This is a genomic window from Rhizobium cauense, from assembly GCF_019511525.1.
Lineage (GTDB): Bacteria > Pseudomonadota > Alphaproteobacteria > Rhizobiales > Rhizobiaceae > Rhizobium > Rhizobium cauense.
Genome location: NZ_JAEUAT010000007.1, coordinates 281768 through 326588, shown reverse-complemented (window position 1 = coordinate 326588; position 44821 = coordinate 281768). Strand labels below are relative to the sequence as shown.

The following is a 44821-nucleotide window of genomic DNA, read 5'->3' as shown; positions in this document are numbered from 1 at the left end:
GACATGATCTCCATGCGAGCCATGAAACCTCTTTGTTCTGGTATTAATGTCAGCATTAATGCTGGTTCGAATGCCAGAACATCGCCTGATTTGCCCGATCAGCAAAAACAGCTCACCGGACGCTCACAGACTGACTGGGCCACCTATACCAGGATCATCGGCGCGAACTCCCGGCAGCAGCTGAACCGCAAGCGCAAGCGCCTTTCCGAGCTCGGGGAGTTCGAGTTCGTCGCAGTCGATCCCGTCAACGAGCCGGACTATGCGACCGATCTGATGGAGTGGATGTTCGCGCACAAGAAGGACTGGGCGGAACGGGTGGGCAAGCACGGCGACTGGATCACCGCGCCCGAGTACCGGAATTTCCTCTACAAGTGGATGACGGATCCCGCAAACATCCAGCAGATGCGCGTCTACGCCATCCTGATCGACAAGGTGCCGATCGCCATCAAGCTGGTGTCGTTCTGCGCGTCGCATGTGGATCTGAACATTGCCGGCTTCCATCCCGATCCCCAATACGCCAAGTACTCGCCGGGATTCGTGCTTGACGAATTCTGGATGAAGATCGTCTTCGAGAAGCGTTTGAATGTCGATTTCGGCGTCGGCAACGAGCCCTACAAGCTGTTCTGGGCGAGAGACGCCAGGGCCGATGTGGCGAGTTATCACATCCCGCAGACGCTGATCGGCAGCACGGCCACGCAGTTGTGGCGCCTGAAGCGCATTGCCGAGGAGCGCATGGGCGAACGGAAGGCGCGACAGGCGGAGCCGGCGAAAGCGGCGTGACGGTTTCGCGTCGTTGCCGTCGCCGCCAATGACCGCGCCGCCGGCTGCGGCGTCCCGGCACTCCCGCGCAGGACCACAACCATCGCTCATCTCCGCCAACGTGTTTTTCAGCTCCAAGCGGCGGGTCGTTGGCCGGCCCTGATCCTGTCGATCGCGTCGAGCCCGCCATGGGCGCGATGGCCTGATGGCAGGGCGTGGCGGACGATCTCGGTCACCGCCTGGTGATACGCGGGCGGCTTCTCGATCAGCAGCCGGTAGAGATTGCCGAAATGGCCGGACTGCGCCGCCTCGTAGACCCGGGCGGCGTAATCGAACAACGCGTCATGCGCCTTGCGCTCCTCGTCGCTCAGCATGGTGTAGCAGAGCGGCAGCCTGTTGTGGGTGAAGACGAGCAGGCAGGATCTCTTGCGGCGGCAGTTGCGCACGCCGCAGACCCTTGCCGGCAGGCCGAGCATCTCGGCGGTGCGCAGGCGCAGCCTCAGCGTGCCGTAGTCGCCGATGCGGCGTTCCCATTCGCTCATCGTTGCTTCGTCCGTTTTCCCTGCTGATCCCGACATGTCTGCGCCTCCGTCCCTGTTTCGCCGGTGGGCCGGCGGCGGCGCGCGGCTTTGCCTTCACGCGGCTGGTTTCACCCGTGGTTTGATCCTGGCATCGGTTTGCCGGCCCTTGCGGGCGGCAGGGTTCGGACGGGGCGCTCGAAAGAGCCGCATCTGAAAAGTGTAAAATGGCGCTGTCGAGCGCCCCGTTCGGCGGTTTATGCCCGCAACTCCGGTCCCTCTGCCGCCTTGCCTGAGGAAGCTTCGCTTCCCCTGGGGGCCATGTGTGCCACACAGGCACGTCCGGGGCTCAACTCGACGCCGCATTCGCGCAAACGCCGCCGTCCCCGGAGGGAGACCATTTTCTGCGGACCCGGTGCATGAGGTTTTGCGTCCTACCCTCACACCCCGCGCCGGTCCCGCCTCGCCGCAACGCCTTGCGGTGTATCCGTGACGGGACGAGGGGATGATGGCATGGGTTGGGAGGAGCGGGGATGAAATGGGGGCTATGTCGTTGTTCTAATGGGAATAGCACCATCTTTCGTTCGCACGGAAAGCTACGTGAAGTTGCGCTCGGCCTCCGCAGTTCGGCCAGCGGACGGGCGGTGCGCCACAACGCGAGCTACCGCATGATGTTCAAAAAGGCGGCACACTCCAGCGCCCGTATGGCCTGGGGCGTGCGCCCAGTTCCGGCACGATATGTGTTGGGTTATTCCTTAACGACCAAGTTATTACAACGATAGCGCGACTCAATCGTCGCGGCACTTTTTGGAAACGTTTATGGAAAACAGACTTTGGTCCGAAGCTATTTCAATTCAAGGATTGGAGGCGGGTTGGCATCTAACACGGAATGAACTCGGGAAGGGGTTCTTTTACGATTATTTGGCAGCGGACGCTTTTGGCAATTCGCTCAATGACAACCTCGTTGAACTGCAGCGTCGCCTGAGCAACGAAACTTACCAACCTAAGCCGATCCTAGAAGTAGCTGTTCCGAAAGGTGCGCTTGGAACCCGCCCCGGATCATTCGTCTCCATCGATGATAGGGTGGTTCTCTGGAGTATCGTCAAAAAATTAGCTCCGATATTCGATGAGTATCTTTCTGATGACGTCTATAGCTATCGTCTGAACAAGGACGATCCCAACGAAAGTGTATTCAAGGAAGGAAGTATAAATGATGTAATGCACTATGCATATTTGAAGGGAGACATAATTCGAAAATATATCGATCCGTTCGAGGCTTGGTATGAACTCTGGCCAGAATTCGAGCAGGCATCCAAGGATATAAGAGACGAGGGCTTTGGCTTTCTTTCTGTGTCAGACATTTCAGCATATTTCGAGAATATAAGCCTACCGATATTACGGGATATCCTTCTTAAAAGGGTTCCGGATGAACATAAGATGGTCAACCATATCTCGACCTGTTTGGAAAGCTGGGCGGTTAGTACCCATGATGGGTTTCGACCGCATCGCGGCATCCCGCAAGGTACGTCAATTTCAAGCTTCCTTGGAAATATCTACCTAATTGGAATCGACAATATATTTAGGGAATTCTCGAAACGTTACGAAATAAGATACATAAGATACATGGATGACGTTAGGATATTTTCTAAGGATATAAATACCGCGAGAAGGATTGTCTTCACGCTCGAAAATGCGGTGAGGAAGTTTCATCTCAATCTTCAGAGCGCCAAAACGACTATTCTTTCCGAAGAAAAAGGCGGGCAAATCTCCAAATACATTTATGATTCCCGCATGGACACGATCAGTACGCAGGCAGAAAAACTGTCAAAGATCAAATCCAAAGCTGAATTGCCAGGAATAATAGAGAGCTGCTACGCAATCGCCCGTCAGGAGCCGGAGAACGATCTTTGCGAAAAGATTCTGCCGATTCCGCAGAAGCTCGACAATCTTACTTCACGCGCCAGCCGCAGGCTTATGAATCTGTTGGTTGAGTGCGGAGACCGAAAATGCGGACCATACTTATTCGATTATATCGAACGCAATATGGATTTCAGATTTACGAGAATCTTTACTAACTTCATCAGGAAAAATCCAAAGCGCGACTCTTATCAGCGCAAGATTATCTCGTTTCTAAATTCCGAGGAGAACATATTTCAGCATCAAGAAGCTGAGCTAATTGGCGTACTTAGATACTTTAGCAGGTTGGATTCAGACACAAGAAATTATCTTTCCCGGCGAATTGCCAATGATAGCGATGAGTATTTCTACACCAAGGTTCAATTGTGTCGGATAGCGCCAAGATTAGACCTGAGCCCTCCCGCAATTGATTCGCTGTATCACAAAGTCGGATCGACCTTGAGCGATGAAGCATTGTGTTACAAGGCTTTGATCTTTTCACGTCTTGGACACGTCGAACTTGATCCCATTATTGGTCGATATGAAACATTTCCGAATGCGAAGATTTCGCTTTTTGGGCGGCATCTACGTCGACTGTATTCGTCGTTTCCCTATGCAAAGCGAATCGTCGATTTCGTCGCTGATGCTGAAAATCCATTCAAGCTAAACGATTATCTGGGGCTTTTGCCGTACCTGTTATTTTCGAGGGAGCCGAAAGCGACTCTCTATGCCGTGGATCAACTTTCATCGATTGCGCGACAACACCCCTGCGTCGAAATCAGAATGATTGTCGGCAATATGTTATCTCGCGCCGAATTGCATGCCCAGAATATGGAAGGAAAGATATAAATGTCTGCAGAGAAATTGCTTAAAGACATGCATCAGACGAAAGGCGCTCGCTTTGCAGCTCACCATCGCCTTACACGGATGCATGAAATGGGTGGCTATACGATTTCGATTATATCTTTCTTTGTTATTTGTATCTCGGTCTATCTCGTGATGTTTCAAGCGGAGTATTCCCCGTTATACGGAAAATACCTCACATTCATATCTGTAGCAATTTCGGTTCTAATAATAATACTGTCGTTGCAGGATGGAAGTAAGAATTATCTGCTGCGTGCAGAAATGATGCACAATTGTGCGCGCGAGGTACTAGCTACCTATCGTGAGCTGTCGAACATAAAAGAGCCGTCTGATCAAGATGTGCAAGAGTACTCTCGTAGATATCAAAGCATAATCGATAGATATCCCTATAATCACGAGTCGATTGATAGAAAAGTATATTTGTACGGCAAGTATTTGAAGAATAAAAAGAGTGATGCCTCGATAGAACCTGTAACGTCGCCCGCCAAAGAGCTATGGTGGTCTATCTACGGAATGAACGTGATATATATACTATCTCCTACTGTGTTGTCGTTCGCGCCCGTCGTGTTCTATTACCTCCCGAAGCTGGCAATCTGCTAACCAAAATTCACCGCCCCGGCCGTCCCGTCTTGCCCTTCGTCCGCCCCTTGCGCTTCTGGTCCACCGGATCCTCGTAGCTGCCGACGCCGGTCTTGCCGCGTACCAGCGGTCTGACGTCGTCGCGGTCCGGCTGGCCTTCCAGCAGCGGTGAGAAACGCTTTGTGCCCTTGGCGGCATCGGGTTTGTCCGGCAGATGGCCGGTGACCGGTTTTTCGGTGCGGCCGACGGTCATTTCGTCGAGGCTGTTGCGGCGGAAGAGGCTCGAGCCCGAGGAGGCGGGGTCGGCGACGTCGCGGCCCATGTCGTCGAGGCCGGGCTTGGCGAAGAGGGAGCTTCCGCCTGCGGCCGGCTTGCCGCTCCTCTTGCCGCTGCCTTCCTGCGAGCGGGCTTCCTCGCGAGCCATCGGGTCGTCCATGACGGCGAGTTCGGCGGCCTTGAGGCGTTTGATCTCGTCGCGCAGGCGGGCGGCCTTTTCGAAGTCGAGGTCGGCGGCGGCGTCGCGCATCTGCTTTTCCAGCGCGTTGAGATGGGTCTGCAGGTTGCCGCCGACGAGGTTTCCGCCGTCGGCAAAACCCTTGCCCGAGGCGCCCGAAATGTCGGCGCGGACGTGGTCGCGTTCGTAGACACTGTCGAGGATGTCGGAAATCTTTGCCTTGACGCTCTCCGGCGTGATGCCGTGTTCCTCGTTGTAGGCCACCTGCTTTTCGCGGCGGCGCGCGGTCTCGTCCATGGCGCGCTGCATCGAGCCGGTGATGTTGTCGGCATAGAGGATCACCTTGCCGTCGACGTTACGCGCGGCGCGGCCGATCGTCTGGATCAGCGAGGTCTCGGAGCGCAGGAAGCCTTCCTTGTCGGCATCGAGGATGGCGACGAAGCCGCATTCGGGAATGTCGAGGCCTTCGCGCAGAAGGTTGATGCCGACCAGCACGTCGAAGGCGCCGAGGCGGAGGTCGCGGATGATCTCGATACGCTCCAGCGTGTCGATGTCGCTGTGCATGTAGCGGACGCGGACGCCCTGTTCGTGCAGGTACTCGGTGAGGTCCTCGGCCATGCGCTTGGTGAGCACGGTGCAGAGGGTGCGGTAGCCCTTGGCCGCGGTCTCGCGGATTTCGCCGAGCACGTCGTCGACCTGGCTGCGGGCGGAGCGGACCTCGACGGGCGGGTCGATCAGGCCGGTCGGGCGGATCACCTGTTCGGCGAAGACGCCGCCTGCCTGTTCCATCTCCCAGCCGCCGGGGGTGGCCGAGACGGCGATGGTGTCGGGGCGCATGGCGTCCCATTCCTCGAAGCGCAGCGGACGGTTGTCCATGCAGGAGGGCAGGCGGAAGCCGTATTCGGCGAGCGTCGCCTTGCGGCGGAAGTCGCCTCGGTACATGCCGCCGATCTGCGGGATGGTGACATGGCTTTCGTCGATGAAGACGATGGCGTTGTCGGGGACATATTCGAACAGCGTCGGCGGCGGATCGCCGGGGTCGCGGCCGGTCAGATAGCGCGAATAGTTCTCGATGCCCTGGCAGGAGCCGGTGGCTTCGAGCATTTCGATGTCGTAGCGGGTGCGCTGTTCGAGGCGCTGGGCTTCCAGCAGGCGGCCGGCCTTCTCAAGCTCGACGAGGCGGAGCTTCAGCTCCTCCTTGATCGACTTGATGGCGGCGTTCAGCGTCGGGCGCGGGGTGACATAGTGCGAGTTGGCGTAGATCTTCACCGATTTCAGGTCGCCGGTCTTGGCGCCAGTCAGCGGGTCGAACTCGGTGATGGCGTCAATCTCGTCGCCGAACATGCTGATGCGCCAGGCGGCATCTTCAAGGTGGGCCGGGAAGATTTCGATGGTGTCGCCGCGCACGCGGAAGGAGCCGCGCTGGAAATCCATGTCGCGGCGCTTGTATTGCTGGGCGACGAGGTCGGCGAGCAGCTGGCGCTGGTCGAGGCGGTCACCGACATTCATCTGGAAGGTCATGGCGGTATAGGTCTCGACCGAGCCGATACCGTAGATGCAGGAGACCGAGGCGACGATGATGCAGTCGTCGCGCTCGAGCAGCGAGCGTGTCGCCGAGTGGCGCATGCGGTCGATCTGCTCGTTGATCGAGGATTCCTTCTCGATATAGGTGTCGGAGCGCGGCACGTAGGCTTCCGGCTGGTAATAGTCGTAGTAGGAGACGAAGTACTCGACCGCGTTGTCGGGGAAGAAGTTCTTGAACTCGGAATAGAGCTGGGCGGCGAGGGTCTTGTTCGGCGCCAGGATCAGGGCCGGGCGCTGGGTTTCCTCGATCACCTTGGCCATGGTGAAGGTCTTGCCGGAGCCGGTGACGCCGAGCAGGACCTGGCTGCGGTCGCCATTGTCGAGGCCCTCGACGAGGTCCTTGATGGCGGTCGGCTGGTCGCCGGCGGGCTTGTATTCCGAGTCCATGCGGATCGAAATGCCGCCTTCGGACTTGTCCGGCCGGGCAGGGCGGTGCGGCGTCCAGATCTTGCCGTTCTTGTGCAGCGGGTTGCCGCTCTCGATCAGCTTGGCGAGCGCGTCGACGGTGGCGGTGACGGCGGTGCCGGCCTGCAGCGAGGCGGCTTCCTCCAGCGTCGTGTCCATGCCGGCAACCGGGTTGAGGCCGGCGGCGGCGCGGGTCTTCGGGTCGGTCGAGCCGCCCATCGACGTGCCTCTCGCCGACTTCGACGCTGCGATCTCCACCTTCTTGCGATGCTTGCCGGCCTTCGAGGCGATCTGGCGCTGCGTCTCGACACTTGACGCCTCGGCATCGGCCTCCAGCTGCTTCACCCAGTCGGATACGGAACCGGACAGGGGAGCGGCATCGCCTGCCGGGACTCGCTTCTCCTTCTCGTTCCACTCGAAGGGCGTCCCGGTGAAGGACGACTGCGGGGCTTCCTCGAAGCCAACAGGGGCGGGGGATTTCTTCGGAGTTTTGGCCATGGCCGGAATATGGCGAGAGTCACCGCGAAAGTGAAGGGGCAAAGAGTACAAAAGGGAAACAAAAGAATCGTTCGGATTTGGCAAACAGTGGCGGCCGATTTTCTCGGATGTAGTTGTCGGCGTTGGCGGCGGGCGAACGTCCTTGGGGTCTGAAAACCAGGCGGAGATGAGAGCATGGCGCTCAAGCGGATGGACAATGTGGGGATCGTCGTCGAAGACTTGGGAGCGACGATCGATTTCTTTCAAGAACTCGGACTCGAGCTCGAGGGGCGGGCGATGATCGAGGGAGAATGGGCCGGTCGCGTCACCGGACTGGGCGATCAGTGCGTCGAGATCGCGATGATGCGTACGCCGGATGGCCATAGTCGGCTGGAGCTCTCGCGGTTCCTCACGCCTGAGGTTGTCGCGGATCACCGGAACGCCGAAGTCAACGCCCTCGGCTATCTCCGCGTCATGTTCGCCGTTGATGACGTGGACGAGACGCTTGAACGGCTCAGCACGCGCGGTGCGCGCCTCGTCGGCGAAGTCGTGCAGTACAAGGACGCCTATCGGCTCTGCTACATCCGGGGGCCTGAAGGGATACTCATTGGACTCGCGCAGGAGCTCAACCCGACGCGACATCAGGACGAGTGGTGAGAGTGACGAACGTCAGTGGCTGACCGCCCAAGGGATCATGAAGGAGAACAGGCATGAGGAAGATCATTACAGGTGCGTTCGTCAGTCTCGACGGCATCATGCAGGCACCAGGCGGTCCGGATGAGGATCCGATCGGCGGCTTTCGTTATGGGGGCTGGGCCGCGCCTTATTTCGACGAGGCGATGGGAGAGTCGGTCGGTGAGATGTTCGCCAATCGCTTCGATCTGCTGCTTGGCCGCAAGACTTATGACATCTTCGCCGCGCATTGGCCCTATGTCGCCTCCGACGATCCGATCGGCCCGTTGTTCGACCGGATCACCAAATACGTCGCGACGCGCAATCCGGAGTTCAAGCCGAGCTGGCAGAACAGCCAGGTGCTTGGCAGCGATGTTGTCGGCGCGCTCAAGGCGTTGAAGGCGAGCGATGGTCCTGATCTGCTGACGCAGGGATCGACAGACTTTCTGCAGACGCTTTTCAGGAATGACCTGGTCGATGAGCTCTATATTTCGTTCTTTCCCGTCGTGTTGGGAAAGGGCAAGAAACTGTTCGGCGAGGGCGCCTTTCCAGGCAAGCTGACGCTTGTCAGTTCGCGGGTTTCGGGTACCGGGGTTACCGTGAACAAGTATGTCCGCGACGGCGACATCACCACCGGCTCGTTCGAATTCGAGCAACCCACCGCCGCCGAGCTTGAGCGACGCAGGAACCTCACCTGAGCGCGGAGCTGCACATGGACGATGTTCCCATCATCAAGACGCGGCCGAAGGGCAGGGCAAAGGAGCAGCGCATGCTGATCCCGAGCGAGAGCATGGTCGTCGATGCGTTGCAAGGCGCGCCGACGGGGCAGCTGTCGGATCTGGCGGAGATCCGGCGCGCGCTCGCGGCGAAATACGGCGCGGATGCCTGTTGCCCCGTCACGGTGCAGCGGCATCTGGTGCACATCAGCGAGGAGGGCAGCGCGCCTTTCTGGCGTGTCGTGGATCCCGACCGGCCTTTTGCCCGGCGCATGACCGGTGGGCCGGATGACATTCGCGAAAAGCTTGCCGGTGAAAGCTGAGCGACGGTCAAACTGTCGCAGGCGGGAACAAGGGCAGTAATGCTGACGTTAAACGAGGCTGCCTGTCACAGCTTCGACCTCGCCCATCCCCGGGCGATCCCTCTCTTCGACGGCATCCGGACATTGCCCGCCTCGCCGCCGCTTTCGGACGGAGGAACATGATGTCCGCATTGCAGAGCCTGCGCGCGCTCACCCCGCAGCAGCGCAACACCGTTATCGCCAGCTATCTAGGCTGGACGCTCGATGCCTTCGATTTCTTCATTCTGGTTTTCGTTCTCAAGCACATTGCCGATGAATTTCATACCGACGTCGCGGCTGTGTCGATCGCGATATTCCTGACGCTCGCCATGCGGCCGCTCGGCGCGCTGCTGTTCGGGCTCGCGTCGGACAAATATGGCCGCCGCATCACGCTGATGGTGAATGTGGCGCTCTATTCGCTGTTCGAGTTTCTGACCGGTTTCTCCACGGGGCTGACCATGTTCATCATGCTCCGGGCGCTCTATGGCATCGCCATGGGCGGCGAGTGGGGCGTCGGTGCTTCGCTTGTGATGGAGACCGTGCCCGAAGATAGCCGCGGCATCGTCTCCGGGATCTTGCAGGCGGGCTATCCCTCCGGCTACCTGATTGCCTCGATCGTCTTTTTCCTGCTGTTCCCGGTCATCGGCTGGCGCGGCATGTTCTTCGTCGGGGCGCTGCCGGCATTGCTGGTGCTCTATATCCGGCGCAACGTCGCGGAGAGCCCGGCGTTTATCAAGCGCCAGAAGCAGGGACGGCGACCTTTCCTTGCCGTGCTACGTGAAAATGTTCCGCTGTTTCTGTGGTCCGTGCTGCTGATGACGGCGTTCAACTTCTTCAGCCACGGCACGCAGGATCTCTATCCGACCTTCCTCGAGACCCAGCGCAACTACGACAGCTATACGACGGGCGCGATCGCCATCGTCTACAATATCGGTGCAATCTGCGGCGGCTTGTTCTTCGGCGCGCTGTCGCAGCGGATCGGGCGCAAGAAGGCGATCGTTATCGCCTCGCTGATTGCGGTGCCGGTGGCACCGCTCTGGGTCTATGCGCCGGGACCTGTGCTGCTCGCGATCGGTGCGTTCCTGATGCAGTTCTTCGTACAGGGTGCCTGGGGAATCGTGCCGGTGCATCTCAACGAGCTGTCACCGGACGAGGTGCGCGGAACCTTCCCCGGTTTCTCCTACCAACTCGGCAATCTGCTCGCGTCAGGCAATGCGACGCTGCAGGCCGGATTGGCGGCTCATTGGGGCGGCGACTACGCCTATGCGCTCCTGATGGTCGCCGCGATCGTTGCCATCGTCGTGGCGCTGCTTGCCGGCTTCGGCTTCGAGAAGAAGGACGTGCGGTTCGGCACCGAGCATTCCGAGGCGCCGCATGGCGCGCGGGCATGATCTGCCCAGCAAACCGGTAAAAGGGCAGGTGCGGCGTTGCCGTGCCGGCTCTTTTGCTCCTGGCTGGAGTGTGCCCATTGTTCCTTGCTTGCCAGTATCGCGCGTATTTTTCTGGCTCAATCCCGCGCCGTGTGCCAGATTGCCGGTGAAAACTTTGCTGCGGCAGGCGTGGCGATCTTGGCGAAGGGTAGCGCATGACCGCAATTCAGGTTCCGGGTCTACTGTCTTTCACCATTGCAATTCTGGTGTTCTTTACCGGGGCAACCCTGAACCGTATTTTCCCGATACTGACCCGCTGGAGCATTCCGGAAGCGGTGACGGGCGGGCTGATTGCGGCGACGGCGACGCTCCTCGCATATACGTTGTTCGATGTAGAGATCAGCTTCGCACTTGAGGCGCGCGACATGCTGCTGCTTTATTTCTTCACCGGCATCGGCCTCAACGCTCGGCTTGCCGATCTCCGGGCCGGTGGCAAACCATTTCTGATTCTTCTCCTGATAACAGTCGCCTTCCTGATCATTCAGAACCTTGCGGCCATCGGAACGAGTGCGGCGCTTGGTTTGCCAAAGGGCGTCGATGTTCTGCTTGGCTCGATATCATTGATCGGTGGGCACGGCACGACCATCGCCTGGGCTCCGATCATTTCAAACCGGTTCGGCGTGACCAATGCCCTTGAAGTTGGCATTGCCAGTGCAACGCTTGGCCTTGTTATCGCCAGCCTTATCGGCGGGCCGATTGCGCAGCGACTGATCACCCGCTACCGGCTGAGCGGACCTGTCAACGAAGAGCTGACGATCGGCCTGCCGCGCAGATCTGAACGTGAGCACGACGATGACATCAGCGCCGTCAGCCTGTTGCGAGCGTTGTTCGTGACCAACATCGCGATCCTGACGGCCTATGCCCTCGAGGAAGTAATCGAAGAGACAGGCATCAAGCTTCCGCTTTTCGTCGTCTGCCTGTTGGTCGCCATCGTGATGACAAACATCGTGCCGCTGGTGGCGCCGCGATTGCCGTGGCCGACGCGGAGCCGCGCGCTCTCGCTCATATCCGATCTGTCATTGAATGTGTTTCTGTCGATGTCCTTGATGAGTATGCAACTCTGGGCGCTGCAAGGCCTCGGCCTATCGCTCATCGCGGTGCTTGCCGTTCAGACGTGTCTGGCGATCATCTACATCCTGTTCGTCGTGTTCCCGGCGATGGGGCGCAATTACGACGCTGCAGTCATTTCGGCCGGCTTTGGCGGGATCGCGCTGGGTGCTACTCCGACGGCCATCGCCAACATGACGGCGGTCACCAAAATTCATGGTGCTGCCGCCGTGGCGTTCATCATTCTGCCGCTTGTTTCCGCATTTTTCATTGACCTGATCAACGCTATCGTCATTGGCTACCTTGTCCGATAGCGACTGTATTATTGCAACGCGCGATAGCGCGTTGCAGATCGGTATGCCCGGCACGATGCTAGACGATTACCGGCATCAGAAATGCGACGAATTCGGATTTCTTGGCGCCTGAGGCGTTCTTCTCCAGCCGAGGAAACGTCTGCTCGCGGACTGTGTTGCTCTGGTTGCCGCCGAGTAGCGTGACTGTCGTGCTTGTCCAGGAAACCACGAATCCGACATGACCCGTGCCAGTTGCCCAGCTGTCGTCCGTGAAAGGCGCATAGCGACGAACCGCGATGGCGCCTGGCTGCGGGTCTTTCAGCACATGAAACTGCTTCTTCTTGTTCCAGAAGAAGGAGCGAGCGCCGGGGTGATCGGTGCCCATCTGCCCGCTGGTGACGAGGCAATAGTTGACGAAGGCTGCGCACCAATCGACCTCGTCGCCTCCGGAAACCTCGAACCAGGGCGCGCAGACCTTGAAATAGTTGAGAATGCGCGGATTTTCGCCCGGATCCGGCCACTCGCTGCGCTCACGGACGGGCAGGGCTGCTTCGCGCCGGGCGATCGTCATCCAGTCCTGCGTTGCCGATGCGGCCGAGGACGCGACCCCTATGGCCGCACTCATCAGCGGTGCCGGCGGCGCGTTCGATCGGATGATGCCCGGTTTCCAGCCTTCGACGATCTGGATGAATTTCGCGATCTTGCGGAAATCGTCCATCTTGAGGTCCTGAAGAACGGTCGTCAGGGCAATGCCGGTCTTGTCGTGGATGAATTTGGCGTAGGCTTCCGAGTTATTCTCGCTTGGCGGGGCATATCGAAAGATTGCCTGCTTGAGCGTAAGCTTGATGTAGGTGTTCGTTCGCAGCAGGGCGATGATCGCTGCCTTTCCCGTATCCTCGTCCGGAAAGATCGCAAAGCTGCCGTCGTCGCCGATCGCGCCGCAATTGATGGAAAAATCACCCTTGCGAATATTGCCGGCGTTGCAATTGCGCCAGGAGCGCGAGCCGCCTTCACGGATCTCGTCGCGCCCTTCTGCGTCGGTATAGAGGATCGTTTTCGGCGCGATCGCCCTAGCGTGAACGAACGGACCGGCCGCGCCCGCGGGTGCCGGTGTAGGGCTGTCCATATTGGCGACCGGCGGCGTGCTCGGCAAAGTCTCGCTCAAGCTTGCGCCATCGGACGTGGAAGGCATGGGCTCATAGCTGACGGTATAACCGCCGTCGGCATTGGCGATCGAACCGATCTTCATTTTTGCCTGTGCGAGTGCAGACAGCACTCCGGCCAAGCTGGATTGAGCAATATCTGTGATTGTATCCATGGCGCGTCCCCTCCAGCAGACGTTCGGTGAGGCGATCCGGACTGGTGATGCGCGGCAATTCCTTCCGCTGCAGCGTATCGGACTGTCAATCTGCGGATGCCTGCTACATTACGCGCACAGCTTTTGAGGAATTTACACAAACCAACATCAATCAGTGATTGTGTTTTCGAGGTGGCCGCGAGTGTCGATACCGGCTATGAGGCGGCAAGCTGGCCCACCCTTGCAGAGCGAAGATTTGGCGATAAATGCTGCCGGCAGTTTTAACATCGGGAATCACCCATGCCATTTGCCTTCAGTTCTGCCGCCGTGTGGCCGGTTGTCATGCTTTTCGCGTCCAACATCTTCATGACCTTCGCCTGGTACGGGCATCTCAAGCATAAGGGCACGGCGCTGTTCATCGCCATTGTCGTGAGCTGGGCAATCGCCTTCTTCGAATACTGCCTTGCCGTGCCGGCCAACCGTATAGGCTCAACGGTCTATTCGACGGCGCAGTTGAAGACGATGCAGGAGGTGATCACGTTGATCGTCTTTTCAGGCTTTTCGGTCTTCTGGCTGGGCGAGAACCTGACGTGGAACCATGTCATAGGCTTTGCCCTAATCGCGATCGGTGCCTCCTTCATTTTCCGCGGCTAGGCAAACAGATCGGCGCGCCGATTGCTATTGCTCCACGAAGGCGCGCAGGCGATCGAGCGCGTCGTCCCATTGGCGGGAGACGCTGTCGAGATAGGCGCGCATCTCGCCGATCCGGTCTGGCTGGAATGCGTAGTGGCTTTCGCGTCCGACCTTCGTGGAACGCACGAGGCCGGCCTGTTCCAGCACATGCAGATGTTTGGTGACGGCCTGCCGGGTCAGGACGGTGCCGACTGAGAGCCCCGCAATCGAGCGTTCGCGCCCGTCGCTGAGGGTTGTCAGCAGTGACAGGCGCGTCGGGTCACCCAAGGCGGCGAACAGGGCGGCCGCATCGTCGCGGTGCAATTCGACGTTATCTATCGACGTATTCCTTGATGTTCTTGACCTGTTCGGCCCAGCCGCCGTCGTTCATGCGGAAGGCTTCGTCGCGGCGATGTGGCGGGACCTTATCGAAACCCGATTCCGTGACCGTCAGGCGCGACCCCGATGGCGTCGGCTCAAGGCGGAATTCAACGAGCGTCGGCGGCTCACCGGAATAATCGACATTGGGGTCGACGGCGTAGGGGTGCCAGGTGAAGGAGAAGAGCTCGGGCTCTTCCATGCGCTTGACCGTCGCCTGCCAGCGAATGTGCTCGTAGCCGGGATAGGTGATGTGACCTGTGGAGTTTTCGCCCGGCACGAACGGGCCGTCGAGCTGCACGCGAAACCATTCGCCGAACTCGCGATGATCCGTGATGGCCTTCCAGACGCGTTGTACCGAAGCATTCAGTTCGATAATCTTCTCGATGCGATCAGACATATCGGCAACCTCCTGGTTGCCTTTTTATGGCATGTCGACATTGGATTGGCAACCAAAAAGTTGCGGATCATCATCCCAGGACATCGTAGATGCGGAAGATGAAGCTGACCTGGTAGATGAGGTTGAGCCAGACAAAGGCAGCGTGAAAACGCCGGTTCGCCGTCCAGGCGGCGACGACGCAGAGGATGACATAGACGATATTTCTGGCCGGATATTCCCAGCCGATGGACTGGATATGGTCGGCGCCCTTGATCGCGGTGTCTATGGTGTCAACGGCGTAGGTGAGGGCGAGGGTGCCAAAGAACCAACGCCTGCGCGAATAGAAATACTCCTCGTAGCCGCCATACTCATCAAGCGAGGCGGGAAAGAGCAGCGCGCAGAGCATGAAGAACAGGCAGCAGAAGGAGATCAGAAACAGGTAAATGCCGAAATGTAGCACCGGCACGGCCTGCAGCCGATACTCCCACCACCAGATATGGATGATGAAGAGGAACATCGAGGCGGCCCAGCCGAGATGAACGGCATAAGGCCTGGCCTTTCCGGGATGCTGGATGATACCCGCGATGCCCGTCAGCAGCCGCGCCAGACTCAGCGAGATTACCATTCCCATCACAACCTTGATGTGGAGGAAGACCTCGGGTGAGCTGACGGTCTCCATGCATCACTCCGCTGGAACGGGCATCGGCTGGCCGTTTTCGTCTAGGGCAACCATGATGAAGGTCGCGGCCGTCACCTTTTCCATGTTGTTGTAGCGGGCCCGGGTTGCCCAAGCCTCGACCGAGAGCGTGATCGACGTGCGGCCAACGCGTTCGATCGTCGTGAAGACCGACAGCGTATCGCCGATCTTGACGGGCAGGGCGAAGGCCATCTCCTTGACGGCGGCGGTGACCACGCGGCCCTTGGCGCGCTCGGAAGCGGTGATGCCCGAGGCAAGGTCCATTTGCGCCATGACCCAGCCGCCGAAAATGTCGCCAGCCGGATTGGCGTCAGCGGGCATCGCCACGGTGCGTAGGGTGAGGGCGCCGTTCGGCTTGGCGTTGTCAGTCATGGAGGGTCCTTTCGGCAATACGGATAGCGATTCAGAAGGAACCTAACGCAGATGCCTTTGAAGCGAAACGCGCGGACATACGAAGCGCTCTCCGAACTCAGACTATAGTCCTACGAGAAATTACCTAGCGTAGTTGAGGTGTCTGTATTTTAGTTGATATAAATCAACATATTAACGTGTTTTGTGAGTGTTCGAAGAAGCTCCTCACCTTGCGGCAATTGAGTAAAACCTAATTAAAATTCACGATCCGGTAAGAGGGACATAGCAGTATTTGACTATTATCAAATTCTGAACTGCCGGGGCTCAATGCGTAACGTCAAGATTTCCACTCGCCTCTACTCCCTCGTGGGGTTGGCGCTGACTATTCTCGTGCTCGCCATCACCTTTTTTCTGAATTATTCGCACTCGAAGCTTGAGGGCGAACGCAAGCACGGTCTTGCGCAGATGGATGCGACGGCAATCGCCGTCTTCCAGAAGTACTACAAGCTGGAACAGTCCGGCGCCATGACGCGCGAGCAGGCGCAGGCGGCCTCGAAGGACGTCATCTCAGCCATGCGCTACGGCGGCAATGGCTACTTCTGGATCAATGACATGCATCCGACGATGGTCATGCATCCGATCAAGCCGGAGCTGAACGGAACGGATCTGTCTCAGAACAAGGATCCGACCGGCAAGTTCATCTTCGTCGAGTTTGCCAATACCGTGAAGAAGAGCGGCGAAGGCTTTGTCGACTACTACTGGCCGAAGCCGGGTGCGGCCGAGCCGGTCCTGAAGTATTCGCATGTGGTCGGCTTCGAGCCCTGGGGCTGGGTGGTTGGAACCGGGGTCTACGCGGACGATCTGGCAGCCCTCTATCGCCAGAACGCGATCTGGGCGGCCGGCGCCTGCCTCGCCGGCGCAATCGTCATCATCGGCGTTGCCTTCGGTATCGTCCGCAGCGTGACCGCGCCGATTGCCCGTCTCAAGGCTGCAATGAATGCCATTGCCGACGAGCGCGACGCGGTCGAAATCGTTGACCACGACCGGCGCGACGAGATCGGCGCAATGGCGAAGTCGCTCCTCGTGCTGCGCGATTCCGTCCAAGAGCGGGCGTTGATGCGCGATCGGGAGAGCCGGCATCAGGAGCAGATCGAGGAGGAACGCCGCGGCAACGAGGCCAACTGGCGTTCGGCGGCGGATCGCCAGACTTTTGCGATCCAGTCGCTTGGTGCGGGCCTCGAGAAGCTTGCCGCGGGCGATCTGACGGTATCGATAGGCGATCTCGGTGCGGACTATGCAAAGCTGCGTTCGGACTTCAATTCGGCGGTCGATGCGCTGAACGGCGTCATCCAGGCAATCGCGGAATCGACCAGCGTGGTCAACGACAGCGCCGGCAACATCAGCGAAGCCACGAACAATCTGTCGAAGCGCACCGAGCAGCAGGCGGCTGCGCTTGAAGAGACGGCAGCGGCACTCGACGAGATCACGGCGACCGTGCGGACTGCTTCGGAACGTGCGGCTGAAGCCCGTGAGATGGTTGCGGAAACCAAGACAAGTGCCGGCAAGTCGGGCGACATCGTACGCAATGCCGTGACGGCCATGAACCGGATCGAAGATTCGTCGAACCGGATCGGACAGATCATCGGCGTGATCGACGAGATCGCCTTCCAGACCAACCTGCTCGCGCTCAATGCCGGTGTCGAGGCCGCGCGCGCAGGCGAGGCGGGGCGTGGTTTTGCCGTGGTGGCACAGGAGGTGCGTGAGCTTGCGCAACGCTCCGCCAACGCCGCGAAGGAGATCAAGGTGCTGATCAGCACCTCGGCAAGCGAAGTCGGAAACGGTGTCATGCTGGTGCGCTCTACCGGAGACGCGCTGCTCGAAATCGAAGAGCTGGTCAATCGCGTGAACAGCCATGTAACGTCGATCGCGACCGCGGCTCGCGAACAGGCGACCGGCCTCAACGAGATCAATACCTCGGTGAACCATATGGACCAGATGACGCAGCAGAATGCCGCGATGGTCGAGGAGACGACGGCTGCGAGCCAGACATTGGCGGAGGAGAGCCGGCAACTGAGCACCCTGCTTGCCAACTTCAGGCTGCGTGCAAATGGGGCCGGCCACGCAGGACGGATGTCCCGGGCCGCCTGATGGCACAAAGGCCACAAGACTTGGGCTCCCGGACGGTGGTTCGGGAGCTTTTTTTGTGGCGCCTACTTGATCGTGCGTCCCTTGAATTTGCGCTTTCAGATAGTAAGGTGCAGGTGTCCCGCAACGGAGGCCTAGAATGCTTCGATTCTTGCCTTGCCTGCCGACGAGCTTGTTTTGCCTCGTCTTTTGCCTCTCTTCTACCGCGTTTTCACCAAGCAGAGCTGCCGATTTTGATGCCGAGCGCATGGAGCCCGAGCGGGAATGGGCGGTTATCGTCAGTCCGTATGTTTGGGCCGCCTCTTTGAACGGCAACGCGTCGCTTGCCGGTTTCGATACCAACGTAGACGTTCCGTTTTCCGAGATTTTCGACCACCTCGATTTCGTTCTGATGGGAAATGTCGAAGTCACCAACGGCAAATGGGGTGTCTATTTCGATGGGCAGCACGTTCTGACAAGTCAGGATGAACGGGTGTTCGCACATGAAATCGGTCTTGATATCAAGACGACGACACTTTCCGCAGGGGCGTTTTTCAAAGCGTATGAGGTGGAACTCGGCGGTCAGACTGTCTTTGGAAAACCTCGAACGATCTCCTTCGAGCCGACTGCGGGCGTTCGCTGGACCGAGCTGAAAGCAGGCGTTTCCGCCTTCGGCACAAGCACCACGAAGAGCGCCGATTGGACCGATCCGTTCATCGGTCTACGCATGAACGCCGATCTCACTGAACGCTGGAATCTCTTTGCCGAGGCTGACATCGGTGGCTTCGATGTCGGATCCAAGGTCAGTGTCAACGCGCAGGCCTATCTCGGCTACAGAATGGAAATGTTTGGCAAGCCGACAATTCTCCGGGCCGGATATCGCCTGCTGTATCAGGACTACGAGAACGACGATTTTACCGGGGTGAACAAGTTCCGGTGGGATGTCAGCCAACACGGGCCGGTCGTCGGTTTCTCAATGCGCTTCTAACTCAGTTCAACCAACGAATGGAGTAGCGGATGATCTTCGGCAACAACCATTTGGCTCGTTCGCTTGTTGCGTTTGCTGTCGGATCGATGATGGTCTTCGGACAGACCGCGGCGCAGGCATGCACACGATTGGTTTATCTCGGTCCCGACCGCAACATCATCACCGCTCGGTCGATGGACTGGAAGAATGACGTTGCCACGAACCTGTGGGTTCTGCCGCGCGGCATCGAACGGAACGGCCAGGCTGGTCCGAACTCGATTAAGTGGACCGCGAAATACGGCAGCGTGGTCGCGACCGGCTATGACGTATCGACGACCGATGGCGTCAACGAGGCCGGGCTGAATGCCAATGTCCTGTGGTTGGTCGAGTCGGAGTACCCGAAGTTCGACAAGGACAGCAAACCCGGCCTGACTATCGCTGCCTGGGCGCAATATGTGCTGGACAACTTCGCCACCGTGGATGAAGCGGTCAAAGCCTTGGAAAAGGAACCCTTCACGATAGTCACCGACAACGTGCCGGGTGAGAACCGGCTGACAACCCTGCACCTGTCGATGTCCGACAAGACCGGCGACAGCGCAATCGTCGAGTATATCGGGGGACAGCAAGTCATCCACCACGACCGCAAGTACCAGGTGATGACGAATTCTCCGACGTTCGATCAGCAGTTGGCGCTGAACGCCTATTGGAAGCAGATCGGTGGAACGGTCATGCTGCCTGGTACCAACCGCGCGTCGGACCGGTTTGCGCGCGCATCATTCTACGTGAATGCCATTCCGAAGGACGAAGATCCCAACCGGGCGTTGGCGAGTGTTTTCAGCGTCATTCGCAACGCCTCGGTGCCTTATGGCCTCAACACCCCCGAGGAGCCGAATATTTCCTCGACGCGGTGGCGGACGGTCGTTGATCACAAGCGCATGCTCTACTTCTTCGAGTCGGCGCTGACGCCCAACACGTTCTGGGTCGATCTGAAGTCAATCGACTTCTCCAAGGAGAGCGGTAAGGTGAAGAAGCTCGATCTGGGGGAGAACCAGGATCACACCTATTCGGGGGACGCGACGAAGGACTTCAAGGAGTCGGCGCCGTTCAAGTTCCTTGGACTTCAAATGTAGGGCAGGTACGGGTGGGACCGGCCTTTCTCGGTCCAGAAGCATGAGGGGAACGCATGAAACGTTTGATGCTGCGCCTGTTCGTGTCGCTTTCGACCCCGGGGTTGGTGCTCGGCTTCATTTTCTTTGCCGCGTCGCTGACACCTAGCCTGATGCCGCGCTCGTTCTTTGTCCAAGGCGCGCTGTCCGGTATTGCCGCTGCTGTTGGGTATTTCTTCGGCGTGGCATTTGTCTGGCTCTGGAAGTACCTGGAGCTGCCGATCCCACGTGACCGGAGATTGCCCGGCAACCTGATCGTCTCCGGACTTGGTATCGTGCTGTCAGTGGCCGTCCTGTGGCGCGCTGCCGGTTGGCAGAATTCGATCCGCGAGTTGTGGCACATGGAGCCCGTTGATACGGCTCAGCCTTTCAGCGTGGCCCTTGTCGCAATCGTTACCTTCTTCATTGCAGTTCTGATCGGGCGGCTGTTCCGGTTGACGTGTCTGTATCTCTCGGAATGGCTATCGCGCTTCGTGCCGCGACGTGTCTCACAGGTGGTTGGAGCCGCACTTGCGATCGCACTTTTCTGGTCTGTCGTAGAAGGCGTGTTGTTGCGCTCGGCGCTGCATGTTGCGGACGCTTCGTTCCGCAAGGTCGATGCGCTCCTCGAAGACGACGTGCCTAGGCCGACTGATCCGGCGAAGACCGGTAGCTCTGCTTCCCGTGTCGCATGGGAAGGACTTGGGCGTCAGGGGCGCCATTTCGTCGATTCAGGGCCGACGGCGGCGGAGATCGGTGACTTCTGGAAAACGCCGGCGCGTGAGCCATTGCGGGTCTATGTGGGCTTGAACAACGGCGAAACGATCGAGGAGCGCGCAAAGCTCGCGCTCACGGAGATGAAGCGTCAGGGCGCGTTCGAGCGCTCGGTCCTCGTCATTATCGCTCCGACCGGAACCGGCTGGGTCGACCCCGAGGCGATGGACACGCTCGAATATCTGCATCACGGGGATGTGGCGAGCGTCGCGCTTCAATACTCCTATCTGACAAGCTGGCTGTCGTTGCTCGTCGAGCCGGAATACGGCTCGGACTCGGCCAAGGCGCTGTTCCGGGAGGTCTACGGCTACTGGAGGACACGGCCTGCGGACAGGAGACCAAAGCTCTACCTTCATGGTCTCAGCCTCGGCGCCCTGAACTCGCAGGTGTCGGCCGATATCTTTGACATTGTCGCAGATCCATTCCAGGGGGCGCTCTGGAGCGGGCCTCCCTTCGAAAGCAAGATGTGGCGAAACATCACCGAAGCGCGTGATCCGCAATCGCCTGCATGGCTGCCGAAGTTCAGGGACGGATCGCTGATCCGATTCACCAACCAGACGAACCAACTGGATATTCCGGGCGCACACTGGGGGCCGCTCCGCATCGTCTATCTGCAGTATGCCAGTGATGCCGTAACCTTCTTCGACCCTTATTCCTTCTTTCGCGAGCCGGCGTGGATGAGGCGCCCGCGTGGCCCTGATGTTACGCCGAGCCTGCGTTGGTTTCCGGCCCTGACGATGCTGCAATTGCTCGTTGACATGGCGACCGCAACGACGTCGCCAATGGGCTACGGCCACGTCTACGCGCCGCAGCATTACATCGATGGCTGGATCGCCGTGACAGAGCCGCAGATCGACGCGGATAAGGTCCAGGCGTTGAAGCAACTCTTCGAGCAGCGGTCTCAGCAGGCAGGTGGGGGCGATTAGTTATCCACAGAGCGCGTCTCGAAGAGGGAAACGCTGTGCATTAACCACGCTCGTTAGCATTTCATTTAGCGTCTCGTATCAGTTTGCGCCGCAGTGGCTGGGAAACCACAGCATTGAGGCTCGAAACAATGACCTATAGCGGCTTGCTCCTTACTGCCATCGTGGCTGGTCTGATTACAATTCTGGCGGTCGGTAGTCGTCCGGCGACGGAAGCGGCGGCCAACTGGCCGCAGATGGATGTGATGAAAACCGATCGCATCATTACCGGAAGCGTTCCGGCGCGATAAGTCTACGCGCGTCGTATCCGCCTTCGCTGTCGACGTGCGCGCCAGACCGACGCGCGGCTTCGTTTGGGACAGCCTGGCGATTGTCATTCAGACTTTGTTGAACATACCTGCGTGAAGGCCTTTTTCAGTCATGGGCAATGGCCTAAGTACCAGACATGCTGCTCGTGGAGGATCGCGGGTTGCTGTCGGGAGGCAACAAATCGTCCGCGCTATTTGGTGGCCCGCAGAAAGAATACTTTAATAGTCAGGGGCTTAAACGGGTAGTGTTATCAAGGCAGTTTACCCATGTATGGTTCCGATCAACGTTACGACGTCATTTGCGACCCGCTCGATCTCTGGATCGTGTGGGACAATCAAGCTGAAGAGCCTGCTTCCTTCGGCGGGCAGATACTCCACGGCCTGACCGAAAGTCACGCCGTCGAAGTCGCCAAAATCATGAACGAGATTTATGGCAGCGAGAAGGGTGACACTGCCCGTTTGTCCGGCAAGCAGCTCGGCGACGCGGCGTTTCGAAGCGCCCGAGGCGGACGCTAGAATCCGTTCTCCGGACGGACCCGTACCGGGCTGGCAGCATCCTAGAGTTCAGGCTATTCTCGGCCATCGCAGGCTTTGGCGGAGCGATGTCGTGGACGCAGCTACAGCGCCCGAGCGACCTCGCCGGGGAGGCGGATGCCGTGAGCACCGGGGAACTGTTTTCAAGTGCCGCCAGTCACGCGGCGCGATTTCGTGATTTAGCCGATAACCGTCTCCATCGCCCATCGCATGATTATGCCGCGGCGGTCGACGCATTCGCTGCGCCACTGCCGGAACGCGCGTCGCCGATGGGGGATGTGCTCGATGCGTTGGTGACAGCCGCGGAGCCCGGTCTGCATCTGACGACCGGCCCGCGCTTCTTCGGTTGGGTCATCGGTGGATCGCACCCGATGGGCGTTGCCGCTGATTTCCTGGCGAGCGCCTGGGGCCAGAATGCGGGCAATCATACCGTATCGCCGTCGGCGGCAGCCGTGGAAACGGTGGCGTCCCGCTGGCTGCTTGAGTTGCTTGGTCTTCCGCCATGCTCTTCAGTCGGCTTCGTCACAGGAGCGACTGTCGCGAACTTCACCTGTCTCGCGGCCGCCAGGGGCGACGTGCTGTTGCGGGTCGGCTGGGACGTCGACGCCGAGGGATTATTTGGAGCTCCGCCGATCCGGATTCTGATTGGCGACGATGCACACACCACTGTATTTTCCGCCCTGCAGTTTCTGGGGCTTGGCCACGACCGTGTGGTGCGGGTTGCGGCTGACGATCAGGGGCGGATCGCGCCATCGGCTTTCGAGCGTGCCATAGCCGACGTTTCCGGTCCATGCATAGCCATCCTGCAAGCCGGACAGATCAATACCGGGGCCTGCGATGATTTCCGCACGCTGATCCCGCTCGCCAAATCGAAGGGCGCATGGGTGCATGTGGACGGGGCGTTCGGCCTTTGGGCGCAGGCGTCGGCGCAGCGGCGTCATTTGACATCAGGCGTGGAACAGGCGGACAGTTGGGCGACCGATGGGCACAAATGGCTGCAGACTCCCTATGATTGCGGCTATGCGATCGTGCGCGATGAACTCGCGCACCGGCGGGCGATGACCATATCGGCGAGTTATCTGCCGCTTGCCGGCGAGGGCGAACGTGATCCCTCGCACTATGTGCCGGAACTCTCGCGGCGGGCACGTGGCTTTGCGACCTGGGCCATGATCAGGCATCTCGGGCGCAGCGGCATCGAGGTCATGATCGATCGAGCATGCGGCGTTGCGGAAGGCATGGCGAGGGCGCTTGCCAGGGAGCCCGGAATTGCAATCGGCAATGATGTCGTTCTCAACCAGGTGATCGTGCGCTTCGGCGCGGACCTGGCGCAGGAGGCAGCGGACAACCTCACCAGGCGAACGATCGGCGCCATCCAGCGGGAGGGGGCACTGTTTGCAGGGGGCGCGGCATGGCGCGGAAGACAAGTCATGCGGCTGTCGGTCACCAACTACCAGACGGATTCTGCGGAGGCGGCGAAAGCGGTCGATGCTATCCTGCGGGCCTACCGGAGTGAACGCCGAGACGCCGTGTGACCGGGTGGTGACGTCCTTAGACGCGGGGCTTCGGCTGTAATCAACGTCTGCCCAACCAGCTATCGAGCGATAGGCTGCCGGCCCCGGCGGCTGCCAATACAAACATGCCACCGGCAATGGCGAGGTCTTTTTCGAAATGAAGAAGTTCGTTCTGATCGCTGAAGTTGGTGTGAAACAACGTCGCCGTCGCGATGCAGAACAGGCCGAGAGCGGAGGCGCCGACGCGGGCTAATAGTCCAGTGGCGATGGACAGGCCGGCCCCGATCTGGAGGATGATCGTTGCAACCAGCAGCGGGGCACTTACGCCCAACGGGGCGACCGCCTCGACAGCTCCGGAGAAGTTCAGCGCCAGCGAGCTGCCTTCGTGGAGAAATATCCAGGCGAGAAGCAGTCGACCGATCAATAGCGCAGTGTCGACCGCGCCGGTGCCGGCCAAGGTCTTGCCGTCTGTCATGTAGACCTCCCCGTTGCGCGCCGCCACCGACCTCGGGACAGCGTGTCCGCATCATAGTTCAGAGGCGGGGACTCGTCGCGGGTCTTATGAGACAAGGACCCTGCGGGCGGAGTGTGCAGAGGCTAGGCGGCGTCCATCTTTCGATTATCGACGTCCACAGGCGCCTCATGTACATGGAATCGGTTCTTCCCCTCAGTTTTGGCCTTGTAGAGCGCGGAGTCGGCGCAACCGAAGAGATCGGAGCGCAGCGAGAGGTCGAAGAAGGCGACGCCGACTGACGCACCTACATGCATTCTGGTGCCGTCGCGCTCGATGAAGCGGCCAAGGCTCTGGACGATCCGTTCAGCGAGCGCGGCGACGGCATCGGCGCTGTCATAGCCGCAGACGAGCACCGCGAACTCGTCGCCGCCGATGCGAGCCACGAGTTCCGCTCCTTTGCATGCGGTCGACAGCCGCTCCGCAGTTTCCTTGAGGCACTCGTCGCCGGCCTTGTGGCCGAAGGTGTCGTTGATGCCCTTGAAGCCATCGAGGTCAATGAGAAGGAGCGCAGGGGCGTTGCACCCGAATTCGCGCAGGGGCAGGTGCCGCAGGGCTGACTGAAACTGCGCGCGGTTTGGCAGGCCGGTCAGGGTGTCGAACTCGGCGAGATAGCGGATCTGGTCGAACATCATTTTCTCGGTCGTGATGTCGAGCTTCATCCCGAAGATGCGGACGGGGACATCACCTTCAGATTCGACGGTGGCTGTAATGCGAATCCAGCGGGTATTGCCCTTCGGTGTCACGATCTCGGCGTCGAGTGTAAAGCCGCTGCGTTCCTCGATGGCGCGGGTGCGCAGCCGAGCAAGCTCCAACAGCGACTCTTTAGAGTAGCATTTCAGGATCTCCCCGCGATCGAGATCGGCGTCGTGCGGCATGTCGAACAAATCGTAGACCATCCTGGTCCAGACAAGGCTGTTGTCAGGTAGGCTGCATTCCCACACGCCGATCCTTGCTGCTTCCGAGGAACGATCGAATATCTTGCGGCTATGGGCGAGGGCGACTGCCTGTAGGTCTAGCCGTTGCTGCTTTTCCGCGAGAGTGCGCTGGAGTGCCTCGATGGCAGCCTCGCTGTGGCACCGGAGCGTTGGCAGGCGGCTAGCGATTTTGGCGAAAGCGGCGAGGAGCTTCATGTCCGACCCAACGTTAGACGGCCTAATCTACAATCGTTGGAATGACTTAAGATTTCGTGTTGGGCACTGTGCCCGAGTCGCATGCGCGATGCCCAAGTCGGGACATTCTTGGCGTCCGTATAGGCATGTCCGTACGTGCTTTTCGACTCGGCTTCTGCCTCAAAGCAGACGCGAGGTAAGCTTTCGTTCACCGTTCCTCATTAAATTTCAGCTTAAGTTTTAGATTCCTGCCGTTCCTCGGAAGCGATGAGAGCATGGCGCTTGTTTCCATATTTCGGCAATACGTGCTGCCAGTGCTGCTCTCCACGGCACTGGTGACGTGTTCTACCGATGGTCTCGTCCCGCCCGGCGAAGTGGACAACGGTACGCGGGTGGGGTCGATCTCGCCGACACAGCGACGTGCGGCCGCACCGATACAGGCAGTGCCTATTGAGCAGGCCTATCCCGTTGCGAATGCACCGGTCAGCGATGCGGCCGGCAACGTCGATTACCTCAATACGCCCAATCTCGCCGGAACGGGACAAGGCGGCGGGCAGACGCTGCGGGCGCCTGCGCAGGCCGGGCGGTTGCCGATGATCGACAGCGACGAAGCGGTGGCCGGGGCGCAGGGCGCGGCCGGCTCTCTTCGCAACCAGCCTTCGACCTGGGGAGGAACGCAGCCGCTCGCGGTGCCTGAGGGTGGCGTCAACATGGACGCCGAGCTTGGAGCCGAGCCTGTTGTCGGTCTTGCCGAGGAACAACAGCAACAGATTGCCGAGGGGCAGTCCGATCAGCCCGTCGTTGATGGGATCGGTACGGAAAATCCCACTCAGCTTAACCGTGCGCGCATCCCGGCGCCGGCGGCGCAAGCGCAGATGAGCAGCGCGCCCGTCTGGAACGATGGAAGGCCAGTGGTTGCTCCGGCACGTGTGCCCGAGGAGAACGAGGAGCAGGAGGTCGCCATGCTGCGACCGAACAACCCGACCGCACCGATGATGAGTGAGCCGGCGGCCCCCGTTGATCCGAGCGTGATGCCGGCCTCGGAGCTTGCCTGCCGCCGTGAATTGAAGCGGATGGGCGTGGTTTATTCCGAGAAGCCGCCGATCTCGAACGGACCGGCCTGCCAGGTGCCGTACCCGGTTTCCCTGCGGGGACTCTCCGGTAATATCGGCGTTCGGCCAGCGGTGACACTGAATTGCCAGGTGACGCTTGCTTTTGCCAAATGGGTCAAAAACGAGCTCGCGCCTTCAGCCCGCTTTCGCTACTGGTCGGGCATCAAGACCATTCAGCCCCTGGGCGGATATAGCTGCCGCCGCATGAACAATAGCAGGCAGCGCTATAACCCGATGTCGGAACATGCTCGCGGCAACGCAATCGATGTCGGCAAGTTCGTCCTGAAAAGCGGACGCTCGATCGACGTGCGCAAGAAGGGGTTGTTCTCGTTCCGCGAAGGACGGCTATTGCAGGCCGTGCGCAGCGATAGCTGCAAGTACTTCAATACCGTGCTCGGACCCGGCAGCAATCCGGAGCACTGGAACCATTTCCACTTCGATTTGAGGGCGCGCAAGGGCGGCAGGGTCTATTGCGACTAGAAAGGAAAGGCCGGCGCGAAGGCCGGCCCAAGGTGAACGCGGCATGGGCGGCGGGTCCCAGCCGGGTCAGGTCTGTAATGACTGGTAACGCACTTCACTCAATGTCGAGGAAGCATTCGAGCGTAACGAGATCGCTCGGACGGCTGCTCCGCAAGGGGTGCGGCGGGACGGAGAGCGGTTGCTTGCCTCGCCGTCTTTATGGCTGATGAATATCACCGGTTGATGACATCTCGCCGCCTCCTGAATTTCCCACAGGCGCGAATGGCCTTTCCTTCCAGGGGCGTTTTCATGGCAGTGAATACTCTGTTCATCTGTGCCGGGATGTCAAAACTACTCAAAGCGGATATATAGCGCCGAGCAATACCCGCCGCACCAGCAAACCCGCCGCAGATGTCAGAAGAGCCCTTTATGGCCCCGATCATTTCTATCCGAAATCTTACAAAGACCTATGCCAACGGATTCCAGGCGCTCAAGGGCATTGATCTTGATGTCGAGCGGGGTGAGATTCTGGCCTTGCTGGGACCGAATGGTGCGGGCAAGACGACGATGATTTCGATCGTCTGCGGTATTGCCAATCCGAGCGGCGGCACGGTAACCGTTGGTGGTCATGATGTCGTCCGGGATTTCAGGGCAACGCGCTCGCTGATCGGGCTCGTTCCGCAGGAGCTGACGACCGATCAGTTCGAGACTGTGTGGAATACCGTGAGCTTTTCGCGCGGGCTGCATGGCAAGCGAGCCAATCCAGCGCATATCGAGAAGGTGCTGCGCGATCTTTCCCTCTGGGACAAGAAAGACAACATGCTCCGGCAACTGTCGGGCGGCATGAAGCGGCGCGTGCTCATTGCCAAGGCGCTGTCGCACGAACCGGAGATCCTGTTCCTGGACGAACCTACTGCGGGCGTGGACGTGACGCTTCGCAAGGATATGTGGCATGTCGTCGAAAACCTCCGGCGCTCCGGAGTCACAATCATCCTGACGACGCACTACATCGAGGAGGCGGAAGAGATTGCGGACCGCGTCGGCGTCATCAACGGCGGGCAGCTGCTTCTGGTCGAAGACAAGACAGCGCTGATGGCGAAGCTTGGCCGCAAACAGCTCATTCTCGAGTTGAACGAGCCGCTGCAGGCGCTCCCGGAGCGTTTCGCCGGCAACGGTCTGTCGCTTGCGGCGGACGGCAGCCGCCTGATCTATGATTTCGATGCCCAGAACGAGCAGGAGAGCATTGCCTCCCTGCTGACGCGGCTCGGCGAGCACAACATTCACTTCAAGGATCTTTCGACGCAGCAGAGCTCGCTGGAAGACATCTTCGTGGCGCTCGTGGGAGGAGCGAAATGAACGTCGAAGCCATCAAGTCCATCTACTTCTTCGAAATGGCGCGCACGCGCCGGACACTTCTGCAGAGCGTCGTTTCGCCTGTTATTTCCACATCGCTCTATTTCATCGTTTTCGGCGCGGCGATCGGATCGCGGATCCAGGAAGTGGAGGGCGTCTCCTACGGCGCGTTCATTACACCGGGGCTGATCATGCTGACGCTGCTTGGCCAATGCATCAGCAACGGATCGTTTGGTATCTACTTTCCGAAGTTCACCGGCACGATCTACGAGGTCTTGTCGGCGCCGGTGGCCATGACCGAGATTCTCATCGGCTATGTCGGCGCGGCCGCGACGAAGGGACTGATGATCGGGGTTATCATCCTGCTGACGGCGAACATATTCGTGGATGTCAGGATCGAGCATCCGGTGATGATGGTACTGTTCTTTCTGCTGACGGCGATCACCTTCAGCCTGTTCGGTTTCATGATCGGCATCTGGGCGACCAACTTTGAGCAGTTGAACCTCATTCCCATGCTCGTCGTGCCGCCGCTGACGTTCCTCGGCGGAAGCTTCTATTCGATCAGCATGTTGCCACCCTTCTGGCAGACGGTCAGCCATTTCAACCCGGTACTTTACCTCGTCAGCGGCTTCCGCTGGAGCTTCTTTGGCATCGCCGACGTCAACCCGCTGGTGAGCCTCGGGATGATTTCGATCTTCCTGGCGATTTGCCTGGGAACGCTGGGGTGGATCTTCAAGACGGGATACAGGTTGCGGAGCTAGCCCGATCGACTTGATCGCTCCGACGAAACAGCCGAGCACGGCACAGGTGCCGCGGTCGGCTGGATGATCTTGCCGTGGGGTGTAAAAGACGTCGCCCCCAAGATGTGATACCTTCAGCGATGACTATAAGGCGGTTAGCGGGAGGCAAGCATGAGTGTGGACAACACTTCACGCCCCGGTGGGCCAGGGTCCGACGAGTTGGTTCCGTCGCGCTATGCCCTGAAGGTGGGCGAGATCGACGTGCTGGTGATCAGCGATGGCGTGATGCCAATTCCAGCCCCAGTTTTGGCCACCAACGCCCCGCCGTCCGTCAGGACGGCCTGGTTGGACAATATGTTCCTGCCCGCGGATGTGCTCGATTGGCCGCTGAACGTGATCGTGGTCCGCAGTGGAGGACAGACCATACTCATCGATGCCGGACTGGGGGTAGAGTTTCCGGATTTCCCGCGGGCTGGCCAGACGGTCCAGCGACTCGAGGCCGCCGGCATCGATCTTGCCTCAGTGACTGATGTGGTGCTTACCCACATGCATATGGACCACGTTGGCGGGCTCCTTGCCGATGGGGTGAAGGAGCAGCTGCGTCCGGGTCTTCGGATCCATGTGGCTGCTGCGGAGCTCAAATTCTGGGAGTCCCCAGATTTCTCCCGAGCCGCCATGCCCCCGCCAATACCTGACGTGCTTCAGCGGACGGCCAAGCGGTTCGTGGACGAATACCGGAGCCAGTTGCGGCCGTTCGATCAGGAGTACGAGGTAGCACCGGGTGTTGTCGTCCGTCGGACCGGCGGCCACACCCCCGGCCATAGCGTGGTCCGTCTGGCCTCCGGCGGCGACCGTCTGACATTTGCCGGGGATCTCGTGTTCGCGGTCGGATTCGACCATCCCGACTGGCATAACGGTTTCGAACATGACCCCGAGGAGGCGGCGCGTGTTCGGGTTGGCCTTCTGCGGGAGTTGGCGGCGAACCGCGAACCGCTGGTGGCCAGTCACCTGCCATTCCCGTGCGTCTGCCATGTGGCGGTCGATGGCGACCATTTTCGGTGGGTGCCGGCCGTCTGGGACTACTGAGCATTCGCTGGGTTCGAGGGAGCGAAACAGGCGACTGTCTACGTTGAAATGCGCCGTACGGCAGGCACCGCTGATCGTTTTACAAGAGCAGGAGATTCCACGACTATTCGATAAAGTGCCTGATCTCAGGAGTTGAACGATGGGCTGGTGGAAGAAACTGTTTGGCGGGTCGAGCGGCAATTCGCTCGACAAAGCAATGTATCAGGTTGCCAACACGCTCTACAGCCCAAGATGGAAAACGCTCCGCAGAAATTCGCAAATTCGACAACGGGCAAACTTACTTGCTCGAAAGCGAATGGGTGGGTGGAACGGAATTCAGAGCACGACATGAGGGTAGGATGGTGGGACCTTTCCGCTCTCCAGAGCATGCTGAGCAAGTTATCGTCGCCACAGAGTGGTTTCGCGGAGATTGATCGGACGCCAGCCGACAGCGGGAATTTGTCCACACCGCCTAGTCCCGCATTCTCAACTCGTCGGTCTGGATCTGCAGGGAGCTGAGGGTGGAAAGGAAGCTCATGCCGAGAAGGCTCTGGTCGAGCTTTCCATCCTGCGCGACGCTCGCGGGAACGTTGTGGCGAACGATCGGGCCGATCGCGACCTCGGACAGCGTCACGCGGGCGGCGCGGGCGCGACCGTTGGCTGTCATGACGCTCATCGTATAGTCGAGATTGTCAGGGTTGATGCCGACGCGTTCCGCATCTTCGCGGGAAAGCGCAATCATGCTGGCACCGGTATCCACCAGCATCGAAATGCTCTGGCCATTGATGGTGACATAGGCCTCGTAGTGGCCGTTCAGGAGTTTATGCAGGATCACCTCCCGGCCTCCCTCGCTGGTGGTCACGACCACGGCACGGCCGGGCACGAGGCCGGCGAGCAAGCGGTTGCCGACGTCAAGCGCCTCCTGCCGATAGAGATAGACGGTCGCCAGGCCGAGGATCAGCACGAGCCAGATCATCAGGTTGCGCAGCGTCTCGCTGGCGCTCGTGCGCCGCGCCCAAACGCCGGCGGCCAACATCAACGCGATCGGAAGCAGATAGACAACGCGGCCGAAATCGTCGGTCCTCATGCCGAAGATCCGACTTGTGTCGTCGCTGAATATGAGTACGGCAAGTCCCAGGCCAAGGATCGCAAGGACAATCGTCAGGCGGTTCATACACGCTACTCCGTTGTGGCCGATATCGCGGGCTGAGGCGGTGTGCACAGTCCACTTTCAAGGAGCCGTGCGGGCAAGAGAGCCATCAGTCGCCGGCGTTCAGCGTCAGAGAAAGACGTCCAACCACCGATTTCGGCCAAGGTCCGACCGCAACCCCTGCAGAGGTCGGTTTCGGGAGCGATGGAGCAGACATGAATGCAGGGTGTTTGCATGCAACTTATATCGAGATTTCACAGGGCCATGGCAAGGGCGCAGACGGCGGCGATCTCCGAAATCTGCTGGGCGGCGCCCAGTGTATCGCCCGTATGGCCGGCCAGTTTGCGCTTGATGAACTGCGTGAAGGCCATGGTCGACAGGCCACAGCCAAGAAGGCCGCAGACGAGAGGGAGGAGGCCGAGGCTCGGCCACAGAAGCAGGGCCGCCAAAACACAACCAGAGACAAGCGCCATGTGCATCGCGCCTTCGCCCGGCTTTCCCGCGGCGGCGGCCACACCGTCGGGTTTTGCCGATGGCAGCCGATGCCAGTGCCAGACAAGCGCGCCGCGGCTGATGCAGGCAACTGCGGGAATAGTTAGGGCGGCGGCGCACGGCGGTGCGGCGCGTGCGATGGCAGCGAGTGCTGCCGCCCGGATCGCAAACGACAGGATCAAGGCTATGGCGCCATAGGTGCCGATGCGGCTGTCTTTCATGATCGACAGCGCGTGATCGCGATCGCGCCCACCGCCGAGGCCGTCCGCGCAGTCGGCCAGGCCATCCTCATGAAGCGCACCCGTCAACGCCGCCTGAATGGCGAGAGCAACGAAAGCCGACATCAGCCGGTCCGCATGCAGGCTGAGCATGACGAGGAAGACAAGTGCAGGCAGGAGCGCAATGACAATGCCTGCCGTCGGAAAGGCGCGAGAGGCTCTGTCGAGCTTGCCGTCGAAGCCAACAAAGGTGGATGGCGGCATCGGAATGCGGCTGAGGAAGGCAACGGCGCGTGCGACGTCGACCGCATAGTTTCCGATGTTCATTCTTGACCCCAGCCCCATGACCAACAGCAGCGCTTTTGGAGTTGTTCGCCTCCGCCGCTGCCTTTAAGAGAGTGCGACGAAAGAAGCTGATTTGCAGCGAAAAGACAAGTTATCGACCAAGACAAGGAAACCGCGTCCATGAGCGTTTCAGGCCTGCCATTCGACGATTTCCGGGCACTTCTCCGCGATCTGCCGGGGCCGGATGCGAGGGCCCTTGTAGCGGCGCGCGAGCGTGATGCGCAGTTGACGAAGCCGCCCGGTGCGCTTGGCCGGCTCGAGGAAATTGCCTTCTGGCTGGCTGCGTGGACGGGCAGGGCGCCGGCGGTGAACCGGCCGTTGGTGGCGATCTTTGCAGGCAACCACGGAGTCACCAGGCAGGGTATCACACCGTTTCCACCAGCAGTGACGCAGCAGATGGTCGAGAATTTCGCAGCCGGTGGCGCTGCGATCAACCAGATCTGCGTGGCCTACGATCTCGGCCTGAAGGTCTTCGATCTCGCGCTCGACTATCCGACCGGCGACATCACGGAAGAACCTGCCTTGTCCGAGCGTGACTGCGCGGCGACCATGGCATTTGGCATGGAAGCAATCGCTGGCGGTACTGATCTTCTCTGCATCGGCGAGATGGGGATCGGCAACACGACGATTGCGGCTGCGATCAACTATGCGCTTTACGGCGGCACCGCGCGTGATTGGGTTGGCCCCGGAACAGGTTCCGAAGGTGAGATGCTGGAGCGCAAGATTGCAGCCGTCGAGAAGGCAGTGGCGCTGCACAGCGATCACCTGGACGATCCGCTGGAAATCATGCGTCGGCTCGGCGGCCGCGAAATCGCGGCGATGGCGGGGGCGATCCTTGCCGCACGCGTCGAGCGGATTCCAGTGCTGATCGACGGCTATGTCGCAACCGCGGCCGGCGCCATCCTGAAGGCTGCCAATCCTTCAGCGCTCGATCACTGCCTGATCGGACATGTCTCCGGAGAGCCGGGGCATCTGCGCGCTATCGAGATGCTCGGCAAGACGCCACTGTTGGCGCTTGGGATGCGTCTCGGGGAAGGCACCGGGGCCGCGCTTGCCGCTGGCATTGTCAAGGCTGCTGCTGCGTGCCATTCCGGCATGGCAACGTTTTCCCAGGCGGGTGTCAGTAGCAGCCACTGACGCTTCAGGTTTGTGACAGGTTGATGACAGAGTTCTTGCCGCGGGGACCGTGAACCGGTATTCGCAATTTCTGACTGAGGGAAAGGACGACGAGGGCACCTAATGAAACCTGCCGTGACAAAACTCACAGGCATCAGCCACTTTTTTGCAGCCGCCAGCTATTCGCTCGGCGGCTTTCGGCGGCTGATCAAGGAGGCCGCGTTCCGGCAGGAACTGTTGTTCTTCGCGGTCTCACTGATCCTGCTGATCGCCGTCGGCGCGACGCTTGCGGAATTGATGATCGCAGTCGTGCTGTTTCTGGCACTCTTTGCCGTCGAGGCGCTGAACACGGCCATCGAAGAGGTCATCGACCGGATCTCACCCGAAATCTCGATGGTGGGCAAGCATGCCAAGGACCTCGGCTCCTTCGCCGTGCTGTGCATGATCGTTGCCTGCGGTGTGTTCCTGCTGTTCACGATCGGGAAGCATTTGCTGTTTGGCTGAGACAGTCCATGCCCCGTGCTTGTTGTCGAGTGGTTGGATATAGCCGAGCACTGGAACTCGGCAACAAACTTGTCACCACCCCGGCGGTCAAGCTCGCGCGATACTGGTTTCTGATGTCGGCGGCCTATGGGCAGAAGCATCACGCCTTACAGGACGCCCGCGCCCCTGAAGTCGAGCTGCTTTCTACGAGGCGGGCAGCGCTTGACGCAGTGCAGAAGACTGTTCAACTTGATGCCAACTATAAGGCGAGATTGTTGGCCCTGGCTGAGGCCAGTGCCTACGACAGCGATCTTCAGGATTTTGCGACGAGCGACGATTTTCTGCGAATCGTCAGATAATCGCTCACGCGAAGCTGCGGCGCTTGCGGGAAACCGCCTGGGTATCCTCGACAGCCGGCACGGTCTGCAGGACGCGCTTGGAAGGCAGGATGGCAATGACTTCGGTGCCTTCGCGCAACTTCGATTTGAGGATGAACTGGCCGTCGTGCTTGGCGAGGATCGCCTGAACGATCGGCAGGCCGAGGCCAGTGCCCTGTTCGGCGCTCTTGATCGCAATTGACCCCTGGCCGAAGGCCGACAGAACCACCGGTATTTCCTCCTCGGGAATGCCCGGGCCGTTGTCCTTGATGGAGATGTATTGGCCGCCGCCTGCCGTCCAGCCGACCTTGACGTGGATTTCGCCGGCTTGCGGCGTGAACTTCACGGCGTTCGATAGAAGGTTGAGGATGACCTGGCGAAGCGATTTCTCGTCAGCCCAAACGGCTGGCAGCTCCGGCTCGAACTGCTGTGATATCGTGATGTTCTTGCTGCGGGCGCGCAGCTGCACCATGCCGATGCAATCTTCCGAGATGTTGAGCAGCGATATTGCTTCCTCGCTCAGCTCGTATTTGCCGGCCTCAATGCGCGACAGGTCGAGGATCTCGTTGATGAGGTTCAGGAGATGTTCGCCCGAGCGGTGGATGTCGCTGGTGTATTCCTTGTAGGTCGGGTTGTTCAACGGCCCCATCACCTCGGCGGACATCACCTCCGAAAAGCCCAGAATCGCATTGAGCGGAGTTCTCAGTTCATGCGACATGGAGGCGAGAAAGCGCGACTTTGCGAGGTTTGCTTCCTCCGCCCGGCGGCGGGCTTCATCCGACATCGACTTCGCGACTTCCAACTCGGCGATCAGATCGTCCTTTTCGGCCTGAAAGGCAAGGATCTTCAGGTTGGATTGGAACAGTCGGTCGCTGATATAGTTGAAGAAGATGACCGTCGTGGTGAATATCGCGGTCAGGCTGACTTCGAGGATTTCCCGGGAGAGCCCCGCCTTGGCGATCAGGCCGAAAACGACCGGTGCGAAAGTGATCAGGACCGACGGCGTCAACATGAAGTTTGACATCGCCGTGACCGAAAGGGCTATGAGCAGCGTTGCCCCCTTGTAGAGGACGAAGCTGGACGGTTCGCAGACGGTGCAGTCCTGCAGCGCGAAAACGGCCCAGCAGCATCCGACCATGAATTGGCCAAGCAGGAGAACACGGCGCCATTTGCGGGCGGTCGTCGCCGTTATTTCCTGGCCGCGCGCGCGCCGCGCAATGAACACGTTTGCGGCATGGGCCGTCAATGTCAGCAGCGCCCAGAGGAAAATCTGGGTGTTTTCCGTCAGGTAGGCGCCGAGAGCCGCAATGATGATCACGAAGAGGGGGACGATCGACGCGCCCTGGAGGACGGCATTGATATACATCACGAGCACGTCGCGATCGAAGGCGCCGCTGGCAGTGTGACTCGACTGGAGTCGCTCCCGCGTCAACCGAACAGCCTTCGTGACAGGCTTGTTTCGGTGGCTGCGTGATTTGTCGACGATGTTCTTATCGGTCGATGTGCTGACGCCGGTACTCATTGTGCACGTTGAAACTTGATCCGCGGTTGTCTAAACCCTAGACCGCAATCCTTAAGATCGTGTTAGGCATCTTTGCCAAGGATTTGTTTTTCAAGGAGGCGAAAGCGTGGCGCGCGGTATGCGGGTGATGCGCGACGGCGTGACGGCACTGGCCCTGCTGGCATTCCTTTGGCTGATTGCCGCCAAGCTCAACGATGGAGGCGAAACTGTCCATTCCGGGCAGTTCCATGCTGCGGATGGCGACAGCCTGAATGTTGGCGCGGAGCGTATGCGGCTCTCCGGCATCGATGCGCCGGAACTCAGCCAATCCTGCGAACGGGCAGGCGTTGCATGGGCCTGCGGCCAGGAGGCCAAGCGGGCGCTTCAGGAACTTGTCGCCCGGGTCGACACGCAATGCAGTGGCAGCGAGCGGGATCGCTTCGATCGCTTGCTTGTTATCTGTCATGCCGGCGACATTGATATCAACGCCGCGTTGGTGCGAAGGGGCATGGCCGTATCCTATGGCGCCTATGGCGATGAAGAGGCGCGGGCGCGTGCTGACCGAGTCGGGTTATGGGGCGGCAGATTCGAGATGCCTCGCAATGTTCGCGACCATGCGCCACGTTCGGATAGTCGGGGCCTGATGGGGTGGCTCGGCTGGTGACGGGGAAGAGCGAAGTGGCGGAGCGTACTCTCGACGCGCTTCGGGATGAGGTTGCGGCCTGTCGCATCTGTCGAGACACGCCGCTTGGTGGAGCGACTGCTCGCCTGCCGCACGAGCCGCGTCCGGTCGTGGTGATATCGTCGAAGGCAAGGATACTGATCGCCGGACAGGCGCCGGGTCTGAAGGTTCACGAAAGCGGGTTGCCGTTCAACGACGCATCCGGTGACCGCCTGCGCGACTGGCTGCAGGTCGATCGGGAAGCGTTTTACGACCGCGATCGCTTCGCCATTGTGCCGATGGGTTTCTGTTTTCCAGGTTATGACGCCAAGGGTAGTGATCTGCCGCCGCGACGGGAATGCGCGCCGCATTGGCGGGCGAGAGTGATCTCGGCCATGCCGCAGGTCGAACTCGTGCTCGCCATTGGTCAATATGCGCAGGCCTGGCACATGGGGGTGACGCGGCGTGAAAACATGACGGAAACCGTGCGCGCCTGGCGCATGTCGCTGTCCTGCTCTCGCTCCCCGGCAATTCTACCGCTTCCTCATCCCAGCTGGCGAAACACCGGTTGGATAAGACGCAATCCGTGGTTCGAAGCAGAGCTGCTGCCGGTCCTGCGCGAGCAAGTGCAAACTCTGCTTGGCTGAAACAAAATTCTTTGAAACTGCCGGAATCGCGCTATACAGAGAAAATAAATTCGAAGGGGCTTTTCCAGATGGACCGTCTTGACCGTAAAATCCTGCGCCTGCTGCAGGAAGATTCGACTTTGGCCGTTGCCGATCTTGCAAAGAAGGTCGGGCTTTCGACGACGCCATGCTGGCGGCGCATCCAGAAGATGGAAGAGGACGGCGTGATCAAGCGCCGTGTCGCCATCCTCGATCCGGAAAAGGTCAACACCAAGGTCACGGTCTTTGTCTCGATCCGGACGGCAACGCACTCTATCGAGTGGCTGCGACGCTTTTCGGAAGTGGTTGCCGATTTCCCTGAGGTGGTCGAGTTCTATCGCATGAGCGGTGACGTCGACTATCTCCTGCGCGTTGTCGTGCCCGACATTGCCGCATATGACGCCTTCTACAAGCGGATGATCGCGAAGATCGAGATCCGTGACGTGTCGTCTGCTTTTGCAATGGAGCAGATCAAGTATTCGACGCAGCTGCCGCTGGACTACATGCTCCTCGACAACGCGAAGTCGAACGAGGACTGAGCGCCCTTGTAGTCACCTGCGGCTCCCGGCTACTCGCTCTGCCGCAGGTTCCTTAATCGGTCGAACAGCACTGCGAGAACAATCGCACCGCCGATGAAGGTTCCCTGCCAAAAGGCGTTGATGCCGAGAAGGCCGAGGCTGTTTCGGATCACCTCGATCAAGGCCGCGCCGACGATGGCGCCGAAGGCGGTACCGACACCGCCGGCAAGATTGGCGCCGCCGATGACGGCTGCGGCGATGACCTGAAGCTCCATGCCCGCGCCGATGTTCGTCGTCACGGCGCCAAGCCAGCCCGTCTGGATGATGCCGGCAACGCCGGCCGACAGGGCCGAGATCATATAGACCGCGACCTTGATCTTCCTGACGGGCACACCGGTCAGCGTCGCGGCGTGTTCATTTCCGCCGATGGCGAAGACGTAGCGGCCAAAGCGTGTCCAGCGCAGCACAAACCCGGTCAGAAGCGCCAGCGCAGCCATGTAGAGTACGGGATTGGCGATGCCGAAGAGCCAAGCTCCGCCCCCTAGTGCCAGCAGCTTGTCGTGATCCGGACCGAACTGGAAGACGACGGTATTGTTCGAGGCGACCATCGCGAGGCTGCGGGCAATCGACAGCATCCCGAGGGTGACGACGAAGGGCGGGAATCCTAGATAAGCGATCAGGAGACCGTTGAATGCGCCGATGATGAGCGCTGTTCCGATCGATGCCGCAATGCCGATCCCGATTCCGTATCCGGCATGCATCGTGACTGCCAGAACCATACTGCACAGGCAGAGGACCGACCCGACCGACAGATCGATGCCGCCGGTAATGATGACCAGAGTCATGCCGAGTGCAATGATCGCGACAAAGGTGACGTTGCGGGTGATGTTGTAGAGATTGGTGGGTGTAGCGAAGGAACTGGTGGCAAAAGACAGGAAGATGCAGGCGAGGATGACGGCAACAAGGACCCAGAACGTCTGGCTTGCGAAGACTGACGACAGCCAGTTTCGTTGTTTCTGCGCTATCGTCTGATCGAGGGTTATTGCCATGGTGACCTTCGCTTACACTTTCTGCCGTGTGCCAATCACACTTGTTCGATTGCACCTGTTATGAGTCCGGTGACTTCTTCCGGCGAACTCGCTGCGATCTGCTTGTCGGCAACCTTGCGTCCGCGCCGCATGACAATCACGCGATCGGCAACCGAGAAGACATCGGGCATGCGGTGGCTAATGAGAATGACTGCGATACCGCGATCGCGCAGTTGACGGATGTGCGCAAGAACCTCGGCAACCTGGCGTACCGAGATGGCGGCGGTCGGCTCGTCCATGAGTACGAGCTTTGCCTCTGCGAGCATGGTGCGGGCGATTGCGACAGCCTGGCGTTGGCCGCCGGACATCTGCTTCACCAGATCTCGCGGTCGTGTCTCGGACTTCAACTCCTTGAAGAGCTCGCCGGCGCGCGTATACATCGTCTTGTAGTCAAGGATGCGCAGGGGACCGAAACCACTTCGGATCTCGCGGCCGAGAAAGACGTTGGCGGCTGCTGTCAGATTATTGCAGAGCGCCAGGTCCTGGTGGACGATCTCGATGCCTCGCTGACGGGCTTCGACCGGTCGATGCAGTATGAGGTCCTTGCCGTCGAGCCGCATCGCTCCATGGCTCGGGCGAAAATTGCCGGCAATCATTTTTACCAGTGTGGATTTGCCGGCGCCGTTGTCGCCCATCAACCCGACGACTTCTCCCGCCTCCAGCGAGAACGATACGTCGTTGACCGCCTGTATGGCGCCAAAATGTTTTGAGATGTTGGCGAGCTCGAGAACTGCCACCAGCCGTCTAGCCTCCCAAAGCCGTGACCTCGTTTCGAGGCGCGATTTCGCCCGCCAGTTTCCTCCCTGCGAGCGTTCTCAGCATTTACCCAGAACCGTGCGAAACCGTCAATCGGATGTCGCTAATTTACGGTCTGTGCTACAATTATTTGTTTTGTAGTACAATTTCATTGACGCGTAGAAGTCTCTGTATATTAGCTGTTTGCGGAGGAAAACATGCTGATCCTTGTGACCGGTGCGACGGGCAAGGTCGGGCAGAACTTCATCGCTGGGCTGCTCGACGATCCGCGATTTTCAAAGGCGCGCATTCGCGCGCTTTGTCATAATCGCTTGTGCCCGGAATCCGAGCGCGTTGAAGCCGTGCGTGGCTCGATCAGCGATCGCGAGGCGGTGGCGAAGGCGCTTGAAGATGTAACGCATGTCGTTCATCTCGCGACCTGCAAGGAAACGCCCGAAGATGTCATGGACGTCACCGTCAAGGGACTCTTCTGGCTGCTCGAGGAGTTCAGGAAGAGCGCCTCCGCTCGGCAATTCATTCTCACTGGTGGCGATGCGGGGATCGGGCACTTCTTCTATCGCCATGACGGCCCGATCACGGAGGCCACGCCGCACCGGGCCTATCCTGGCTGCTATGCGCTGTCGAAGGTGCTGGAAGAGGTAATGCTGGAGCAGTTCCAGATCCAGTACGGCATCAATGGCTGCTGTCTGCGGGCGCCCTGGATCATGGAGAAGGACGACTTCAAGTTTACGTTGTCATTCGGCGCCGACGTCTTCGGAGGCCCGGACTGGAAGACACTCGTTCCGCAGGCGGACGCGGAACGCTATGCGCGCGAGGGTACCGTTCCGTTGCTGAGGGATGCCGATGGCAGGCCGCTGAAGCGCAATTTCGTCCATGTTCACGACCTTGTCTCCGCGATCCTCGCAGCGCTCGACAATCCTCGCGCCAAGGGTCAACTCTTCAATATCTGCATGGACCGGCCCGTCGACTACGGCGAGGTCGCGGCACACCTTGCGCGTACACGTGAACTCGGCTCGGTCGACATACCGAGCGAGTTCCATTCCAACTGGATGGACAACAGCAAGGCAAAGTACCTGCTCGGGTGGCGGCCCGTCTATGATCTGGAAATGCTTATCGACTCGGCCTGGGGGTATGTGCGTTCGGAGGAGGATCCACGCATCGTCTGGTATCCGGGTTGATCATGTGGCGGACGATGGCGTTCGCCATTCTTTAATGGGAGGAAGCAGCAATGAGGAAGGCATTATTGCTTACAGTCGCGGTGCTGGCGCTGACGGCCGGGCAGGCCCTGGCGGCCAAGAAGCAGCTGGTGATAGTCGTAAAGGGGCTGGACAACCCGTTCTTCGAGGCGATCAACCAAGGTTGCCAGAAGTGGAACAAGGAAAATCCGGACTCGGAATATGAATGCTTGTACACCGGCCCTGCATCGACATCCGATGAAGCCGGCGAAGCGCAGATCGTTCAGGACATGTTGGGCAAGGCGGAAACGGCCGCAATCGCCATTTCTCCGTCGAATGCCAAGCTGATCGCGCAGACGCTGAAGACGGCAAGTCCAAAAGTGCCTGTCATGACCCTGGATGCCGACCTTGCCGCAGAGGACTCTGCACTGCGCAAGACCTATCTTGGAACCGACAACTATCTGATGGGCGCACGCATTGGCGACTACATCAAGAAGGCGAAACCGAGTGGCGGCAAGATCTGCACGATCGAAGGCAATCCCGGCGCTGACAACATTCTGCGCCGTGCCCAGGGGATGCGTGACACCCTGACCGGCCAGAAAGGCTTGACCGAGCTGAAGGGCGAGGGCGGCTGGACAGAAGTTGCCGGATGCCCGGTCTTCACCAACGATGACGGCGCCAAGGGCGTTCAGGCGATGACGGATATTCTTGCAGCCAATCCCGATCTTGATGCCTTTGGCATCATGGGCGGCTGGCCGCTGTTCGGCGCGCCACAGCCCTATCGCGACCTATTCAAGCCGATGGCCGAGAAGATCGCCAAGAACGAGTTCGTGATCGGTGCGGCCGATACGATCGGTGATGAAGTCGCGATCGCCAGGGAAGGTCTCGTGACGGCACTTGTCGGGCAGCGGCCGTTCGAAATGGGCTACAAGGCACCATCTGTCATGATGGACCTGATCGCCGGCAAGCCGGTGGAAGACCCTGTCTTCACCGGCCTCGATGAGTGCACGAAGGATACCGTCGATACCTGCATTCAGAAATGAGGCAGGTAGAGTAGGCGCAGAAGATGCAGTGGGCTGGCGCGATTGTTCGCCCACTGCTTTTCAGCGGCCCATGCTGATCAGGTTGCAGCGGACTTTCGCTCGAGCCTTGCGATGACCGCCATACTCGCTAGTTCCCGGACGGCGTCCTTGCCGATCCAGCGGGCCGTCTTGTCGTCCGAAGCGGCAAGGCTCCCTGCCAGCTTCAACGCAGGACCGTGGCAATGCCGGTTGCGTTTGCCGATGTTTCGCAGTGCCCAGTTCACGGCCTTGCGGACGAAGTTGCGCGGGTCGCCGGTGTGTGCCTCGATGAGCGGCAGCCAGGCAAGTATCGTTGCGTCTGGTTCCTGCTTCAGGTGGACGGCGGCGCTGGCAATCATCGCGAAGGAGGCTCGTCGAACGAACTCGCGATCGTCGGCCGCAAATTGAGGGATCAGCGCTTCAAGTCGGGCCTCCACGTAGAGGTCTGCAGCGCTATCAACGATTTCCCACGAGTCGAAGTCATCGGCCCATGTTGTCGCCAAGTTCGGCGTGAGTTTCTTCGGTTCGGCCGTATAGAGCGCGAGCAGGCGGGCCTCGCGTATCTTGCTTTGCCAGAGCTTTTGCGCGCGGGCGTGATCTCGCTTCGCCATCCTGGCGATCTTCTGAAGGTTCGGATTGGAGATGCCAAGCGCGGTTTCGGTGACGATGCCGAAGCGCGCCATGCCCGATATGTTCTCCTCCGAGCGCAGCGTTTGCAGATGCGCGATCAGTTCGGCTGCGCTGGAGGAGGGCCCGATCATTTTTCCAGGCGAGCCAGGAGAGATGAGGTATCCCAGCGATTGCCGCCCATGGCCTGGACGTCACCGTAGAACTGGTCAACGAGTGCCGTGACGGGCAATTTGGCACCGTTGCGGCGGGCTTCGCTAAGAACGATCCCGAGGTCCTTGCGCATCCAGTCAATGGCGAAGCCGAAGTCGTATTTGCCTTCGTTCATTGTCTTGTGGCGGTTTTCCATCTGCCATGAGCCGGCAGCACCCTTGGAGATGACCTCGACGACCTTCTCGATGTCGAGGCCGGCGCGCTTGCCGAAATGAATGCCTTCCGCCAAGCCCTGGACGACACCGGCAATGCAAATCTGGTTGATCATCTTGGTCAGCTGGCCGGCGCCGGCCGCTCCCATGAGGCCGACCATGCGGGCGTAGGCATCGATCACAGGCTTCGCTTTGTCGTAAGTGGCTTCATCACCACCGCACATGACGGTCAGTACGCCGTTCTCGGCGCCTGCCTGTCCGCCCGATACAGGCGCGTCAATGAAGCCGCAGCCCTTGCCTTTCGCCGCCGCATCAAGCTCGCGGGCAACTTCCGCGCTTGCGGTCGTGTTGTCGATCAGGATCGCACCCGGCTTCATGGTTTCGAATACACCGTTCTCGCCCGTTGTCACCGAGCGGAGATCGTCGTCGTTGCCGACGCAGGTGAAGACAAAATCTGCGTCCTTCGCAGCTTCCGCAGGCGTTGGGGCCGATTTGCCGCCGAACTTCTCCGCCCACGCAGCCGCCTTCGATGCGGTCCGGTTGTAGACCGTGACCTCATGGCCGCCTTTCACCTTGAGATGGCCCGCCATGGGAAACCCCATCACGCCAAGACCGATGAATGCGACTTTTGCCATGTGTCTATCCTTTCCCGAATGAGGGCATGAGGATTAGCCGAAACCATGGCGCGCGGAAAGTCGTCGGAGTGCCAGTGACGTCGAGACGGAAAAATTTTCCCCGAAAGCGGCGAATGCTGGTTCGGATAATCCTGCGGGCGCTCAAAGATAATAATTATAAATGTCGATCGATTTGATGGGTTTTATCAAGATTGGGAAACTTGAAACGCTGGAGCGGCGAGAACGACCGACTCCCAAAGAGGGAACGACCATGATTTCACGACGTCAAACGTTGGGACTTTTCGGCGCGGCTGCGGCCACGGCTTTGCTCCCGGGCATCAAAGGTGCGCGTGCGGCAGCAACCGAATTTCGGATCGGCTGGCAGAAGAACGGTGTGCTCGCGCTGGCCAAGCGGCGCGGCGCGCTGGAGAAGCGGCTCGCTGACCGCGGCATCACCGTCAGCTGGTCGGAGTTCACCTCGGGTCCGCCGTTGCTCGAAGCGCTTGGTGCCGGGGCGCTCGACTTCGGCGCAACCGGTGATGTGCCTCCGCTCTTTGCTCAGGCCGCCGGTGGTCATCTCTACTATGTCGGCGTCTACCGCGGAAGTTCAGCAGGCTCGGCGATCCTTGTTCAGAAAGACTCGCCGATCCAGACGTTGGAAGACCTGAAAGGCAAGAAGGTCGCCTTCAAGCGCGGTTCGAGCGCGCATAATGTTACGGTGAAAGCACTGCGCAAGGCGGGGCTGACGCCGGAGGACGTGCAGGGCGTGGATCTCGCGCCGCCGGATGCTGCAGCCGCTTTCAAGAACGGCAGCATCGATGCCTGGTCGATCTGGGATCCGTACCTCGCAATCGCCGAAGCCGATCCGGAAACACGGGTTCTGGCGACTGCTGAGGGCATCGTCGACTCCTACAGCTTCTTCCTTGCAAACGCCGAGTTCACGGATGCGAACGGGCAGGTCATTGTCGATGTGCTTGACGAACTCGCACAGGTCGGCCGCTCCGCGCAGAGCAATCTCGATGCGACAGTGAAGGAACTGTCCGAAATTACCGGCGTGCCGCCTGAGGTGACACGCGTGACGCTGACGCGTGCGGGCGCCGACCTCGGCAGCGTGTCCGGCGTGACGGACGCCGCCGCAGCCTACCAGCAGGCACTTGCCGAC

45 protein-coding genes and 1 pseudogene (1 of these 46 only partly in view) are annotated in these 44821 nt (G+C 59.7%); 29 read left to right on the top strand and 17 right to left on the bottom strand.

The window, feature by feature from the left end:
• A partial coding sequence (locus JNB88_RS16150) for a GNAT family N-acetyltransferase (RefSeq protein ID WP_220356326.1) occupies positions 1-780 on the top strand: 780 nt, incomplete at its 5' end.
• Between the two features lie 107 nt (positions 781-887).
• On the opposite strand, the gene JNB88_RS16145 is transcribed toward JNB88_RS16150, so the two are convergent.
• Positions 888-1337 (bottom strand): hypothetical protein, encoded by a 450-nt coding sequence (locus JNB88_RS16145; protein ID WP_220356325.1) that lies wholly within the window; start codon positions 1335-1337, stop codon positions 888-890.
• Between the two features lie 759 nt (positions 1338-2096).
• Between JNB88_RS16145 and JNB88_RS16140 the strand changes: the two genes are divergently transcribed.
• A complete protein-coding gene (locus JNB88_RS16140; protein ID WP_220356324.1) occupies positions 2097-4022 on the top strand; it encodes an RNA-directed DNA polymerase in 1926 nt (641 codons plus the stop codon).
• A complete protein-coding gene (locus tag JNB88_RS34615) occupies positions 4023-4637 on the top strand; it encodes an SLATT domain-containing protein (RefSeq protein WP_220356323.1) in 615 nt (204 codons plus the stop codon). It begins immediately after the preceding gene.
• A gap of 7 nt (positions 4638-4644) precedes the next feature.
• Here JNB88_RS34615 and uvrB read toward each other — a convergent pair whose 3' ends face one another.
• Entirely contained in the window at positions 4645-7557 is a 2913-nt protein-coding gene (gene uvrB, locus JNB88_RS16130) for an excinuclease ABC subunit UvrB (protein ID WP_220356322.1), read from the bottom strand.
• Positions 7558-7731: 174 nt separating this feature from the next.
• Here uvrB and JNB88_RS16125 point away from each other — a divergent pair, with 174 nt between their 5' ends.
• The 5 genes from JNB88_RS16125 (at position 7732) to gltS (ending at position 12056) form a co-directional block, all read left to right on the top strand.
• The gene (locus JNB88_RS16125) at positions 7732-8193 is read left to right on the top strand and encodes a VOC family protein (protein WP_220356321.1); all 462 of its coding nucleotides are present in this window, start codon (positions 7732-7734) and stop codon (positions 8191-8193) included.
• A 53-nt stretch (positions 8194-8246) separates the two neighbouring features.
• Entirely contained in the window at positions 8247-8906 is a 660-nt protein-coding gene (locus tag JNB88_RS16120) for a dihydrofolate reductase family protein (protein ID WP_220356320.1), read from the top strand.
• Positions 8907-8920: 14 nt separating this feature from the next.
• Entirely contained in the window at positions 8921-9247 is a 327-nt protein-coding gene (locus JNB88_RS16115) for a hypothetical protein (RefSeq protein ID WP_220356319.1), read from the top strand.
• A 161-nt stretch (positions 9248-9408) separates the two neighbouring features.
• Positions 9409-10656: an MFS transporter gene (locus tag JNB88_RS16110; protein ID WP_220356318.1), complete on the top strand. Its 1248-nt coding sequence runs from the start codon at positions 9409-9411 to the stop codon at positions 10654-10656.
• A 194-nt stretch (positions 10657-10850) separates the two neighbouring features.
• A complete protein-coding gene (gene gltS / locus JNB88_RS16105) occupies positions 10851-12056 on the top strand; it encodes a sodium/glutamate symporter (protein ID WP_220356317.1) in 1206 nt (401 codons plus the stop codon).
• A 58-nt stretch (positions 12057-12114) separates the two neighbouring features.
• Here the strand turns inward: gltS and JNB88_RS16100 are convergent, their stop codons facing one another.
• The gene (locus JNB88_RS16100; protein WP_223217222.1) at positions 12115-13353 is read right to left on the bottom strand and encodes a TIGR02594 family protein; all 1239 of its coding nucleotides are present in this window, start codon (positions 13351-13353) and stop codon (positions 12115-12117) included.
• A 279-nt stretch (positions 13354-13632) separates the two neighbouring features.
• Between JNB88_RS16100 and JNB88_RS16095 the strand changes: the two genes are divergently transcribed.
• On the top strand, positions 13633-13986 hold the full coding sequence (locus tag JNB88_RS16095; protein ID WP_037128450.1) for a DMT family protein: 354 nt from the start codon (positions 13633-13635) through the stop codon (positions 13984-13986).
• 24 nt (positions 13987-14010) lie between these two features.
• Here JNB88_RS16095 and JNB88_RS16090 read toward each other — a convergent pair whose 3' ends face one another.
• From JNB88_RS16090 to JNB88_RS16075, 4 genes are all read right to left on the bottom strand, one after another.
• Entirely contained in the window at positions 14011-14328 is a 318-nt protein-coding gene (locus JNB88_RS16090) for an ArsR/SmtB family transcription factor (protein ID WP_220356316.1), read from the bottom strand.
• A gap of 7 nt (positions 14329-14335) precedes the next feature.
• Positions 14336-14782 (bottom strand): SRPBCC family protein, encoded by a 447-nt coding sequence (locus tag JNB88_RS16085; protein WP_220356315.1) that lies wholly within the window; start codon positions 14780-14782, stop codon positions 14336-14338.
• Positions 14783-14852: 70 nt separating this feature from the next.
• Entirely contained in the window at positions 14853-15440 is a 588-nt protein-coding gene (locus JNB88_RS16080) for a hypothetical protein (protein ID WP_220356314.1), read from the bottom strand.
• A gap of 3 nt (positions 15441-15443) precedes the next feature.
• Positions 15444-15830, bottom strand: coding sequence for an acyl-CoA thioesterase (locus JNB88_RS16075; RefSeq protein WP_220356313.1), 387 nt, complete (start codon positions 15828-15830; stop codon positions 15444-15446).
• A gap of 306 nt (positions 15831-16136) precedes the next feature.
• On the opposite strand from JNB88_RS16075, the gene JNB88_RS16070 reads away from it, so the two are divergent.
• From JNB88_RS16070 to JNB88_RS16040, 7 genes are all read left to right on the top strand, one after another.
• Complete coding sequence (locus JNB88_RS16070) at positions 16137-17957, top strand: methyl-accepting chemotaxis protein (RefSeq protein WP_220356312.1); 1821 nt, start codon at positions 16137-16139, stop codon at positions 17955-17957.
• A gap of 136 nt (positions 17958-18093) precedes the next feature.
• A complete protein-coding gene (locus JNB88_RS16065; protein WP_223217221.1) occupies positions 18094-18921 on the top strand; it encodes a porin family protein in 828 nt (275 codons plus the stop codon).
• An 86-nt stretch (positions 18922-19007) separates the two neighbouring features.
• Positions 19008-20030, top strand: a complete 1023-nt coding sequence (locus tag JNB88_RS16060; RefSeq protein ID WP_223217225.1) for a linear amide C-N hydrolase — start codon at positions 19008-19010, stop codon at positions 20028-20030.
• Between the two features lie 53 nt (positions 20031-20083).
• Entirely contained in the window at positions 20084-21745 is a 1662-nt protein-coding gene (locus JNB88_RS16055) for an alpha/beta hydrolase (protein WP_220356310.1), read from the top strand.
• 113 nt (positions 21746-21858) lie between these two features.
• Complete coding sequence (locus tag JNB88_RS16050) at positions 21859-22032, top strand: hypothetical protein (RefSeq protein ID WP_220356336.1); 174 nt, start codon at positions 21859-21861, stop codon at positions 22030-22032.
• 285 nt (positions 22033-22317) lie between these two features.
• The gene (locus JNB88_RS16045) at positions 22318-22566 is read left to right on the top strand and encodes a hypothetical protein (RefSeq protein WP_220356309.1); all 249 of its coding nucleotides are present in this window, start codon (positions 22318-22320) and stop codon (positions 22564-22566) included.
• An 86-nt stretch (positions 22567-22652) separates the two neighbouring features.
• Positions 22653-24116 carry a pyridoxal phosphate-dependent decarboxylase family protein gene (locus JNB88_RS16040; RefSeq protein WP_220356308.1) on the top strand — a complete coding sequence of 488 codons (1464 nt, stop codon included), beginning with the start codon at positions 22653-22655 and terminating at the stop codon, positions 24114-24116.
• Between the two features lie 40 nt (positions 24117-24156).
• Here JNB88_RS16040 and JNB88_RS16035 read toward each other — a convergent pair whose 3' ends face one another.
• Together JNB88_RS16035 and JNB88_RS16030 are read right to left on the bottom strand one after the other, a co-directional pair.
• Positions 24157-24570 (bottom strand): DoxX family protein, encoded by a 414-nt coding sequence (locus JNB88_RS16035; RefSeq protein WP_220356307.1) that lies wholly within the window; start codon positions 24568-24570, stop codon positions 24157-24159.
• Positions 24571-24692: 122 nt separating this feature from the next.
• Positions 24693-25484: a GGDEF domain-containing protein gene (locus tag JNB88_RS16030; protein ID WP_223217220.1), complete on the bottom strand. Its 792-nt coding sequence runs from the start codon at positions 25482-25484 to the stop codon at positions 24693-24695.
• Between the two features lie 509 nt (positions 25485-25993).
• On the opposite strand from JNB88_RS16030, the gene JNB88_RS16025 reads away from it, so the two are divergent.
• From JNB88_RS16025 to JNB88_RS16010, 4 genes are all read left to right on the top strand, one after another.
• Positions 25994-27310, top strand: a complete 1317-nt coding sequence (locus JNB88_RS16025; RefSeq protein WP_220356305.1) for an extensin-like domain-containing protein — start codon at positions 25994-25996, stop codon at positions 27308-27310.
• A gap of 408 nt (positions 27311-27718) precedes the next feature.
• Positions 27719-28645 (top strand): ABC transporter ATP-binding protein, encoded by a 927-nt coding sequence (locus JNB88_RS16020; RefSeq protein ID WP_220356304.1) that lies wholly within the window; start codon positions 27719-27721, stop codon positions 28643-28645.
• Positions 28642-29403: an ABC transporter permease gene (locus JNB88_RS16015; RefSeq protein ID WP_037128431.1), complete on the top strand. Its 762-nt coding sequence runs from the start codon at positions 28642-28644 to the stop codon at positions 29401-29403. Before JNB88_RS16020 ends, JNB88_RS16015 begins: the two co-directional genes overlap by 4 nt.
• A gap of 150 nt (positions 29404-29553) precedes the next feature.
• Positions 29554-30468, top strand: a complete 915-nt coding sequence (locus JNB88_RS16010) for an MBL fold metallo-hydrolase (RefSeq protein ID WP_220356303.1) — start codon at positions 29554-29556, stop codon at positions 30466-30468.
• Positions 30469-30919: 451 nt separating this feature from the next.
• Here the strand turns inward: JNB88_RS16010 and JNB88_RS16005 are convergent, their stop codons facing one another.
• From JNB88_RS16005 to JNB88_RS15995, 3 genes are read right to left on the bottom strand one after another with little or no spacing between them, the layout of a single operon-like run.
• Entirely contained in the window at positions 30920-31621 is a 702-nt protein-coding gene (locus JNB88_RS16005; RefSeq protein WP_037128427.1) for a TIGR02281 family clan AA aspartic protease, read from the bottom strand.
• 5 nt (positions 31622-31626) lie between these two features.
• On the bottom strand, positions 31627-31833 hold the full coding sequence (locus JNB88_RS16000; protein WP_220356302.1) for a DUF1289 domain-containing protein: 207 nt from the start codon (positions 31831-31833) through the stop codon (positions 31627-31629).
• An 18-nt stretch (positions 31834-31851) separates the two neighbouring features.
• Entirely contained in the window at positions 31852-32634 is a 783-nt protein-coding gene (locus JNB88_RS15995) for an adenosylcobinamide-GDP ribazoletransferase (RefSeq protein WP_220356301.1), read from the bottom strand.
• Between the two features lie 138 nt (positions 32635-32772).
• Here JNB88_RS15995 and cobT point away from each other — a divergent pair, with 138 nt between their 5' ends.
• The 3 genes from cobT to JNB88_RS15980 all read left to right on the top strand — a co-directional run bounded on the left by cobT (position 32773) and on the right by JNB88_RS15980 (position 34610).
• Positions 32773-33789, top strand: a complete 1017-nt coding sequence (gene cobT / locus JNB88_RS15990) for a nicotinate-nucleotide--dimethylbenzimidazole phosphoribosyltransferase (protein ID WP_220356300.1) — start codon at positions 32773-32775, stop codon at positions 33787-33789.
• Positions 33790-33891: 102 nt separating this feature from the next.
• Positions 33892-34272: a diacylglycerol kinase gene (locus tag JNB88_RS15985; protein ID WP_037128424.1), complete on the top strand. Its 381-nt coding sequence runs from the start codon at positions 33892-33894 to the stop codon at positions 34270-34272.
• 8 nt (positions 34273-34280) lie between these two features.
• Entirely contained in the window at positions 34281-34610 is a 330-nt protein-coding gene (locus JNB88_RS15980; protein ID WP_220356299.1) for a hypothetical protein, read from the top strand.
• Between the two features lie 4 nt (positions 34611-34614).
• On the opposite strand, the gene JNB88_RS15975 is transcribed toward JNB88_RS15980, so the two are convergent.
• Positions 34615-36150, bottom strand: a complete 1536-nt coding sequence (locus JNB88_RS15975; protein ID WP_037128419.1) for a sensor histidine kinase — start codon at positions 36148-36150, stop codon at positions 34615-34617.
• Between the two features lie 106 nt (positions 36151-36256).
• Here JNB88_RS15975 and JNB88_RS15970 point away from each other — a divergent pair, with 106 nt between their 5' ends.
• From JNB88_RS15970 to JNB88_RS15960, 3 genes are all read left to right on the top strand, one after another.
• On the top strand, positions 36257-36793 hold the full coding sequence (locus JNB88_RS15970) for a thermonuclease family protein (RefSeq protein ID WP_220356298.1): 537 nt from the start codon (positions 36257-36259) through the stop codon (positions 36791-36793).
• A gap of 14 nt (positions 36794-36807) precedes the next feature.
• Positions 36808-37437 carry a uracil-DNA glycosylase family protein gene (locus tag JNB88_RS15965; RefSeq protein WP_220356297.1) on the top strand — a complete coding sequence of 210 codons (630 nt, stop codon included), beginning with the start codon at positions 36808-36810 and terminating at the stop codon, positions 37435-37437.
• A 68-nt stretch (positions 37438-37505) separates the two neighbouring features.
• Positions 37506-37994, top strand: a complete 489-nt coding sequence (locus JNB88_RS15960) for an Lrp/AsnC family transcriptional regulator (protein ID WP_037129191.1) — start codon at positions 37506-37508, stop codon at positions 37992-37994.
• 29 nt (positions 37995-38023) lie between these two features.
• On the opposite strand, the gene JNB88_RS15955 is transcribed toward JNB88_RS15960, so the two are convergent.
• Together JNB88_RS15955 and JNB88_RS15950 are read right to left on the bottom strand one after the other, a co-directional pair.
• On the bottom strand, positions 38024-39022 hold the full coding sequence (locus JNB88_RS15955) for an ABC transporter permease (RefSeq protein WP_220356296.1): 999 nt from the start codon (positions 39020-39022) through the stop codon (positions 38024-38026).
• A 35-nt stretch (positions 39023-39057) separates the two neighbouring features.
• Positions 39058-39801, bottom strand: coding sequence for an ATP-binding cassette domain-containing protein (locus JNB88_RS15950; RefSeq protein WP_037128413.1), 744 nt, complete (start codon positions 39799-39801; stop codon positions 39058-39060).
• A gap of 213 nt (positions 39802-40014) precedes the next feature.
• On the opposite strand from JNB88_RS15950, the gene JNB88_RS15945 reads away from it, so the two are divergent.
• Positions 40015-40995: an NAD-dependent epimerase/dehydratase family protein gene (locus tag JNB88_RS15945; protein ID WP_220356295.1), complete on the top strand. Its 981-nt coding sequence runs from the start codon at positions 40015-40017 to the stop codon at positions 40993-40995.
• Between the two features lie 50 nt (positions 40996-41045).
• On the top strand, positions 41046-42035 hold the full coding sequence (locus JNB88_RS15940) for a sugar-binding protein (protein ID WP_220356294.1): 990 nt from the start codon (positions 41046-41048) through the stop codon (positions 42033-42035).
• Positions 42036-42112: 77 nt separating this feature from the next.
• On the opposite strand, the gene JNB88_RS15935 is transcribed toward JNB88_RS15940, so the two are convergent.
• Complete coding sequence (locus JNB88_RS15935; protein ID WP_220356293.1) at positions 42113-42814, bottom strand: DNA alkylation repair protein; 702 nt, start codon at positions 42812-42814, stop codon at positions 42113-42115.
• Positions 42811-43686 (bottom strand): annotated as a pseudogene (locus tag JNB88_RS15930) (NAD(P)-dependent oxidoreductase); the annotation flags it as partial. The gene JNB88_RS15935 and the pseudogene JNB88_RS15930, both read right to left, overlap by 4 nt.
• Before the next feature lie 244 nt (positions 43687-43930).
• Here JNB88_RS15930 and JNB88_RS15925 point away from each other — a divergent pair.
• Positions 43931-44821, top strand: partial view of an aliphatic sulfonate ABC transporter substrate-binding protein gene (locus JNB88_RS15925; RefSeq protein WP_037129189.1) — the 5' portion only. The gene runs 75 nt beyond the window's last position; the window shows 891 of its 966 coding nt (coding positions 1-891); its start codon is at positions 43931-43933; the stop codon falls past the right edge of the window.

Coding starts and splice junctions, on each gene's coding strand:
- JNB88_RS16030 (WP_223217220.1), bottom strand. CDS start 25,484: ATGCCGCACGACGCCGATCTCGATCGCGGGGAGATCCTGAAATGCTAC.
- gltS (WP_220356317.1), top strand. CDS start 10,851: ATGACCGCAATTCAGGTTCCGGGTCTACTGTCTTTCACCATTGCAATT.
- JNB88_RS16145 (WP_220356325.1), bottom strand. CDS start 1,337: ATGTCGGGATCAGCAGGGAAAACGGACGAAGCAACGATGAGCGAATGG.
- JNB88_RS15995 (WP_220356301.1), bottom strand. CDS start 32,634: ATGAACATCGGAAACTATGCGGTCGACGTCGCACGCGCCGTTGCCTTC.
- JNB88_RS16100 (WP_223217222.1), bottom strand. CDS start 13,353: ATGGATACAATCACAGATATTGCTCAATCCAGCTTGGCCGGAGTGCTG.
- JNB88_RS15945 (WP_220356295.1), top strand. CDS start 40,015: ATGCTGATCCTTGTGACCGGTGCGACGGGCAAGGTCGGGCAGAACTTC.
- uvrB (WP_220356322.1), bottom strand. CDS start 7,557: ATGGCCAAAACTCCGAAGAAATCCCCCGCCCCTGTTGGCTTCGAGGAA.
- JNB88_RS16075 (WP_220356313.1), bottom strand. CDS start 15,830: ATGACTGACAACGCCAAGCCGAACGGCGCCCTCACCCTACGCACCGTG.
- JNB88_RS16070 (WP_220356312.1), top strand. CDS start 16,137: ATGCGTAACGTCAAGATTTCCACTCGCCTCTACTCCCTCGTGGGGTTG.
- cobT (WP_220356300.1), top strand. CDS start 32,773: ATGAGCGTTTCAGGCCTGCCATTCGACGATTTCCGGGCACTTCTCCGC.
- JNB88_RS16010 (WP_220356303.1), top strand. CDS start 29,554: ATGAGTGTGGACAACACTTCACGCCCCGGTGGGCCAGGGTCCGACGAG.
- JNB88_RS16110 (WP_220356318.1), top strand. CDS start 9,409: ATGTCCGCATTGCAGAGCCTGCGCGCGCTCACCCCGCAGCAGCGCAAC.
- JNB88_RS15935 (WP_220356293.1), bottom strand. CDS start 42,814: ATGATCGGGCCCTCCTCCAGCGCAGCCGAACTGATCGCGCATCTGCAA.
- JNB88_RS16015 (WP_037128431.1), top strand. CDS start 28,642: ATGAACGTCGAAGCCATCAAGTCCATCTACTTCTTCGAAATGGCGCGC.
- JNB88_RS15975 (WP_037128419.1), bottom strand. CDS start 36,150: ATGAGTACCGGCGTCAGCACATCGACCGATAAGAACATCGTCGACAAA.
- JNB88_RS16120 (WP_220356320.1), top strand. CDS start 8,247: ATGAGGAAGATCATTACAGGTGCGTTCGTCAGTCTCGACGGCATCATG.
- JNB88_RS15960 (WP_037129191.1), top strand. CDS start 37,506: ATGGACCGTCTTGACCGTAAAATCCTGCGCCTGCTGCAGGAAGATTCG.
- JNB88_RS15985 (WP_037128424.1), top strand. CDS start 33,892: ATGAAACCTGCCGTGACAAAACTCACAGGCATCAGCCACTTTTTTGCA.
- JNB88_RS16085 (WP_220356315.1), bottom strand. CDS start 14,782: ATGTCTGATCGCATCGAGAAGATTATCGAACTGAATGCTTCGGTACAA.
- JNB88_RS16140 (WP_220356324.1), top strand. CDS start 2,097: ATGGAAAACAGACTTTGGTCCGAAGCTATTTCAATTCAAGGATTGGAG.
- JNB88_RS16005 (WP_037128427.1), bottom strand. CDS start 31,621: ATGAACCGCCTGACGATTGTCCTTGCGATCCTTGGCCTGGGACTTGCC.
- JNB88_RS16040 (WP_220356308.1), top strand. CDS start 22,653: ATGTCGTGGACGCAGCTACAGCGCCCGAGCGACCTCGCCGGGGAGGCG.
- JNB88_RS16125 (WP_220356321.1), top strand. CDS start 7,732: ATGGCGCTCAAGCGGATGGACAATGTGGGGATCGTCGTCGAAGACTTG.
- JNB88_RS16095 (WP_037128450.1), top strand. CDS start 13,633: ATGCCATTTGCCTTCAGTTCTGCCGCCGTGTGGCCGGTTGTCATGCTT.
- JNB88_RS34615 (WP_220356323.1), top strand. CDS start 4,023: ATGTCTGCAGAGAAATTGCTTAAAGACATGCATCAGACGAAAGGCGCT.
- JNB88_RS16060 (WP_223217225.1), top strand. CDS start 19,008: ATGATGGTCTTCGGACAGACCGCGGCGCAGGCATGCACACGATTGGTT.
- JNB88_RS16020 (WP_220356304.1), top strand. CDS start 27,719: ATGGCCCCGATCATTTCTATCCGAAATCTTACAAAGACCTATGCCAAC.
- JNB88_RS15940 (WP_220356294.1), top strand. CDS start 41,046: ATGAGGAAGGCATTATTGCTTACAGTCGCGGTGCTGGCGCTGACGGCC.
- JNB88_RS16000 (WP_220356302.1), bottom strand. CDS start 31,833: ATGCAAACACCCTGCATTCATGTCTGCTCCATCGCTCCCGAAACCGAC.
- JNB88_RS16065 (WP_223217221.1), top strand. CDS start 18,094: ATGCTTCGATTCTTGCCTTGCCTGCCGACGAGCTTGTTTTGCCTCGTC.
- JNB88_RS16045 (WP_220356309.1), top strand. CDS start 22,318: ATGTATGGTTCCGATCAACGTTACGACGTCATTTGCGACCCGCTCGAT.
- JNB88_RS16080 (WP_220356314.1), bottom strand. CDS start 15,440: ATGGAGACCGTCAGCTCACCCGAGGTCTTCCTCCACATCAAGGTTGTG.
- JNB88_RS15955 (WP_220356296.1), bottom strand. CDS start 39,022: ATGGCAATAACCCTCGATCAGACGATAGCGCAGAAACAACGAAACTGG.
- JNB88_RS16055 (WP_220356310.1), top strand. CDS start 20,084: ATGAAACGTTTGATGCTGCGCCTGTTCGTGTCGCTTTCGACCCCGGGG.
- JNB88_RS16025 (WP_220356305.1), top strand. CDS start 25,994: ATGGCGCTTGTTTCCATATTTCGGCAATACGTGCTGCCAGTGCTGCTC.
- JNB88_RS16035 (WP_220356307.1), bottom strand. CDS start 24,570: ATGACAGACGGCAAGACCTTGGCCGGCACCGGCGCGGTCGACACTGCG.
- JNB88_RS16115 (WP_220356319.1), top strand. CDS start 8,921: ATGGACGATGTTCCCATCATCAAGACGCGGCCGAAGGGCAGGGCAAAG.
- JNB88_RS15980 (WP_220356299.1), top strand. CDS start 34,281: ATGCCCCGTGCTTGTTGTCGAGTGGTTGGATATAGCCGAGCACTGGAA.